Source organism: Arthrobacter sp. P1_B4 (assembly GCF_056406555.1).
This window is the reverse complement of the sequence record NZ_JBFTZW010000004.1, coordinates 115,344-158,229: the sequence shown is the minus strand read 5'-3', so window position 1 is coordinate 158,229 and position 42,886 is coordinate 115,344. Positions and strand designations below refer to the sequence as shown.

Here is a 42,886-nt window from a genome sequence, read left to right as displayed (position 1 = left end):
GATCAACCCGGCTGGCTGCGGCAGCGGCGTATCCCCAGGGTGCCTGGGGATACGCCGCTGCCGCAGCCAGCCGGGTTGATCAGTACTTGTTGATCAGTACTTGATGACCACGCGGCCGTCGATCTTGGCATGCTTCATTTCGTCGAGGACAGCATTCACTTCGGAGAGCTCCCTCGTGGAGACCGTGGGGTGGATCTTGCCCTGGGCGTAGAAGTCGAGTGCTTCTTCCAGGTCCTGCCGGGTTCCGACAATTGAGCCGCGGACCGTCAGGCCCTTGAGCACAATCTCGAAGATCGGCGCCGGGAAGTCCCCCGGCGGCAGCCCGTTGAAAACGATCGTTCCGCCGCGCCGGGCCATCCCGATGGCCTGCCCGAACGCTGACGGGTGCACTGCCGTGACCAGGACTCCATGACATCCTCCGGTTTCGCGCTGGATAACTTCGACGGGGTCTTCGTGCAGGGCGTTGACGGTCAGTTCGGCGCCGTGCTTCTTGGCCAGGGCCAACTTGTCATCGGCAATGTCCACCGCAGCGACCCGCAGCCCCATGGCGACGGCGTACTGGACAGCGATGTGCCCGAGTCCGCCGATCCCGGAGATGGTGACCCACTGGCCCGGCTTGGCCTCGGTCATCTTCAGGCCCTTGTAGACGGTCACGCCGGCGCAGAGCACGGGTGCGATTTCCACCGGGTCCGAACCGGCCGGAATGCGGGCGGCAAACCGGCTGTCGACCAGCATGTACTCGCCGAAGGAGCCGTCGACGCTGTAACCGGCGTTCTGCTGCGCCTCGCACAGGGTTTCCCAGCCAGTGCGGCAGTACTGGCAGTCGCCGCAAGCGGACCAGAGCCACGCGTTGCCGACCAAATCGCCGATGGCCAGATCGGTGACGCCTTCGCCGAGGGCGACGACCTCGCCCACGCCTTCGTGGCCGGGAATGAAGGGCGGTGACGGCTTGACCGGCCAGTCTCCCTCCGCGGCGTGCAGGTCGGTGTGGCATACGCCGGTGGTGAGGACCTTGACCAGGGCCTCTCCGCGTCCCGGCACGGGAACGGGCAGGTCCTGGATCTGAAGATCCTTGCCGAATTCGGTAACTACAGCTGCTCTCATCGTCGTCATTGTCGATATTCCTTCGTCGTTTGTAGCCGCAGCAAATAATGCGCAGGCATGAGTTTGAACGTCACTCCAGAAGCCGGGCGTGATGCCCGTTGTCCGCCGAAAGCCTCACCGGGGGTGCGGGTGAGGCCCGCGGATTGTCAGGGTGTGGATAACCCAACCATCGCTGGCACTTGTGCTGAGCAGGATGATGGCCGCTGCCTAAAGCCTAGGGAAGGGAGGGTTGCGACGAGGTTGCAGTCTTGTGAGTCAGGTCACCTTGGCTGGTGAGTTCCGAGTTCGGCTTCCAGGCGCTCGATGTCGGCCACCACCCCAGCTCTCTTAGGGGAGCGGGGCGGCAGCAGCTTCAGCGCCGCCATCCGGACGGCAATGTCATCGCTCGCTTCGGGAAGTTCCGCATACTGGAGCAGGGCTTCCGCGCTGCCGTCCGTTAGGACCGCCTCCCGAAGGAGTGTGGAGACGCGCCTGCGCAGCGTCACCACACCCGGAGCCTCGGAGCGAGGCAACACCGGTCCGCGATAAATCTCCAGGGCGACTCGGTGTGCCCCGCGCTGGAGGCAACTGAGAACCTGTCCGGCGTCCGGCAGCACGTCCACGATGAGTCTGTAGGGCCGGGATTCCGGTACGGCGGCAGGATTGAACTGCTGCAGGACTTTTCTCAACCGGACCATCTCCGCCCGAAGTGTCATGGCTGGGACTTCCCCGAACAGCATGCCGCCCAGCTCTTCGCCGCTGAGACCATCCGGATGGATGCTCAGCAGGGCCAGAATCTCACTGTGCCGTGGAGACAGCGATACTGTTCTTCCTTCGATGCTGAGCAGCGCGTGGTCGCGGCCGAGCAGTTGCAGGCTGTTGCGATAGAGGCTCCGGGCCGGGCTGCCGGGAACGGTTCTGGGCCTTGCGGCGGACGCGGGCTGTCGCCGCCGTGCGAGCCGGTCGCGTTGCGCAGCGGCCAGCAGGAGACGCTCCACGTGCAGCTGCGCCTGCGCGGCCGCGACCGCAGCCTCTACGAGGGAAAGCGTGTGCGGGGCGACTGCCATCTCGGTGCCGGTGATATCCAGGACTCCGATCACGGCACCGGTGTCTGGATCACGGAACGGCACGGCCGTGCAGCTCCACGCGTGAACGGCCCGGTTGAAATGCTCGGGACCGGAGACCTGGAGGCTGCGGCCCAGTGCCAGGGCGGTTCCAGGAGCGCTCGTGCCCACGCTGGCCTCGGACCAGTCCGCGCCCTCAACGAACATCATGCCCTCGGCACGCCGGCGCAGGGCAGCGTCCCCGTCGACCCACAGGAGCCGGCCCAGCTCATCCCCGACAGCCACGAGCAACCCTTGGTCGGAACTGGGCTGAATCAGCAGCTTGTTAATCACCGGCATGATCGACGCCAGCGGATGGCCGCGACGGTACTCCTCAAGGGCTTCTCCATCGAGGAGTACCGAGGACGGCGGCATGTCAGGGTTGGCCTGCAGCCGGAGCGAACGCTTCCAGGATTCTTCAATGATTCTGCGAAGCGGACCCGTCCCGGACCTGATGCTGAGCTGCATCGATGCTGTGACACGCCTGGCAGCAGATTGCGCCGGCTCGGTCGCCGGGTTTGGGGATAGCAACCGGGGACTACGCACGGTGGCTCCAGTGTCGACAAACAGAAGTGGGGTCCAAGTGGCCCCAATCACAAGGATACCGCCGCTGTGTGCCTTGATCGCGGCCTGGCCCCATCACAAACTGCTGGCGGAGTCCATCTAGACGCGTCCCAGGGCGTCGATGTCCTCGAGGAACTGCTGGTGCACTTCATCGCTGACCGTTGTCCGGGTGTCCGCGATCGCGTCGAGGTAGTCCTGGGTCGAGGGGCCCTTCCGGACCGCCTCGCGGATTGAGGCGCTGCCGCTGGACGCCGCGCCGCCGTCGTCGTACACCGCCTTTTCCAGTGCCCGCTGGGAGGCGCTGCGGGCCGCGTACTCGATGTCCGCGGGGGAGAAGCCCTCGGTACGGTCCACCAGGAGCTCGACGTCGACGTCGTCCACCACGGCAACGGGGATGAAGCGCTGCCACATGGCCTCCCGGGCCTGCCGGTCCGGCAGGCCGATCGGGATGACGTAATCGAACCGGCCGTGCCGCAGGAACGCCGAATCCAGGGCGCGGATGAAGTTGGTGGCGCAGACCAGGAGCCGGCCGGGCTGCTCGCGGAAGGCGGGGATGATCTTCAGGAGCTCGTTCGTGACGCCCTGCAGGGGAGAGGGCGGTTCGCCCGAGCGCTGCGCGGCGATCTCCTCGACCTCGTCGATGAAGACCACCGCGTGCTCCAGTTCGGCGATTTCCAGGAACGTCTCGCGCAGCGCCCCGGCCAGCCCCTTCGGATCGGCGGCCAGCCGGGAGGGGAAGACCTCCACGAACGGCCACTCCAGCCGGGACGCGATCGCCTTCGCAAACGTCGTCTTGCCGGTACCGGGAGGGCCGAAAAGGACCACGGCGCGCGGCGGCACCACACCGTATTCGTCGGCGAGGTCGGCCTCCGCGAGCGGAAGGACCAGCCGGCGCTCCAGGAGTTCCTTTTCGAGGCGCATGCCTGCGACGTTCTCCCACAGGTCACGGGCCAGGATGCGGCCGCCAAGCAGGCTGAGGGGTTCCAGTTCCTGGCGCTGGACCGGGATCTTCCGTTCGAAGTAGCGCAGGTTCTTCTTCAGCGCGAAGCCGCGGCCCAGGAACGCCTCCACCCGGGTTTCGGATTCCGGCATCAGGGCCGAGAGCTTGTTGAGCCCGTGCGGTGCCATCCGGTTCTCGACCGCGGCCAGCAGCGAGGTACCGATCCCGCGGCCCCGGAATTCGGGCAACGTGGCCAGGAAGACGATCCAGCCCTGGTCGTGGGCGGCCCGTCCGACGGCGGCGCCCACCACCTGCTCGCCCTGCACCGCGACGACGGCGTGGTCCTTCTCGCAGGAGGCCAGGACCTCCGAGAGCGCGTAGACGGGCTCGACATTTGATTCCTTGAGGGACTCCCAGAGGTGCAGGATGCCGTCGAGGTCGGCCGAATGGAAATCCCTGATCCGCCAATTGGTCATGAGCTGTCTCCCGGGTGGTTCGTCGCTGAGCCATGTTGAGTCTGTCCGCTGAGCATATGCGAACCACGTGCAGGAGAGGTTGCGGGGACGTTGCGTTACGCGGACCCGGACTGCCGGGATTTTACTCCGAATCCCCGCCGGTCCCACGCACGGGTCGGTTGGCCACGAGCGGATACGGGCCGGTGAACCCGTCGCGGACGGCGGCGATCTCCAGGATGCGGTGCCGGCAGAGGCGCCAGCCGAGCATCAGCAGCGGGATGATGACCGCGAGGGAGGCGATGGTCCACGTTCCGACTGGCGAGTCGAAGGCCATGAGGACCAGCACCGCCAAGAGGAAGGCCAGGGTGATCCAGCCCGTGACGGGTGCGCCCGGCATACGAAACGCGGGCCGGAGCAGTTCTCCGCGGGCTGCGAGCCGGGCGAGCTGCATCTGGCACAGGACGATCATGGCCCAGGTGCTGATGATGCCCAGCGATGCGACGTTCAGGACGATCTCGAAGGCCTCGGCAGGGACCACGGCGTTCAGGATCACGCCCAGGACAGCCACTGCGGCAGTGAGGGCGATGCCGCCGTAGGGGACGCCGGACTTGTTCATCCGGCCGGCGAATTTCGGCGCGGAACCGGAAATGGACATCGAGCGCATGATCCGGCCGGTGGAGTAAAGGCCTGCGTTGAGCGAGGACAGCGCCGCGGTGAGGACCACGAGGTTCATGATGGCGTCCACGCCGTCGACCCCGATGGAGCCGAAGAATGTCACGAAGGGGCTTTCGCCGGCCTTGTAGGAGCTGTAGGGCAGCAGCAGGGAGAGCAGCACGAGCGAGCCGACGTAAAACACCGCGATGCGCACGATCACCGTGTTGATTGCCCGCGGCATGATCTTTTCGGGGTTTTCGGTCTCGCCGGCGGCGGTGCCGATCAGTTCGATCGAGGCGTAGGCGAACACGACGCCCTGCATCACCACGATGGCCGGCAGCAGGCCGTTGGGGAACATGCCGCCGTTGTCCGCGATGAGGCTGAAGCCGACTTCCTGCCCGGCCACGGGCGTGCCGAAGATGACGAAGTAGATGCCGACGAGCAGGAAGGACACGAGCGCCACGACCTTGATGAGCGCGAACCAGAATTCCAGCTCGCCGAACACCTTGACGCTGATCAGGTTCAGGCCCAGGACCAGGATCAGGGCGGCCAGCGCCCAGGCCCACTGCGGCACGTCCGCGATGGGCGCCCAGTACTTCTTGAAGAAGTTCATGTACAGCGCGACGGCGGTGATGTCCACGATCGCGGTCATGGCCCAGTTCAGCCAGTACAGCCAGCCGGTGACGAACGCGGCCTTCTCGCCGAAGAATTCGCGGGCGTAGGACACGAACGAGCCGGACGAGGGCCGGTGCATCACGAGTTCGCCGAGCGCGCGCAGGATCATGAAGGCGAAGAACCCGCAGACGGCGTAGCTGATGATCAGGGCCGGCCCGGCGCTGGCGAGCCGGCCGCCGGCGCCCATGAACAGGCCGGTGCCGATGGCGCCGCCGATCGCGATCATCTGGACCTGCCGGGGTTTCAGGCCCTTGTGGTAGCCCTGGTCCTCGGCGTGGAGCGCGGCCCCCGAGGCGTGGGCATGAGCCGGAATGGTGTGGTCGGTGACGGCGGATTGTTGCTGGGTCTGCTGTTGAGCGGGCAGTTTTTGGGCGCGGGCAGTGTCAGGAGAAGTCATGGGGGTCCTTCGGGGTTCGGAGGTGCGCTACTTGCTCAGGTTGGCCAGGCGCTGCGGGCTGAGGAGCTCGGTGAGCTGCTCGTCGGTGAGCAGGCCGTGTTCGAGYACTAGTTCCGCGACGCCTTTGCCGGTGGCGAGGGCTTCCTGGGCGATGGCCGTGGCTGTGGCGTAGCCGAGTTGCGGGTTCAGGGCGGTGACGAGGCCGATGGATTGTTCCACGGTGAGGCGRAGGTGTTCGGTGTTGGCGGTGATGCCCCGGACGCAGCGGGCCGTGAGGGTGCGGCASGCGGCTTCGAGGTGGGAGATGCTCTTGTGGAGGCTGTGGACGATGATGGGTTCGAAGGCGTTGAGCTGGAGCTGGCCGGCCTCGGCGGCCATGGTGATGGTGACGTCGTTGCCGATCACCTCGTAGGCGACCTGGCTGACCACTTCCGGGATGACCGGGTTGATCTTGCCGGGCATGATCGAGGAGCCGGACTGCACCGCGGGGAGGTTGATCTCGCCGAAGCCGGCGCGCGGGCCSGAGGAGAGCARCCGGAGGTCGTTGCAGATYTTGGAGAGTTTCACGGCGACCCGCTTGAGCACCCCGGAGAGGTGCACGAAGGCGCCGACGTCCTGGGTGGCCTCGATCAGGTCCACGGCCGTGATCAGCGGCAGGCCGGTGATTTCGGCCAGGTGCCGGCAGGCGGCTTCGGCGTACCCGGCGGGGGCGTTCAGGCCGGTGCCGATCGCGGTGGCGCCGAGGTTGATTTCGTGGATCAGCAGGTCGGCTTCGGCCAGGCGGAGCCGGTCCTCGCCGATCGTGACGGCGTAGGTGCCGAAYTCCTGGCCGAGGGTCATGGGGACGGCGTCCTGGAGCTGGGTGCGGCCCATCTTGACCACGGTGCGGAACTCGAGGGCCTTTGCGGCGAAGGCGTCTTCGAGCTCGGTGAGGGCCTGGAGCAGTTCCCGGGCCGCGAAGATCGTGCCGAGCTTGACCGCGGTGGGGTAGACGTCGTTGGTGGACTGGCTGAGGTTGACGTGGTCGTTGGGGTGCAGCCGGGMGTAGTCGCCCTTCGGGTGCCCGAGGATTTCCAGGGCCCGGTTGGCGATGACCTCGTTGGCGTTCATGTTCGAGGAGGTCCCGGCGCCGCCCTGGATGACGTCGACGATGAATTGCTCGCTGAGYTTGCCGTTCATGACCTCGGTGCAGGCGTCCCCGATGGCGGCGGCACGCCCGGCGTCGAGCAGYCCGAGCTCGTGGTTGGTGCGGGCSGCGGCGAGCTTCACGGCGGCCAGCCCGCGGACCAGGTGCATGTTGGAGGACAGCGGCTGGCCSGTGATGGGGAAGTTCTCCACGGCCCGGAGGGTGTGGACGCCCCAGTAGGCGCCGGCGGGAACGTCCCGGTCACCCAGGAGATCGTGTTCGGAGCGGAATTCTGCGCGTTCGTCGTGCGAGGTCATGGCGGTCCCTTACAGGTCTTTGGGGGCGTGGGAGATCTTGGGGTCAGCGAGGAAATCGGTGGCCTGCAGCAGCCCGACGGGCCGGCTGCCGCCCAGCACAGGGGTAGCGGCGAGGCGCGCCAGGGGGGAGGTGTCGACGTCGAGCGCGGCCAGGACCCGGACGGTGACGGGCATCCGGGCGCGGTCTCCGCCGTCGGAAACCTTCACGGCGAGGGCGCGGCCGTCCGGGAGGCCCACCAGCTGGACGCCCTCGAAGCCGTCCTTGGCGAGCAGGCCGGGGACCAGGCGCATCAGCGCGGTGACGTCCCGGTCCTCGCCCGCAACCATCTCGGGGTGGCGGCGCATGGCGCGGCCGACGGCGGCTTCCGCTGCGCCGGCTTCTGTTTCGCCGGATCTGGATCCGGACGCGGCGGCCGCGGCCAAACGGCCGAAGGCGCGGGCCATGCCGCGGAGCGTGAGCGCGAAGAGCGGGGTGCCGCAGCCGTCAGTGGTGGTGCGCTGGGGGTCTTCACCGGTCAGGTCCGCCACGGTCCGGGCCACCAGCTGCTGCAGCGGGTGCGCCGGGTCCAGGTAGCCCTGGACCGGCCAGCCGTTGATAACGCAGGTGGCCGCCATGGCGGCATGCTTTCCGGAACAGTTCTGCGTCAGTTGGGTGGCCTGGCCGCCGCCGCCGAGCCAGTCTTCGCGCTCGCGGGCGCCGTAGGGGAGATCGGTGCTGTTCTCGAGGTCCGCGGGCGTCAGGCCGTGCAGCTCCAGGATGCGCCCGGCGCCGTCACGGTGGCTGGCTGCGCCGGAATGGCTGGCGGCGGCGAGGGCGAGGAGGTCGTCCGGGAGGTCCAGCCCGGCGCGGACCATGGCGACGGCCTGCAGGGGCTTCAGGGCGGACCGCGGGTAGAACGGGGCGAGGGGCTCCCCGGCAGTGAGGAGGATCTGGCCGTCCGCTGCGGTGGCGATGACCGAGCCGTAGTGGACACTCTCGACCAGCCCGTCCCGGGTCTGGACCGCAAGCGGGACGTGCTGCGGCAGCCACTCCGGGGCGAGCGGGGTCGGGGTGTTGGCGAGAGCAGGGGAAGTCATTGCGTCCTTTGGCGGTGGCGGTGGCGGTCGATGCGGTTGTGGTGGCTGGTCACTGTGTTGGTGCTGGTTTTGCCGGGGCTCCCCGGATTGCTTCCGGCATTGTTGACGGCACCAGGCGCCTGACGTCAGGCGTTGAGGATCGAGTCGAGGGCAATGCCAACGGCGTGCAGATGCTGGCTCATGGCGATGCGCGCCGTCGCCGCGTCGCCGGCTTCGATCGCGGCGAGGATGCGCCGGTGCTCCTCGTCGGACGCGTGCTGGCGGTCCGCCACCATGTTCAGGGTCTCGGACTGGTGCGCGAGGGCGTCCCGGATGTCCGCGACGACGTTCTCGAAGACCTTGTTTCGGCTGGCCCGCGCGATCAACGCGTGGAAGCTGGAGTCCAGGCCCACCCACACTTCGGGGTCGTCCTCGCCGCTCATCGCGGCAACGATGTCGCGCAGCATTGACAGCTCCTCGGCCGAACGGCGTTCTGCAGCCAGTCCGGCGGCAGGAACCTCGATATGGGGACGCGCCTCCGTGAGGTCGCGGGCCGAGTATTGGCCCAGGACCAGGTCCTTTGCCACGCGGTTGGCGACGACGAACGTGCCCCGCCCGGTCTTGGTGACCGTCAAACCCAGGGCGGTGCAGGAGCGCAAGGCCTCGCGGACCACGGAGCGGCTCACGCCGTACTGCTGGGCAAGAGTGGCCTCGGAGCTCAGCTTGGCGCCGACGCCGAGCTTGCCGGATTCGATCTCGGTGCGGAGGACGTTGAAAACGGCTTCGGCGGCACTGAGGCGAGCCAAGGGCTGTCCTGCTGTCCGGCTGTCTGACAGGTTCACGCTTTAAAACATGGCAGAGATCACATCGGCGTGTCAAGTATGACGGCGGCCCCGGGGTCCGGGGCCGCCGTCGCCGCTCGGGCCGGAGTTCCGGCGGCGGCCTACCTGCCTGGGTTTGTGTCCGGGCTGCTAGCCGGGACTACTGGACCTTGGACGGGCGGGTGCGGACCAGCGCGGTGACGCCCGCGGCCAGGCCGATCAGCCCTGCAGCCAGCCCGATCCAGCCGGCGGCGGATCCGCCGTCACTGGACGTGCCCGCTGCCGCTGCCGGGGCCGCCGAGGGTGCGGTCGTCGTGGCTGCGGCGGGGACGGCTGCGCCGTGGGCGTCGGCGTCCTTGGCCGTGGTCACGAAGGAGGGTGCCGGGTGCCCGGGTTCAGCCTGGCCCTCGACCGTCTTCTCGTCCCACTTCACGACGGTTCCATCGGTGTAGGTCTGGGCCGTCGGCAGTGTCACAGTGGTTCCCGCGTCCGGCAGGACGCCGACGGACAGTGAGAAGGCCTGGTACTCGTCCGGTCCGATCTGGTGGGCCTCGTCAGCGGTCCAGACCACGGAACTCGGGGCCTTGGTGACCGTGGCGCCGGCGACCGTGATCGGCTTCGGCAGCTCGCTCGTGGTGATGACGGCCTTCCAGCCCTCGACAGGCTTCACCGACACCGAAGTGAACGGGGTGTCCGTGGGCAGCGTGACTTCGAGTTTGCTGGTCTTGGCCGATTCCGACTCGCTGGGGACGTTGAACGTCAGGTGGCTGTAGCCGCCCGCGGCGGGATCATCGGTGTCGACGTGGACGTGGGCGGAGGCGGCTGCTGCGCCGGCGGCGAGCAGGCCCGCGGTCAACGTGGCGGCAGCGGCGGTTTTGAGGGTACGGCGAAGGGGGGACTTCATGGCAAAGGTGCCTTTCACTAACGGATATCAGGTGGGGAGCCGTCCGGTGCGTTGTCCGTCCGGCGGTAGCAGTGGGGTGGCCGCCTGTTGTCCCCGTCCGTAGGTGAAAGGGATTGATGTCAGGCGGCGGGCGACAACTCCGGAGGTCCGCGCCTGGTCGGCAGGCGGAGGCCAGCCCGGGCTTTGGGGAGGACCAGGTTGAGCGCGCAGGGGCCGGGGACGCGCAGGGGCGTGGCGGCGGAGGGCTGGGGCAGCTGCACGAGCGGGCGCAGCCAGGAAGCAAGTGCGGACAGGGCCCGCTCGCTGCGGGCGAGCAAAAGTGCCGTGCCGAGCGTCGCCATCGCGTGGGCGGCGAACATGGCTCCGCCCATGTCGGCCGCCGAAACCGCCATGGAAGGGTCGGGCATCGCCGGGGCAATGGCAGCCGCCGAATGGCCCGGATGGCCCGGATGACCCGCAGCCATCCGGCCCTGGAGGGCTGCGGGCGCCCCTGAGGACAAGGCGCCGAAGGACCAGTGCAGCCACAGTTGCCCTACGCCGAGCAGGCCGGCCAGGGCCGGAAAGGACAGGCGGACGCGGGTCAGTACGGCGACGGGAACCATCGCCACGGCACACAGCGCCGTCACGATCGCCGGCTCGGGCAGCCGTCCGCCGCCGGCCAGGTGGCCGCCGGCTGCCAGCGCCACGATGATGGATCCGATCAGGCCTGTGCGGAACAGCCGGAAGGAAGCGCGCGTCATCGTGTGCAGTCCTTTCCGGATTCCGTGGGGTCTGGTTGTCGCTTAAGTCCCTTAAATCCTACGGGCCATTGTGAACCGCCGCGCCCGCGCGCGGCTGAACCGCCCAATCTGTGGCGGCAGGGCTGCGCCAGCCGGCTATGACGGCGGGTGCCTTCGATCGCCGGCGGTTGCCCCTGCCTGCCCAGTGCGCCGGTACGTACGTGCCGTTATAGCTCTGTGCAGGCATCCTGGCCCGTCCTATACTGGAAATGCCTGCAAAGCGGCACGTTCGTACCGCCAGGGTTCGAACCCACAGAGTTCGATCCCACGGGTTGGTACGCACACAGGGTTCGAACCCACAGGGTTCGTACGCACGAACGCCGGACCCTCGGACGTGTGTTGATTAACGGGAGGCTGCCATGGGGAACGCATTTCCGGGCGAACTCGCTGCCGAGGCCCGGGCCCGGCGCGGGTCGCTCCGCCTGAGCCAGCGTGAGCTGGCCGAACTGGCCGGAGTCTCAGAGCGCTTCGTCCGGTTCGTCGAACAGGGAAAACGCACGGTGCAGCTGGACTCCCTGCTGGCGCTCCTGGACACGCTGGGGCTGGAACTCCGGGTCCAGACCCGGACCAGCGCCGCAGCCCGTGCCCTCACCGGCCCGGTGGCCAGTCCGGTGGCCGGCCTGCGGGCCGACGGTGAACTGCGGGACGGGCCGGAAGCCCGGCCATGAGGCACCGCATCGCGGATATCTATAAGGCCGGCGTGCTGGCGGCCCGGCTGGAACGGCACGACGGCGGCACCAGGTTCAGCTACCTGCCGGCCTATCTGGCGTCCGGGGGCCCCGCCGTCGCGAGCTCCCTGCCGCTAACTCCGGAACCCGTGCTGTCCGCGGCGGGAGCGGCCCCGCCGTATTTCACTGGGCTTCTGCCGGAGGGCCGGCGGCTGAATGCGTTGCGCCGTTCCATCAAGACCAGCGTGGATGATGAGCTGTCCTTGCTCATCGCGGCCGGTGCCAACCCGGTGGGTGATGTGCAAATCGTTGGCCATGGCGAGAAGCTGGACCCGGACGAGCACGCCGTCGAGCTTGACCCCGCAACGCCCGTGGATTTCGAGGCCCTGCTGGGCGACTCCGGGCTGATCGACCCGGTGGCCCTGGCGGGGGTGCAGGACAAGCTGTCCGCTGGAATGATCTCCATGCCGGTGGCCAGCGCCGGCCGGCGCTACATCCTTAAACTCAACGCGCCCGAGTTCCCGCACGTCGTCGAAAACGAGTACGCGATGTTCCGGTACGCGGCGCGGCTGCGGATCCCTTTGAGCCGGGTCCAGCTGATCCGCGACGTCGCCGGGCGGCCCGGGTTGCTCGTGGAACGCTTCGACCGGGTGCCTGTAGCCAGTGGCACTGTATCCGGTGGGCCTGTATCCGGTGGGCCTGTCGCCGGCGTGTCGGGGCCCAAGGCGGCGGCCAGGTCGCCGCGGGCGGTGCAGCGGCTCGCCGTCGAGGACGGCGCGCAGGTGCTGGGCCTCTACCCTGCGGACAAGTACAACGTGGGATACGGGCAGGTGTGCCGTGCGCTTGCGGCTTATTGCGCGGCTCCGCTGCCCGCGGTGCGGAATTTGGCCCTCCAGGCGGCATTTGCGTGGCTGACGGGCAACGGCGACCTGCACGCGAAGAACGTTTCCATGGTGCAGCAGCCGGCCGGGGAATGGTCCATCGCGCCGGTATACGACATCCCGTCCACGGTCGTCTACGGGGACAAGACACTCGCCCTGACCCTGGACGGCAAACGCACAGGGATATCCCGGAAGCACTTCCTGGGCTGGGCCGCAGGGATGGGGCTGACTGAACGTGCCGCCGTCCAGGTGCTGGAACTGGCGCTGAAGGCCTCGGAACCGCTGCTGGCGGACCTTCAGGCGGGCACGGCGTTCCGCTCCATGACCGACGACGGCGCCTCGCCGTTTTCAGCGATGGTCACCCGCGACTGGGTCAACGAACTCAAGCACCGGCGCAGGCTGCTGGCCGGGTGATGCCGCCGGCGCCGGCTCGGCTTGCGCCGGGTGCCGCTGACGGATGCCGTTGCGTGGAGCCTCAGAGGTGCTGGATGCCCGCCCGCTGCATGGCGTCTTTGTAGACCTCAACGTTCTTGGCGAGGAGCTCTTCCTGCTTGGCCGGAGATACCGCGAAGGCGCGGCCGCCAAGTGCGGTGGCCTTGTAGATCTTGACACCATGATTCTTCAGCGAGGAATGGTAGGTCTTCTCGAAAAGCGTCAGGAAGGAGTGGGCGTCCGCGCCGTGCGCAATAACGGCCGAGACGCGCTTGTTGATCTTGAGGAACTGGCGGAAGGGCCGGAGGCCGTCCGTCTTCTCCTGGACGTTCAGGGCCGAGGATGCCTCCGGATCGCGGATCCACGGGTAGGCGTTCCACGGCATCACATAGCGGGGGTCCAGCTCTGCGGCCTCGTAGATGGAAGTGGCGCGGCGGGCGGCTTCATCGTCGTTGAAGTGCGAGACAAAGCCCGATTCGGTGCCCTTGCCCGGGCTGATATGCAGGCTGACGATCCGGCATTCGTCCTCGTCATGGATGGGGTCGATGTACGGGACCACGGATCCAGGCTTCTTTTCCATGAGTTCGTCGCACAGCTGCGTCACCGCGGCGATGTTCGGCTCCTGCAGCAGGGTCTTCTTTTCGTCCCAGTCAATCGTCACGATTTCTCCCTCAGCACTTGGCGTCCAGAATCAGGCGGCTTCCTCCACTCTACGCTTTCGCGGCAGGGGGTGTTTCGGCCGGGACCTATTCGGCCGGGGCTGCGCGGGGTTTGCCCCGAGTCAACGGCCCTCTGGTGACGGCAGTGAGGCGGGCGTAGGCTTAAAGCGCCTGCAGGTAACCATCTGATGACTCCGGGTTGTTCGGGACATTGAAGTGTCCGAGCCGTCTCTTAGCGAGATCGCGAAGGTACCTGCAGGCCTGACGTCCGCCGCCGCTCAGGTGGTCGGGCGCTTTTCTTTGCCGCCGGCCTGCCGGATGCGATGAAGCGGGGCGGAGCCGAGGGCAAGAGCCGCGAATGGGACCGGTCGTTTGCAACGGGCAGCGGAAACCGAAGCCAAGAAGGCCCGTTTATCGCATTCCGTGGTTAGTGAGCCGTGCGCCGAGGAGTTTCTGCGAAAGTAGCGTCATGGACTTCGATATGCAGACGCTCACCGCCGCTGGCTTTACCGGTTTCCGGTCGTTCGCCGAACTCGAGCTGAATGAGATCCCGCAGGCCCCGGGTATCTACGTCGTGCTGATGCCGGAGGGCTTTACGCCCCGGTTTCTGGCGGGAAGCGCTGGAGGTCACTTCAAGGGCAAGGATCCTTCTCTTCCTCAGGCCGCCTTGTCTGCCGAATGGGTTGCCGGGGCTGAGGTCCTCTATATCGGCAAGGCAGGCGCGGGGAAGACGGGTAAGCGCGGCCTTCGTAAGAGGATCCGGGAAATGTCGGACTTCGGACGCGGTGTCCCGGTGGGCCACTGGGGTGGCAGGCTTCTGTGGCAACTCGCAGATTCGCAGGCCTTGATGGTTGCTTGGAAGGAACTGCCCCCAGAACTAGTGAACGCAGCGGAAGCACGTTATCAGCAGGATTTTCGTGCGTTCCACGGCCGGCTGCCGTTCGCCAACCTTGCTCAGGCCCGCATGACAGCGCACTAAGCCAGGCCAGCTTCAGGTGGTTGTTTCAGGCCGCTGCCGCTGCCGCTGCCGCTGCCGCTGCCGCTGCGCCAAGCCTTGCGCCAAGCCTTGCGCGCTTGGGCGCCATGGCGACGTACCGGAGTTTGCGCCTGTGGAGCGATGTGGCCGCTGGGCGAAACAGTGTTCCCGGCAGGGGCGGCGCGGTGGAGTAGTAGCTGTGGCCAGTGGGGGTGGTGATTTCCAGGGTGTGGCGGGTGCCGGGTGCGGGGCGTGCTTTCCAGCCGGGGGTTTCTTTGGTGTGGTTGCAGGCTTCGCAGAGGCCGGCGGCGTTGTCCGTGGTGGTCGGGCCGCCGGTGTGCCAGGGAATGATGTGGTCCAGGTGGCGGATGGGGGCGTCGCAGTAGGGGGTGCGGCAGGTGTCGTCGCGGGCCTGGATGAAGCGGCGGTGCCCGGGCGGGAAGAGCCGGGCGCGGGAGTCCATCCCCACGAGCTCGCCGGTGCCGGGGTGGGTGTAGAGCCGGCGGAGCCAGGTCTTGAAGTCCCGGTCCTTGGCGTTAGTCCCGGCGCCGATGCGTTCCCGGGCCCAGCCGGCGGGGACGGTGCCGTAGCCGGGGAGCCGGGCGGGTTCGGCGCCGGCATGGAAGAGGGTGCGGTCGGTGATGACGAGCTGGATCTCGACCCCGCTGATCCCGCCCGGGGTCCCGGTGGTGCGTTCGACCAGGGCATCAGCCATGAGCTGCCCGCGGCCCCTCGGGTCCCCGGCGGCGCGGAGGGTGTCGGCGTGCCCGGTGAGGGCCTTGTAGACGGCGACGCCGGCGGTCACGGGCAGCAGAGCGGTGAGGTGGCACATGGTGTCGGGGACCGGGCGCAGGCTGACGTGCCGCTCGGATGCGGCGTGCGCGGCGCGTTCGGTCACCGAGCGGGGGTCACACCGGTACGCGGCGGCCCGGGCCGCGGCCACCAGGGACCGGTCACCGGMCCCGGCGAACGTCCCGGCGTCGGGTGCGAGTTCGGCGTCGACGGCGGCCCGGTCCGCGGCGCTCAGGCACGCGGTTTCGCGCACGAGCAGGGTGGCGCGCCATTCGTTCAGCTGTCCGGTCTGCAGGGCGGCGAGCGTGTGCGGCATTTCAGTCACGAGGGCTTTGGCCAGGCCGAGGAGCCGGCCGCCCCTGACGGGTGATTCGCGCCGGGCCAGGGCGAYCTGCGCGCCGACACCGGCGCCGAGCTTCTCGGCCGGGACTCCGGCGGCGGCCTGTTCGCGGCGYTGGAGCAGGCCGAAGGCCACGGCGAGCCGGGCCTGTTCCGCGGACGCGGCGGACTTCCAGTCCTCCAGTTCCCGGATCCGGTCAATGATCCCGGCACTGTCCGTGGGCGGACAGCCTAAGCCCAGAGGTCCGGCGGCCAGCCGGCCCGCCAAGGCCGCCTCTGCGGTGCCCGGAATGGCGGCGGCATCGCCCGCGGCATGGCCGAAGCCGGCGTCGCCGTGTCCCGCCGGAGCCACTTCGGGCCCGTGATTGCCGTCCATGAACCCAGTGTCTCAGGGGCCTCTGACAATAACGCGCCTGTACTCCTCAGCCGAAGCTAGGCGTCACGGATTGCCGGCGGACTCAGCGGTTGCGGTAGTAGTCCTTCCAGATCAGGCGATGGAGGGGGATCACCCGCGGCAGCGACCGTAGTCCGGGGATGAACGGCAGCAGGGCCAGCAACGCCGTCAGCACGAACATCGTGACGACGACGAGGGCATCGGCATTAGGCGCGGACTTGAACGGTTCCACTTGGTAAAGGAGCGAGAAGAGCCACAACCAGGACTGCCCAGGCGTATCGCCGGTTTCGTTCATGACGCCCCACTGATCCCCGGAGAGGTGTTGGCTGGCCGCAAGATCCGGGAAGTAGCCGCCGTCGCCCAAAAAGAGGAGGCCGCGCGTGTAGTCCATGTTGTAGAAGTTTCCACCGTTCTGCAGCACGCCGTCCAAACTGCCTTGGCGCGCCATCTCCATCAACGCTCCGGTCAGTGCAGGGACCGGGCCATAGTCGCCGTCGCCCACCTGGGCCGGGTCGTTATCCGGCGCAGCGGCAAGGGCGTCCGAATAGGCAGCTGCCCAGGCTGAGCGCTGCTGATCCGTGGCGGCCGTCCAGCTCGCCAGCTCTGCCGGCGGCGACGGCAGCGTCGCCAGCGGGGCGATCACGAAGTCATTGGCGGTATCAACCGGAAGGCGGACGCCGGAGAGGCTTTGAAAGTCCACGGGGCCGATGTTCTGCGTCGCGTCCGGGGTCGAGTTGTAGGGCGGCCCGTATCCGGCAGTATCGCTGGTGCCGGCAAGCTCTTTCGCGGCGGTGCCAACGAAATCCGCGGGGGCGGCCGTGGCCCACGTCTTGAGGCTGACGCTGGGCTCATCAGGGGACCCGAAGATGGCGGACACACCGAACACGAGCACGCCGACCACCACAACGCCGATGATCAGTTCTTTGATGAGGTCATATTCGCGGACGCTGCCCGTCCAGGGCCGGCCGGCAACGTCGTCCGCCTTCCGCCAGGAGGTACTGCTGCCCTTCCTCGTCACTGCACTGCACCCCCGAATTCAGCGCCCCCGGATTCTGTGCCCCCGGGTTCGGTGGCCTCAGGAGGTTCGGTGGCCACCGGACGGTTGTGAAGCAGCTGGGCGTCGGACTCCGCGGCATCCAGTGGAGGTGCAACGCCATGGACCCGGACCAGCAGGACGTGCAGGACCACCACAGCGCCCACGGCCAAGGGCAGCAGCGTGACGTGCCAGGTGAAGAGCTGACCGACGTTGGCCACATTGAACCAAGCGCCTACGCCGACCGCGTTCAGCGCATCCTTCGCTTCAAAGGCAATCCACTGCGAGTCGAAGTTCGTCTGGAGCAGATACCCGGTGAAGGCCGCCACGATGGAAACGACGAAGGAGATCACGCCGGTGATCCAGGTCAGGACCCGGCCCCCGCGCCAGGCCGCCATCCAGAATTTCAGCCACAGGTGCACCACCATAAAGATGAAGAAGAACTCCACGCTCCACAAATGCGTGCTGTTGACGAAACTCCCCAGCGAGGACACGTGATACCACTGGGGTCCGTTCAGTCCCAGCACAATCCCGGAAACGATGATCCACAGCAGGGACGCGATGGCCCCCATGCCGAATACGTATGCCCAGGATGCCACGAAGCTTGGCTGGTCCTCGGGCAAAAGTTTGTCCGGCGGAAGCTTCCTCAGGAGCCACCGGCGGGCCCTGCCGGTCAAGGTACGGGCGTCTGTTTCATCGACCTGCGCGCCGCGTCCCGGTGTTGCAGGGGCAGTCATTTCCGCCGCTTCCCTCCGGGAAAAGGCAGGACCAGGGCCAGGATGAACAAGATGATCATCACGACGATCACGATCAGATTTCCGGATTGGATGATGAAACCGTCCCAGCMAAAATATGTTCCATCACCAACCATGCCAACGCTTGCCACGAGCCATCCAGACATGAGCTGCTCGATTCTTTTTAGGATGCCGGTTCAACTCCACCACTGTCAGGTATCCGCAAACAGGGTCTTCTGCCCCGTCCAGGCGCCCTTCCGGGACCCGGTGTTGCTGTGCTGCGGTGGATTAGGCTGGATCAGTGACCCGCCTCATTCTTGCCTCCCAGTCCCCCGCCCGCACCAAGCTGCTCAGCCACGCCGGCATCGCCCACGAGGTCCTCGTCTCGGACGTCGACGAGGACGCCGTGCAGGCCCGCTACGGCGTGACGGATCCGCATGACACGGCTCTGTTGCTTGCCCGGGCCAAGGCAGAGGCCGTCGCCTCGCTGCCCGAGGCGGACGGCGCAATCGTGATCGGCTGCGACTCGGTCTTCGAGTTCGACGGCGAGGCCCACGGAAAGCCCTACACGGCCGACGTCGCCCGGGAGCGTATGCTCCGCATGAGCGGCAGCATGGGCGTCCTGCACACCGGCCACTGGCTCGTGGACTGCCGCGACACAGACACAGACTCAGAAGACGACGACGGCGACGTCACCGCGCGCGGCACCGGCGCCACCCTGGGCTCTGTGTCCTCGGCCGAGGTGCACTTCATGGAGATGAGCGCCGAGGAAATCGAAACCTACATCGCCACCGGCGAGCCGCTCCAGTGCGCCGGCTCCTTCACGATCGACGGCTACGGCGGGGCGTTCATCCGCAAGGTCGACGGCGATCCCCACACCGTCGTCGGGCTCTCCATCTCCACCCTGCGCGCCCTGCTCGGCCAGGCAAATGTGGGCATCACCGAGCTCTGGACCGGCGGGGCTGCGGACCCGGCGGACATCCGCGCCGAGTAACGACGGAATGCGTGGCGGAGTGAGCCAATTCGCCGCCCTTTGTGGCAAACCTACAAAGGAAGGGCCGTATACGCGCGGAATCCGCAAGTAATATCGGCGGAACCCTCAAAACCGCGCTAGGCTCCCTGAAGGAAAGAAGGAGACGCCTTGTCAGCAAATTCGGAGCAGTCCGCACCCACCGTGCCGGGATCAACGCAGTCATCTACAGCCGCGGGCATCCGCCGGCTGACCAAGGTGCTGATCGCCAACCGCGGAGAAATTGCGGTGCGCATCATCCGCGCCGCCCGCGATGAAGGCATCGCGTCGGTGGCTGTCTACGCGGACCCCGATCGCGACGCGCTGCACGCCCGGCTCGCTGACGAGGCCTACGCGCTCGGTGGCAACACCGCCGCGGAGTCCTACTTGGTGATGGACAAGATCATCGACGTCGCCCGCCAGTCCGGCGCGGACGCCATCCACCCCGGGTACGGGTTCCTGGCCGAGAACGCCGAGTTCGCCGCCAAGGTGATCGATGCCGGCATTACGTGGATCGGCCCCTCCCCCGAGGCGATCTCTGCCCTGGGCGACAAGGTCCAGGCCCGCCACATTGCCGAGAAGGTCGGCGCCCCGCAGGTCCCCGGCACCGCCGACCCGGTCGAATCCGCCGAGGAAATCCTCGACTTCGTGGACAAGTTCGGCCTGCCTGTCGCCATCAAGGCGGCCTTCGGCGGCGGCGGACGCGGCATCAAGGTGGCCCGCACCCGCGAAGAAATCCCCGAACTCTTCGAATCCGCCGTGCGCGAGGCCACCGCCGCCTTCGGCCGCGGCGAGTGCTTCATTGAGCGCTTCCTGGACGCCCCGCGCCACGTCGAGACCCAGTGCCTGGCCGACGCCCACGGCAACGTCGTGGTGGTCTCCACCCGCGACTGCTCGCTCCAGCGCAGGAACCAGAAACTCGTCGAGGAAGCCCCGGCCCCGTTCCTCACCGAGGAACAGAACCGCCGGCTCTACGAATCCTCCAAGGCCATCCTCAAGGAGGCGGGCTACCTCGGCGCAGGCACCTGCGAATTCCTCGTCGGCCAGGACGGCACCATCTCCTTCCTCGAGGTCAACACCCGCCTTCAGGTGGAGCACTGCGTCTCCGAGGAAGTCACCGGGATCGACCTCGTCCGCGAACAGTTCCGGCTGGCCCGCGGCGAGGAGCTCGGCTACGGCGACCCGGAAGTCCGCGGCCACTCGATCGAATTCCGCATCACCGGCGAGGACCCGGGCCGGAACTTCATGCCCGCACCCGGCACCATCACGGTACTGAAAAACCCCACCGGTCCCGGTATCCGCGTAGATTCCGGCGTGGAGCAGGGCGATGTCATCAGCGGCAACTTCGACTCCATGCTCTCCAAGCTGATCGTCACCGGCGCCACCCGCACCCAGGCCCTGCAGCGCTCCCGGCGGGCACTGGAGGAAATGGTGGTGGAGGGCATTCCCACCGTCATCCCGTTCGACCTCGCGGTGGTTTCCAATCCCGATTTCGCACCGGCCGAAGGCCCCTTCAAGGTCCACACCCGCTGGATCGAGACGGCCTTCGTCAATGACATTCCGGCCTGGACCCCGACCGGCACCGAGGCTGAAGCGGCCGACGCCGGCGACCGCCAGCGCGTCGTCGTCGAGGTCGGCGGCAAGCGCCTGGAAGTCGTGCTGCCGGCGTCGCTGGGCTCCGTCAGCAACGCCGCAGGCGCCAAGCCGGCCAAGGCCAAGAAGCGCTCCCGCGGTGGCGGCGCACCCGCGGCCGCGAGCGGCAACGCCCTGACCTCCCCCATGCAGGGGACCATCGTGAAGGTGGCCGTCGCCGAGGGTGACACGGTCGCCGAGGGCGATCTCGTCGTCGTGCTCGAGGCGATGAAGATGGAACAGCCGCTCACCGCCCACCGCGCCGGGATCGTCATCGGCCTCGCCGCAGCGGCCGGCGAGACCGTGTCCGCCGGCGCCATCATCGCCATGATCGAGGACGGCGCCGCAGAGTAAGCGGCACACGGTACGGCGACGGCGGACGGCCGGCGCCGCTGTCGGCCGCGGGCGCGCCTCTGGCGCGTCCGCGACCGGCCAGTAGAGACTTGGAGTGTGAAGCCATTCCTGCTCCTCGCCTCGCGCGGGGAAGACACCGCCGCCGAGGACGAATACCGCGCCTACCTTCGCTACTGCGGACTCCAGCCCGAGCAGCTCCACCGCATCCGGATGGAAGCCGCCCCGCTGCCCGCGCTTGAGTTGTCCGACTATTCGGGCGTCATTGTGGGCGGCAGTCCCTTTACTTCCAGCGATCCGGCCGAGCACAAGAGCGCCACCCAGCACCGGGTGGAGCGCGAACTCGCCGGGCTGCTGGACAGGATCGTGGCCGAGGACTTCCCGTTCCTCGGCGCCTGCTACGGCGTCGGCACCCTCGGCCTGCACCAGGGCGCCGTGATCGACCGGACGTACGGTGAAGGGCTCGGCGGCGTCACCATCAAATTGACGGCGGAGGGTCTGCAGGATCCCCTCCTGCGCGGGCTGCCGGAGAGCTTTACGGCGTTCACCGGCCATAAGGAAGCCTGCACGGTCCTGCCCTCCCATGCGGTGCTGCTGGCCAGCTCGGCCGCCTGCCCGGTGCACATGTTCCGGATCAAGTCCAACCTGTACGCCACGCAGTTCCACCCCGAGCTTGATGCTGAAGGGCTCGTCACCAGGATCGATATCTACCGCCATGCCGGCTACTTCCCGCCGGAATCGGCCGAAATGCTCATGGACGACGCCAGGCAGTTCACTGCGACAGAACCGATGAAGATCCTGCGGAACTTTGTGGAGCGCTACGCGAGCTGAGCCCCTCCAACGCAGAAGCCCGGCGTGTTCAATGAACACGCCGGGCTTCTTCTGTCAGGAAAGAGGGCCGGACGTCAGGCTACGTTGTTGGTGTAGTCGAGGTCCCGGGTTTCCTTGCTCACGAACAGGGCGATCAGCGTCAGCACCGCCATGGCGGCGAGGTAGACACCCACCAGCACGGTGCTGCCACCGGCCAGTTCCCAGAGCCAGACGGCGATGAACGGAGCCACGGCAGCGCCCAGGATGCTGGAGACGTTGTAGCTGATGGCGGAGCCGGTGTAGCGGACATTGCCCGGGAACAACTCCGGCAGGAGCGCACCCATGGGACCGAATGTCAGGCCCATGAGCGAGAAGCCGATGATCAGCAGCGCCATGGCACCGGCGAATCCGGCGCTGAACAGCGGAACGAACAGCAGGCCGAAGGCGAGGATGCCGAAGGTGACAACGATCAGCATCTTGCGGCGGCCGAACTTCTCGGCCAGCGGGCCGGAGACCAGCGTGAAGATACCGAAGAATACGACACCGGCGATCAGCATCCAGAGGAAATCGTTCCGGCTGTAGCCCAGGCCCGGGACGAACGCAGCGGCGGCGGCCTCGGTCATCGGCTTGCCGGCCTTTTCGGCGGCGGCCTTCGCCGTGTCCAGACTGGACGCCCGGGTGCCGTAGGTCAGCGTGAACGTGGTCATCAGGTAGAAGAGCACGTAGGTGGCGAGCATGATGAACGTGCCCAGGATCAGCGGGCGCCAGCTGGTCTTGAAGACCCGTGCCAGCGGCAGCTTGGCAACCTCGTTGGATTCGAGGACCTTGGTGAAGGCCGGGGTTTCGATCAGCTTGAGGCGCACGTAGAGACCGATGATGACCATGACGGCACTGAGCAGGAACGGGACCCGCCAGCCCCATTCCATGAAGGCTTCCGGTGTCAGGGTGTAGCTGAAGACCAGGAAGATCACGTTGGCGATGATGAAGCCGATCGGGGCTCCCAGCTGCGGGAACGTGCCGTAGATGGCGCGCTTGTTCGACGGGGCGTTTTCGGTGGCCAGCAGCGCCGCGCCACTCCATTCGCCGCCGAGGGCCAGGCCCTGGCAGAAGCGCAGGACCACGAGGAGCGCCGGGGCCAGGAAGGTCCAGCCCGTGACGCTCGCCGTCGGCAGGCATCCGATCAGGAAGGTGGCAATACCCATGGTCAGCAGGGAGGCCACCAGCGTGCCCTTGCGGCCGAACTTGTCACCGAAGTGGCCGAAGATGACCGAGCCGAGCGGGCGGGCGATGAACGCGACGCCGAACACAGCGAAGGATGCCAGCAGCTGGGTGGTCTCGTTCTGCCCGGGGAAGAAGAGCTTCGGGAAAACGAGCACGGCCGCGGTGGCGTAAACGTAGAAGTCATAGAACTCGACGGTGGTACCGATCAGGCTGGCGACAATCACGCGGCCGCGCGAATTCACCTGCTTGGTGGACCCATGCTCCGCGGAGGTGGCAGTGGATGACATGTAGTAACGCTTTCATGAAGACCGGTCGGATATTTCCCCAAGAGCCCGATGCCCGGGGCCGCCGGCTAGGGATTCGTATACGTCTGATAATAGTTCCCACCGTCCAGTCAATGGACAAATAGTCCGCTATTTGGACTCCGTGTCGTTGTCTCACGTGGTGGTCGTCACACCTATTCTCACACCGTCATAAAAGCCCCGATAGGCAAAAGTCACAGCGCGTTAATAAACCGCGTCCGTCCCGGAAACGCGGCGTCCCTACCTTTGAAGGACATCACCCCCCAAGGAGGTCTCCCAAGTGACTGCTGAACGCACCGCCGAAATCGGCACCGCAGAGGTCGGCGCCGCCAGTACCGGCGGCACCCTTACCCTCGACCATCGGCCCGGCCGCTGGATCGCCAACTGGGATGCGGAAAACAAGGAGCAGTGGGAGTCGGCCGGCCGCTCGATCGCCCGGCGCAACCTGAACTGGTCCATCTTCGCCGAGTTCCTGGGCTTCGTGGTCTGGCAACTGTGGTCGATCGTGGTGGTCCAGCTTCCCTCCGCCGGCTTCAAGTTCTCCACCAACGAGATCTTCTGGCTGATCTCCATGCCAAGCCTCGTCGGCGCCACGCTCCGGATCCCCTACACGTTCATGGTTCCCCGCTTCGGCGGCCGCAACTGGACCATCGTCTCCGCCCTGTTGCTGCTGATCCCCACGATCGGCCTGGGCCTGTGCGTCGCCAACCCGGCCACCCCGTTCGGCGTCATGCTGTTCGTGGCTGCGCTGGCCGGCTTCGGCGGCGGCAACTTCGCCAGCTCGATGGCGAACATCACTTTCTTCTACCCCGCACGGGAAAAGGGCTGGGCCCTGGGCCTGAATGCCGCCGGCGGAAACCTCGGTGCCGCCGTCGCACAGCTGGCCGTGCCGATCGCCATCACCCTGCTGGCAGCCGGCACCGTGAACCTGCCCGTCGCAGGGTTCATGTGGGTTCCGCTGATCCTGCTGGCGGCTTTCGGTGCCTGGAAGTACATGAACAATCTCACCAGCGCCAAGGGCGACGTGGCAGGTTCGCTGGCCGCGATCAAAGAGCCGCACCTGTGGATCATGGCGCTGCTGTACATCGGCACCTTCGGTTCCTTCATCGGCTTCGCCGGCGTCTTCCCCAAGCTCATTAAGGACTACTTCCCGGCATTTTCCTCGATCTCCGTCGGCACCGTGGCCCTGTCCCTGGCCTTCCTCGGCCCGCTGGTCGGGTCCCTGGCCCGCCCGTACGGCGGACGCATGGCGGACCGGATGGGCGGGGCCCGCATGACCGTCGCAGCCTTCGCCGCCATGGCCGTCATGACCCTCACCATGCTCTGGACCCTGCCGCTGAAGAACTTCTGGCTCTTCCTCTTCCTGTTCCTGCTCCTGTTCACCGCCAGCGGCTTCGGAAACGGCGCCACCTACCGCATGATCCCGATCATCTTCGCCACCTCCAGCCGGGCCGCCCGCTCCGGGGCCAGCACGCACACCACCCAGCGGCTCGCGTCCTCAGCCCTCGGCCTGATCTCGGCCATCGGCGCCTACGGCGGATTTATCATCCCCCAGGTCCTCAACGCCTCCAACACCGCCAGCGGTTCCTACACCTCGGCGTTCTACGGATTCGTGGGGGCCTACGTCCTGATGCTGGTGGTCTGCTGGTTCTGCTACATCCGCAACGCCAACCGAAATGCGATGGGACACGTCTAACATGACCAAAAGCGCCGACACGCACTGCCCTTACTGCGCTCTGCAGTGCGCCATGACGCTCACATCTCCAGCGGCTCTGACCCCGGCTGCCCGGCCGGGGTCAGAGCCCGTAGACGCTGCACCGGGCCCCGCCACTACCCCAACGTCCGCGCCGCTCCTGACAGTCGCCGGACGGGACTTCCCCACCAACCGCGGCGGCCTGTGCCGCAAGGGCTGGACCTCCGCCTCGTTACTGGACCACCCGGGCCGCGTCACGGAGCCCCTGCTGAAGGGCGCCGACGGCGTCCACCACCCGGTCAGCTGGGATGAGGCCCTCATGCGGATCGTCTCCGCCGTAAAACAGGCCCGCCTCGAGCACGGGGCTGACGCCGTCGGCGTGTTTGGCGGCGGCGGCCTCACCAATGAGAAGGCCTACCAGCTGGGCAAGTTCGCCAGGCTGGCTTTGGGCACCTCACGGATCGACTACAACGGGCGGTTCTGCATGTCCTCGGCAGCCGCGGCAGGCATGCGCGCCTTCGGCCTGGACCGCGGGCTCCCGTTCCCGCTCGCGGACCTCGACACCGCCAGCACCATCCTGATGCTCGGCTCCAACGTTGCCGAGACCATGCCGCCCTTCGTCCAGCACCTCCAGGGGGCCCGCGACGCCGGCGGCCTGATCGTCGTCGACCCGCGGCGCTCCGCCACCGCCGCCTTCACCTCCGACGGCGGCGGGCTGCACCTGCAGCCGCTGCCCGGCACCGACCTCGCCCTGCTCCTGGGTATCTCCCACGCGGTGATCCACGAGGGCCTCGCGGACGCGGGATACATCGCGGACCGGACCACGGGTTATGACGCCGCGGTCCGCAGCGTCGCCAGCTTCTGGCCCGAACGGGTCCAGTCGATCACCGGCGTCCCCGCCGGGCTGATCCGTGAAACCGCCCGGCGGCTGGCCGACGGCGCCGGCAAGGGCGGCAGCTACATCCTCACCGGCCGCGGCGTCGAACAGCACGTGGACGGCACTGACACCGCCACGGCCGCCATTAACCTCTCCCTCCTGCTGGGCCTGCCGGGCTCCGCGCGCAGCGGCTACGGCACGCTCACCGGCCAGGGCAACGGCCAGGGCGGCCGCGAACACGGCCAGAAGGCGGACCAGCTCCCCGGCTACCGGAAGATCACCGATCCCGCCGCCCGCGCCCACATGGCCAGGGTCTGGGGCGTGCCCGAACCCCTGATTCCCGGCCCCGGCCTTCCCGCCGTCGAACTCCTCAAGTCGCTGGGACAGCCCGACGGCGTCCGGTGCCTCTTCGTGCACGGCGCCAACGTGGCGGTGTCCGCCCCGGACGCGAATGCCGTGATCGCGGGCCTGCGCAGCCTGGACTTCCTGGTGGTGTGCGACTTCTTCCTCTCCGAGACCGCCGCCGAGGCGGACCTGGTCCTGCCGGTGACCCAGTGGGCCGAGGAGGAAGGAACCCTCACCAACCTCGAGGGCCGCGTGCTCCGCCGCCGCCGGGCCCTCACTCCCCCGCCCGGTGTCCGCAGCGAGCTGTGGATCATGACCCGGCTGGCCGAAATGCTGCACGCGCCCTCCACCTTCAGCGAGGATCCGGAAACGGTGTTCGAGGAGCTCCGGCTCGCGTCCTCCGGCGGCCTGGCCGACTACTCCGGGATCGACTACGCCATGCTGGACCGTGGCGAGGCCGCCTACTGGCCCTACCCCGCCGGGAGCGCGGGCACGCCGCGGCTCTTCCTGGACGCCTTTGCCCATGCGGGCGGCCGGGCCGTGTTCACGCCGGTGACGCCCCGACGTCGTTCTTCTTCTGCGGGCTTCGCGTCCGCGGCGGACCGCCGGGTGGACCAGCGGGCCGACCGAGCCGGCGACGATCGTCCCGGCACGCCGATGACCCTCATTACCGGCCGCCTGATGGAGCACTACCAGTCCGGCGCGCAGACCCGCCGGGTGGCCGCCCTGGCCGAAGCCCAACCGGAGGCGCGGCTCCAGCTCCACCCCGCCGCGGCTGCCGCCCAGGGCATCGCCGACGGCGACTACGTCTCGATTTCCAACGAACGCGGCGTGGTCAGCTGCCGTGCCGAGCTGAGCACGGATATCCGCCCGGAGACGGTGTTCCTGCCGTTCCACTTCCCGGAGCTCGAGAGCGCCAACCGGCTCACGGAGGCGGCCACGGACCCCATTTCCGGGATGCCCGAGTTCAAGACCAGCAAGGTGTGGATCAGCCCGGCAGCTTCCCCGGATGCCCTGGCCGGCAAGCACAGCGGCGTTTCGGCCCGCGTTCTTCAAGCAGAGGAGACCTCATGACTGAGCGGATTGTGGTGGTGGGCTTCGGGCCCGTCGCCGCGAGGCTGATCGACGAGCTGCTGCCGGCCGTGCGCAGCGGCATCGCACACCTGACCGTCGTCGGCGAAGAGTCGGAGGCGGCGTACAACCGCGTGCTGGTGGCGGATCTTGGCGTCAGCCGGACGACGCCGGCTGCTCTGGCCCTCGCGGACGCGGCGGCACTGGTGGCCGACGGCGTCGATGTCCGGCTGGGCGTCCGCGTCCGCCGCGTGGACCGCGCCCGGCAGCGGGTCTTGTTGAGCGACGGCACCTCCCCCGGTTACGAGCGGCTCGTCTTCGCCACCGGTTCACGGCCGGTCATCCCGAACCTGACCGGGCTCAACCCGGACCCGGCCGCGCCGGTGCTGCCGCCGGGCGTGACCGCCCTGCGCGATCTTCGCGACGCGTCCGTGCTGCATTCTGCCGTGGCGGGCGGAAAGCGCGTCGTGGTCCTGGGCGGCGGTGTGCTGGGCCTGGAGACGGCCCTCGCCGCGGCCGAGGAAGGCGCCACGGTGACCGTGGTGCACAATGGCCCGCATCCTTTGGGCCGGAACATCGACCGCGGCGGCGGCGCCGTGCTCGCGGCGTCCCTGCGGAACTGCGGCGTGCGGGTGGCCGGCAACGCCCGCTCGGTCGGCGTCGAACACAACGCGCCCGACGGCGGCTTCTCCGCCTTGTTGCTGGATGACGGCTCCGCGATCGACGGCGACCTCCTGGTCCTCTCCTGTGGTGTCCGGCCGCGGACCGAACTTGCGGAGGGCTGCGGGCTCTCCACCGGTGCCGGGATCCTGGTGGACCACAAGCTCCGCGCCCACCACGAGCCCCACATCTTCGCGATCGGCGACTGCGCCGAGGTCCGCTGCCCGGACCCCGAATGCGTTCAGTGCCGGACTGCGAGGGGTCCCTCCGGGCTGGTCGGCCCGGGCTGGCGGCAGGCCGAATGGCTCGCCGACTATCTGACCCTCCTGGCGTCCGGGGCTCCTGCCGAGGCGGAAGCCTTGCCGGCACTTCCGGCGGAACTCCCGGGCGTGATCGTGCTCAAGGCCCGCGGCATGAACCTGGCCGTCGCCGGGGATGTGTCCGCGGACCCGTGGGACGAGGACGCCTTGAGCGCCGGGGCCGTGAACGGCCGGGCCCGGCTGCAGATCGCCCAGTGGGCCGATCCCGAGCACGGCCGCTACGTCAAGATGACCACCCGCGCCGGCGTGCTGGAAGGCCTCGTGGCCGTGGGCATGCCGCGCACCTCGGCCGAGCTGGTGCAGCTCTTCGAACGCGGCGCGGAACTGCCGGCCGACCGGTCGCTGCTGCTGCGCCTGGACGGGCCGGACCAGGTCGCTTCCCCAGGTGCCGCCGACCCCGCCCGGACGGTCTGCCGGTGCGCCGGTGTCAGCGGCACGGCCATTGCCACTGCCGTGTCCGAGGGCTGCGGAACGGTGCCCGAGGTATCGGCGTCCACCCGCGCCGGCACGGGCTGCGGCGGCTGCCACGAGGACATCAAGGGCATCATCGAGGCCCACTTTCAGGGGGCGGCTGCCTGAGTACTAACCCGCTGGGTTATCGAAGTTCCTCTGCCACTGGGCATGCTCGAGGCCCGCTTCCAACCGGCGGTCCGCAGTCCACCTAGGCAGATATTCGAGCGCTGGTATCTCGCGGGCAGGCTTGGAGCTGTGCGTGGGCTCAGGCCGGGTCTGCACAGGCTTGGGTCTGGGGCGGGTCTGGACCTGCTTGGCCACAGGCCGGGTCTGGACGGGCTTCCGGGGGTAGCTCGACCGTGTGTCGGCTGTGTGGTGCCTCTTCCAGGCCACAAGCGCCCAGATGAAGAGTCCTGTCAGGGTGAGTTGCCAATAAGTGACCAGTATCCCGATGACGACCAAGATTAGAAATAGGGCGGGGATCCACATGGCGACATTATGCCTTTGCTTGACGCCAGGAGGTAGAGGCCTTACTCCCGTGGTTTAAGCACGGCGGCGCGCAAGGAAGACCCGCGCACCCGAAGAGAACTCCAAGCTGGACCGGCCATCATCCAAAAGAGCCCCGACCAACCGTGAGGGCTCTGGCCAACTCCGCTCCGCTAAGGCTAAGCGGCCTTTCCAAACCACACAGGAATGAACACATACCGGGAAGCCCCGACATCCTTCGGACGCAGCTCACTGCGTGACCCAGACGCGCCACGGGTTCGGCCTTGCCGCTGGTTCTTCTAAGGCCAGTTCGCTTGATGCAGTTCGTTCTCGCCCGATCCTGCGGGAGCCCTGGTGCTGCCAGCCGGGCTGGCCTATCTCCGCAGATAAGTAGCGAACACCTCATAGGCGCGTAGTCGATACCTGCGTTGGAGCCGGAGGGCTGCGGTAGCATGCAAGGGCTTTGCAGTCAGGGACTCGTCCCGTATGTCTGGGGGGACTTTTGCAAGCTACAAAGGAGGACCTTAATGAAACGCTGGCTCGCACCCATCACCATCGCAGTCGCCGCCGCACTCTCCGCAAGTGCCGGCCCGGCTGTTGCCGCCGCCACTCCCGTTCCGGTGGACCAAACACCTTTCACGATCGCCTGTCCGACGTTCGATCTCCAGGCTCAGCTCTCGGGCAAGGCAGGGACTGTCGTCCTGCCGGGAGACCGGGTCGCCTTAACCGGCCCCAATTTGAGGATTACCCTCACGGGGCCCGCTCCTGCTCTGAAAACGGTGACCTACGTCATTACCGGGGTGACCCACGTCACGACCCTGCAGGACGGCAGCTTTGACGTCACCGCCACAGGGAGGAACACCATTATCGTTCCAGACGCGAACGGGCACCCCGCGGGGCTGTTCCTCACTACGGGCACCATGCACTGGACGCTCAATCCTGACTTCAGCGAAAGGACGTTGTTCTCCGGAAAGGGCACCGTAACCGACGTCTGCAGCTTGCTGGCGCCGTAACCCCCGACAACACAGGGCGCCCCCGGCAGTTGCCGGGGGCGCTTTTGCCTTCAAATCGGCCAGTCCGGAGTTCAGGGCACTTAGCAACTCCAACCGCCCCGAAGCGGGCCTTTCTCCCCTTGGCACGTCCGAGGGGTGGGGATGCAATGAACGTAGGTTCCGTTCATCCGCAGGAGGCATCCCATGAACGTCCCGGTCATTTTGGCGCTCGGCGCGATCATTGTGTTCGCGGTCGTGATGGGTGTTGTCATGTCCCGTGAAAAGGATCCGCAACGGCGGGCCGCCGCGCTGACGCGCACCGGCGCGGCCGTCATGGCGGCGTTCACCGTCATCGGGGGAATCTACATCGGCGGCTTCGCGATGCAGGACCCGGGCGGAACAACCGGAACGCTGATCACGCTCGCCTGGGTGGTGCCGATGCTCATCCTCGCGGTCTCGGCCTGGTTCTGGCCGGCGGCAACCGCTCCCCTGCTGCTCGCGCTCGCCTCGGCCTTCATTGCTGCGTGCGTGTGGCTCGCCTTCGACCCCGCCGCCCTGAGCGCCTTCCTCAACGACAACGGCCCCCTCATCGCCGTCAGCGTTCTCGCGCTGGCGTTCCCGGCCGCAATCCTTGGCCTGAAAGTTACCGCACTGGCCGGCTGGCTGTTGGTGGGCTTGGGGGTGTTGCCGCTGTTGATCACGATCATCGGAAGGTCGGGTGCGGTCGGATCGCTGATCGCCGCCAGCTTGGTTCCCCTGGCCTGCGGGATCGCCTATCTGCTGTCCGTCCGGATGGCGAGGGCGGGTTCGACGTCGGGAACCATCCACCCGGCGGCCGCCTAAGAAGGCTGCCGCACCGCCGCCAAACCCGGCCGCGTAACGCAAATCGGGCCGCGGGCAAACGGCGGGTAGCATCGGGGCCATGAGCGCCGACGACGACGACATCACCGAAGAACTGCTGGCCGACGCCGGGAAGCTGACAGGGTTGAGCCTGGAACTGCTTGGGCTCGACCCCCACCCGGACGACATGACGGCCGAGCAGCGGCTCCAGTTTGATCCCGAGGACCTGGCCGAGATGGCCTCCGTCTCCTCCGAAGACCGGCGCAAAGCCGTGGGCCAGACCCGTCTGCTGGCCGGACTACTGTGGAACTCGTCCAGCATTCTGGTCGACCAGTTGTTCCGCGATCTCGGAACGCTCAGCACGCTGGATGTTCTCACGCCGGCCGACATTGCCGGCACCTCCGTCCTGTCCTCGCTGCCGCCACAGTTCGCCGCCAGCTACGACGCGAAGTTCACCCAGAAGTTCATCGTGGTCGCGGCCGACGTCACCGCGTCGCTGGTCCGGGGCTGGACCGCCCCCGGCTGCCTTGCAGCGGAACTAGCCGTCCGCTGCCTGCTCGATCAGGCGGAAATCACGGAGGACATCTACGAACTGGACCTTCCGGAGGACTGGCGGGCCGACGTCGAGGAAGTCCTGTTGGAGGATGCCGACAGTGACGCGCTGTACTCCGACAACCTTGACGTTCTCGAGGACGACGCCGCAAGTCTGGATTTCGAGCAGTGGTTCAAACCCTTCACCCCTGGCGACACGGTTCCGCCGTACGCCTACTCCTGAGCTCTACGGCTGGGCCGGCGGCTCGGCGAACCGGGCCAGGAAGTCCTCCGTGAAGCGCCGGACTCCGTCCCACTCGGTGTACACGTAGTCACGGGATGTGTCCGTGTCGAGGGATCCTTTGTCCTTGGCGATCTTCTTCATGACGTGCTTCTTGATGAACCCGTAGTGGGTATAGAGCAGGGCGCCGGCGAACAGTCCGACGTGCGCGGGCCGCCACCCCGTGTCCTGCTCGAACTTCTCCACGTAGCCCTCCGCGGTCTGCTCGTCCCCCTGCGCGGCCATGCTCACTGAGACGAGGGCGGAAGGCAAACGCTCGAGCTCACCGCGGTTCTTCTTCACGAAGTCCGTGACGTACCCCTCGTGCTTTCCCACGTGCACGGAGGCCGCCACGATCACGCCGTCGTAGCCGCCCGGAAGGGTATCTCCGGAAAGTTTGAGGTCCGCCGTCTCTGCTTCGTGCCCGAGCGCCCGGATCACGTCGCCGATGTAATCCGCGATTTTTGCTGTTTGTCCTTCAACGGTTCCGTAGGGGACATAGATTTTGGCCATGTGCCAAGTTGACCTCGCCCGGCTGTGACGCACTACGGCCGAAGGTCCCGCGGGCGGCAACGCACGGCCCTCTTGACGCCCGCACTCTTGACGGCGGCGGCCTACCGACATGAGATGGACGAAGGCCCGGTCCGGTTCTGATTCGACCGGCCGGTACACAAGTAGAACCCTCGATGAAAGGACGCAACATGTCCCTGCTCGACTCCGCCCTCTGGGACGGCAGGATCTACCTCAGCGGCTGGCGGCCCGGGCGCGGCGGGACCGGTGACGCCGTCGAACCAGCGACCGGAGAAACGCTGGGCCGCTATGGTGTGGCCTCCGTGGAGGATGTCCGCGAAGCCGCCGCGGTGGCCGCGAAAGCGCAGAAGGAGTGGGCCGCCCGCAACCCGGAAGACCGCGCCGCCGTGCTCCGCCGCGCGGGACAACTCTGGGAGGAACACTCGGCGGAAATCCAGGCCTGGATCGTCCGCGAATCCGGCGGCATCCCGCCCAAAGCGGGGCTGGAAACCCACATCGCGGCCAACGAATGCTACGACGCCTCCGCCCTGCCCTCACTCCCGGCTGGCGACGTGCTGACCTCAAACGAGAGCCGCTGGTCCTTCGCCCGGCGCCGGCCCGTCGGCGTCGTTTCGGTGATTGCACCCTTCAACTTCCCGCTGATCCTCTCCATCCGCGCAGTCGCCCCGGCGCTGGCCCTTGGCAACGCCGTCCTGCTCAAACCGGACCCGCGCACTGCGGTCTGTGGCGGCGTCACCTTGGTCCGGGTGTTCGAGGAGGCGGGTCTTCCGCCCGGCCTGCTCTCCCTGCTGCCCGGCGGCGCCGAGATCGGCTCGGCCGTCGTAGAGGCACCGGAGGTCAGCGTCATCGCCTTCACGGGGTCGACGGCGGCAGGGCGCAAAGTGGGCGAGGCGGCCGGCCGGCTGCTCAAGCGTGCCCACCTGGAACTCGGTGGGAACAACGCATTGATCGTGCTGCCCGGCGTCGACCTCCCCAAAGCTGTCTCCGCCGCCGCGTTTGGCTCGTTCATGCACCAGGGTCAGATCTGCATGGCGTCCGGCCGGCATATCGTGCACGAGGACATCTACGAGGACTACGTCAGCGCCCTGGCGGAAAAGGCCCGCCATCTACCGGTAGGCGACCCGAAAAGCGGAACAGTGGCGCTGGGCCCGGTGATCGACGAGAAGCAGCTCCACCGGGTGGAGACGATCGTTCAGGACGCGGTGCAGGGCGGCGCGCGCCTGGCCGCCGGCGGCAGCCATGACGGCCGGTTCTACCAGCCCACCGTGCTCGCGGACCACGACCTCGCCAGCCCGGCGTGGAAGGACGAGATCTTCGGCCCCGTCGCCCCGGTGATGAAGTTCTCCACCGTGGACGAGGCCGTTGCCCTGGCCAACGACAATGAATACGGGCTTTCGATAGGAATCCTCGGCGACGTCGGGATGGCCATGACGATCGCCGACCGGCTCGACTCCGGAAAGATCCATATCAACGAACAGACGGTGTCCGACGAGGCCAACTCGCCCTTTGGCGGGGTCAAGAACTCGGGCAACGGCTCGCGGATCGGCGGCCATCACGCCAACATCGAATCCTTCACGGAAATCCAGTGGCTGACCGTGCGGCCGGACATCGCGCCGTACCCGTTTTAGGCCGGGTAAATGCGGGAGTTCCCCGTACTTAGGGCTCGAACAAGACCGAGCCGGTCATGAAGATACCGCGCTGCGGGACCCAGAATTCCCCGAGCCGGTCCTGGACCGGCAATGCCGACGTCTGTCCCAGGCTGTGCCCCTGCAGCTGCGCTTTGCTTTCGCGGACAAACCACATCTGACGCGGACGCGCCAAGAACGTTTGGCCGTTGGGCGCCGCGCCCGTCAGCCCGAGGTGCCCCGCCCCCAGCACCGGGCCGGCAACGGCCCCCATGGCGCGCAGGAACGTCCGGCTGCGCCACAGCCGCTCCGGAACGGCGCCGGACACCGCGGACATAAGCCGGGTCATCGGCGTCGCCGCCAGCGTCAAATCCCAGCTCAGGTCCACGCCGGCTCCGACTTCCACGCTAAGGGAATAGCCGTCACGCCACCGGATGGAAACCCGGCTAGTGGACGCCGAGCCGATGGCGCTGCCGAAGTAGCGGGGGCAGGAGGTCCCGGGGTCGGTGGTGCTGTGAATCGCCCAGACGCCGGCAGGGTCGCGGATCCAGACCGAAATGTAGCCAGGGCCGACGGACGATGCCGGAAAATGCCGAAAGGCCAGGACGTAGCCGGAGCTGAACGGAACGCCCATGACGGCGTAGCCGGCAAAGCGTTCCTCTGGACCGGGGGGCAGCGCACAGTTCTGTTTCATCGGCTCAACAAGCGAGCGGGGACTCTGCATGGCTCCGGCCTCCGGTTTTGCTACATGTGAACTGTTACATGTGGACGTGGAGCCGCCGGGCCGCTTCGGAGATGGAGCCGCTCAGGGACGGGTACACGGTGAAGGTGCTGGCGATGTCGTCGACGTGCAGCTTCTGGGTCACGGCGATCGAGATCGCGAAGATGAGCTCGGAGGCGTTCGGGCCCACCACCACCCCGCCGATCACGGTGCCGGAGCCCTTGCGGGCGAAGATCTTGATGAAACCGTCGCGGTGGTTGCGCATCTTGGCGCGCGCGTTGCTGCGCAGGGACAGTTTGATGACGTCGGCCTGGTACTTGCCCGAATCAATCTCGGCCTCGGAGACGCCCACGTTCGCAATCTCGGGCGAGGTGAAGATGTTGGACGCCACCTGGTGCAGTTTAAGGGGCATGACACTGTCGCCCAGGAAGTGCGCGATCGCGATCCGGCCCTGCATCGCGGCGACGGAGGCGAGCGCCAGCACGCCGGTGCAGTCGCCCGCGGCGTAGATGTTCGGCGCAGTCGTGCGCGAGACGCCGTCGACCTTGATGTGGCCGCTCTCGGTCAGCGCGACGCCGGCTTCCTCCAGGCCGATGCCGGCCGTGTTGGGGATGGAGCCGACGCAGACCAGGCAGTGGCTGCCGGTCACCTTCGAACCGTCGCCGAGGGTGACCACGACGCCGTCGTCCGTGCGCTCGACCGTCTCGGCGCGGGCGCGGGAGAGGACCTTGAGCCCGCGGCGTTCGAAGACGCCCTCGAGGACCTCGGCGGCGTCGGTGTCCGAGCCCGGCAGCACGCGGTCGCGGCTGGAAATCAGGGTGACCTTGGAACCCAGRCCGTTGTAGGCCGAGGCGAACTCTGCGCCCGTGACGCCGGAACCCACCACGATCAGCTCTTCGGGGAGCACGTCCATGTTGTAGATCTGGGCCCAGTTGAGGATGCGCTCACCGTCCGGGCGGGCCGTGGGCAGCTCGCGCGGGTGGGCGCCGACCGCCAGCAGGATGGTGTCTGCCTCCACCGTCTCGGTGCCGTTGGCGGTGAGGACCTCGATGGTGTGGTTGTCCAGCAGCCTGCCGGAGCCGATCAGGATGCGGACGTTCTGGTGTTCCAGCCCGACTTGGATGTCCTCCGACTGCTTCCGCGCCAGCCGCAGCAGGCGGTCGTTGATGTGCTTGAGGTCCGCGCGCATCGTAGGGGTGCAGTCGCCGCCGTCGAGGTCGAATTTAACCCCGAGCTCGCCGGCCTCGCCGACGCGGGTCATCAGATCGGCCGTCGCGATCAGGGTTTTGGACGGTACGACGTCGGTCAGCACCGCCGAGCCGCCGAGGCCCGCACGCTCGATAATGGTGACCTGCGCCCCCAGCGAGGCGGCGACCATGGCGGCCTCGTAGCCGCCAGGCCCTCCGCCGAGAATTGCGATGCGGGGTGAGCTGAAGTCAGGATGCGTAGTCACAATCAACCATTGTCCACCATCTGAACCGGAGCCACCAAGAATCCGGGCCGCGCGCGGGTCCGGCCGTGCATGCTGGGCAGCGGGCCCCGGCCGCGATAACTTGTACCGGTGAGTACAACAGAATTCCTGAACACGGACCCTTTCGACGCCGCCCGCGCCGCCGCCGACTACATCGCCGCAGAGACGGGCGTCGACTCCCATGACGTCGCGCTGGTCCTCGGTTCGGGCTGGGGCGACGCCGCCGAGCTCATCGGCGAGACCACCGCCACCTTGTCCGCCGCCGAAATCCCCGGCTTCTCCGCACCGTCCGTGGTGGGGCACGTGGGGACCATCCGCTCGGTCCTGACCAAAGAGGGCAAGCGGGCCCTGGTCCTGGGCGCACGCACGCACTACTACGAGGGCAAGGGCGTCCGCGCCGTGGTGCACGGCGTGCGCACCGCCGCCGCGGCCGGCTGTAAGACCCTCGTGCTGACCAACGGCTGCGGCGGGCTCAACGAGAACTGGACGCCCGGCACGCCGGTGCTCATCAGCGACCACATCAACCTCACCGCCACTTCTCCGCTGGAAGGGGCAACGTTCGTGGACCTGACGGACCTGTACTCCTCCCGGATCCGCGGGCTGGCCCGCGAGGTGGACCCGTCGCTGGACGAGGGCGTCTACGCCCAGTTCACCGGCCCGCACTATGAGACGCCCGCCGAGGTGCAGTACGCCAAGCGGATCGGCGCCGACCTGGTGGGCATGTCCACGGCGCTTGAGGCGATCGCCGGCCGTCACGCCGGCATGGAGGTCTTCGGCATCTCGCTGGTGACCAACCTCGCCGCCGGGATCAGCCCCGTGCCGCTCAGCCACGGGGAAGTCCTTGAGGCCGGCGAGGCCGCCGGCCCGCGGATTTCCAAGCTGCTGGCAGACACCATCGCCAAGCTCTGATCCTGGTTCTGGGCTAGGCCCCGCAACAGGTCCTGGGCCACCCGGCTGCGGTTATTCCGCAGCCAGGTAGTCCAGGACCTTTGCCTTGTCCGCCGGGAACCGCCGCTCCATCGAGTCCGCGATCCCGGCGATGCTCTGGCGCGCCAGGGCCTGCCGCCAGGCGAGTTCGGCCTGGCGCATGGTCTGGGAAATCAGGCACGTCCGCGCGAAGTTCTCCTGCCGGTCCGGTTCCGGAACATTTCCGAGGATCGCCTCGCATCGGAACGCCGGGTCCTGGCCCTCGAGCGCCAGCACGATGTCCAGCACGGTGATGTTCTCGGGCCGGCGCGCCAAGAGAAAGCCGCCGCGGGGACCCGACACCGAGTCCAGGACGCCGGCCCGGACCAGCGACTGAAACTGCTTGTTGAGATAGGCCGCCGGGAGTTTGTAGAACTCCGCCAGCCGGGCGCTGTTCACCGGCTCACCGGGCGGTGTCCATGCCATGTTGACGCAACTGTGCACGGCCCACTCGACACCACGGCCCATCTTCATATTCCAGACGTTACGTGTCCGGAAATTTGGGTGTCAAGGTCCCGCGAAAAGCCTCGAGATGGAACTGAAACCCGAACTCTCGATTGTCTGGCCAGGAATCGCCCACGATTGGCGATAGTTTGGTTCCATGACGTCTTCTGATGCCGAACTCGCCCGCCTCCTGAGCGATGCCCGCGATTGGGCAAGCCAGGACCCGGACCCCGCCACCGCCGCCGCCCTCTCCGAACTGGTCCGCCTCACCGACGGGGGCGTCGCCGCGGCCCGCCAGGAACTGGCCGACAGCTTCAGCGGCACCCTGCAGTTCGGCACCGCTGGACTGCGGGCAGCCCTCGGCCCGGGTCCGAACCGGATGAACCGCGTGGTGGTCCGCCGCGCCGCCGCCGGCTTCACCGCCTTCCTCACCAACGCGGTCGGGCAAGCCTCCCCCGGCACCCGGCCGCGCGCCGTCGTCGGTTATGACGCCCGTTACAACTCCGACATTTTCGCCGAGGAAACCGCGGCGATCCTCACCGCGGCGGGGATTGACACCTTCCTGATGCCGTCCGCGCTGCCCACCCCGCTGCTCGCCTACGCGGTGCGGGCGCTGGACTGCGACGGCGGCGTCATGGTTACCGCCAGCCACAACCCGCCGCAGGACAACGGCTACAAGGTGTACCTCGGCCGTCACGCGGTGGAGGAAAGCGGCCGCGGCGCCCAGATCGTGGCACCCTACGACGCCCTGATAGCGGCGAAGATCGACGCCGTCGGCGCCCTGGACTCCATCGTCCTGGCCGCGGACGGGTGGACCGTGCTGGAGCCCTCGATCGCCGCCGACTACCAGCGCGCCGTCGCGGCCCTGGCAGTCCCTGAGCACTTCCCGGCCCGCGGGCTCAAGATCGTCCTGACGCCCATGCACGGGGTGGGCGGGGAAACGGCCGTGGCGGTGCTGAACGCCGCCGGATTCGACGACGTCACGCTCGTCACCGAACAGGCGCAGCCGGATCCGGACTTCCCCACGGTGAACTTCCCGAACCCGGAGGAGCCCGGGGCGCTGGATCTTGCCCTCGAGGCGGCGACGCGCGAGGACGCCGACATAGTGATCGCCAACGATCCCGACGCCGACCGGGCAGCGGTGGCGGCGAAGGATCCTGATACCGGCGCGTGGCGCATGCTGCGCGGCGACGAGGTAGGCGCATTGCTCGGTGCCCACGTCGTGGCGCGGCAGGCCGCCAGTGGCGAAGCACCGGCCGGCGTGTTCGCCAACTCGATCGTGTCCTCCCGGCTGCTGGCGCGGATCGCGGCCGCGGCAGGTTACGCGCACGAGGAAACCCTGACCGGTTTCAAGTGGATTGCCCGGGTGCCGGGGCTGGTCTTCGGCTACGAGGAGGCGCTGGGCTACTGTGTTGCTCCGTCGCTGGTGCGCGACAAGGACGGCATTTCGGCCGCGGTCCTCATTGCCGAACTCGCGGCGGCCGCAAAGGCCGAGGGCAAGACGATCTTTGACACCCTGGACGAGCTGTACCTGGTGCACGGGCTGCACGCGAGCGACCAGCTCAGCATCCGGGTGGCGGACCTCGGCCTGCTGGACGCGATGATGAACCGGCTGCGCGTGAACCCGCCGGAATCGTTCGGCGGCTCCGGCGTCGAGGCCGTCAAGGACCTTGCCGAGGGCAGCGAACTCCTCCCGCCCACCGAGGGCCTGCTGTACCTGACCCGGGACCTCAGCCGTGTGATCATCCGTCCCAGCGGCACGGAACCGAAGCTCAAGTGCTACCTGGAAGTCATCCGCAGTGTCGGCTCGGCCGCCGAGCTTCCGGCAGCCCGGGACGAGGCCCGCACGGCCCTGGACGGCGTCCTTGCGGACGTCCGCGAGGCACTGGGCCTCTAGAGCTGCACCTCAATGTACCCGCCCACAATCCGGGTACCGAAGGTGGCGAGGCGGAGTTCCGGGCCGCCGAGGCATTCTCCCGTGCCGAGGTCGTAGACCTCCTTGTGCAACGGCGATGCCACCGTGGGCCGGTCCCCGCGGGATCCGGTGATGCCGCGTGCCATGACGTTCGCCCCGGTGGCCGGGTCCTCCTGCGCGACGGCGAAAACCTCACCGGACAGGGTGCGGAACACGGCCACCTGGCGGCCCGCAATCAGTGCCGCCTCGCCCCAGGCGGGTTCCAGGTCCGCCACGGCGCACACCCGGTGCCAGCCGGCTGCGGCTCCAGTAATTTGGTCCTCAACGTCGTGTACGGCGGTTTCAAGTACGGCGGTCATCCCGGCCCCTCTCTGATACATCCCTTACGGGCTCAACCGCTGCTGCGGCCACATCTTCAAGCTAGGCGCGCGGTGTTTCATCCGGACGCTCCGGATGTGTCCGGCGCGTAAAAGAGAGCTCACACGGCGGGAAATGCATTCGTGATGCAGAAGTTAAGATCACGAAACATAAGGGAAACTGAAGCGAAATTCCGGTTGCCTAGTCTGGGACGACAAGCTGCAGAGCACCGTCTGCGGCCCATGCGAAAGGCCCACCGTGACCGGACACCCCTCAAGCCACCCGAACCAGGGCGCAACCAGCGCCGCCCCGCGCCGTATTGTGGTGGCTGGCGGCGGCCCCGCAGCGCACCGTTTCGCCGATGCCATGCACGCCCGCGGACTCGATGGCTGGCACGTTACCGTCCTCACCGAGGAAGCCCACCTCCCCTATGACCGCGTCGCGCTGAGCAAGGCACTCACCGACAGCGACGTCGACCTCACCCTGGGCAGCGCTTCCATGTGGGACCACACGGCCCTGAACCTCAAGACCGGCGAGCGCGTCACCAGCATCGACGCGGCCGGCAAGACCGTCCAGACCGCGGCGGGAACCGTCTATCCGTATGACGAGCTGGTGGTCGCGACGGGCTCGGACGCTGCCCGCCTGCCCATCCCGGGCGCCGAACTCACCCATGTGTACCGCACCCTTGAGGACGTCTGGTCCATCAACAAGGCCATCGCGGACCTCACCGCGAAGCTGGGCCGGAAGGTCAACGCGGTCACCATCGGCGGCGGTCTGCTGGGCCTGGAATCAGCCGCCGGCACCGAACAGCTCGGCGCCACCCCGATCGTCATCAACGGCTCGCCGTGGCTCATGAACACCCAGCTGGACGAGGGTGCCGGGCAGGCCCTCGGCCGGCTGATCGAGGCCAAGGGCTTCACTGTCCACGGCGGGGTGTTCCCCTCCGAGGTCCTCTCCGACGACGACGGCCAGGTCACCGGCGTCCTCATGGCCGACGGCCGGATCATCGACGCCGACATCGTGATCGTCGCGATCGGCGTGCGGCCCCGCGACGAGCTGTTCCGGGCCGCAGAGGGCGCACCGCAGCAGTTCCAGCTCGGCCAGCGCGGCGGCGTCGTCATCTCCGACGACTGCTCCACGGAGGTTCCCGGCATCTGGGCGATCGGCGAGGTCGCCAACTTCGGCGGCATGTGCCTGGGCCTCGTGGCCCCGGCCAACACGATGGCCGAAATCGTCGCGGACCGGCTGCACGGCGGCGACGCGACCTTCCCCGGCTTCGACACCGCCACCAAGCTCAAGCTCTCCGGCGTCGACGTCGCCAGCTTCGGTGACGCCTTCGCCCGCACCGAACACGCGCTCGAGATCGTCTACGCCGACCCCGCCCGCGGCGTCTACCAGAAGATCGTCACCACCGACGATGCCAAGACCCTGCTCGGCGGCATCTTCGTCGGCGACGCCTCGCCCTACACCTCCCTGCGCCCCATGCTGGGCCGCGAACTGGCCGCCGAACCCGGCGCCTACCTCACCGCGGCCGGCGGCGGCGACGCCGGGGACGAAGTCTTGGAGATCCAACTGCCGGATGACGCCATCCTGTGTTCCTGCAACAACGTCTCGGCCGGAACCATCCGTGACACCGTCAACGGCTGCGGTGCCTGCGACGGCAACGCGCCGGTCCGGGAACTCGGCGAGCTCAAGGGCTGCACCCGCGCCGGCACCAGCTGCGGTTCCTGCGTGCCGATGCTCAAGAAGCTGCTCGAAACCGAACTGACCAAGTCCGGCGTCGAGGTCTCCAAGGCCCTGTGCGAACACATCGAGCTCTCCCGCCAGGAACTCTTCGACGCCATCCGGGTCCTGGAGCTGACCTCCTTTGAGGAGATCATGGCCAAATACGGCACCGGCGCCGGCTGCGACATCTGCAAGCCGACCATCGCCAACATCCTCGCCAGCCAGAACAGCGCCTACGTCCTGGACGCCGGCCGCGGCACCCTGCAGGACACCAACGACCGTGCCCTGGCCAACATGCAGAAGGACGGCACCTACTCGGTGGTCCCGCGGATCGCCGGCGGCGAGATCACCCCGAAGAAACTCGGTGTGATCGCCGCTGTCGCCGAGCAGTACGGCCTCTACACCAAGATCACCGGCGGGCAGCGGATCGACATGTTCGGCGCCCGGCTGGAGCAGCTGCCCGAAATCTGGAAGGTCCTGGTCGATGCCGGCTTCGAATCCGGCCAGGCCTACGGCAAGAGCCTGCGCACGGTGAAGTCCTGCGTCGGCTCCACCTGGTGCCGCTTCGGGGTCCAGGATTCGGTGGCCATGGCCATCGCGCTCGAGTTGCGCTACCGCGGCCTCCGCAGCCCGCACAAGCTGAAGATGGGCGTCTCCGGCTGCGCCCGCGAATGTGCGGAGGCCCGGGGCAAGGACGTCGGCGTCATCGCCACCGCCGACGGCTGGAACCTGTACGTCGGCGGCAACGGCGGCGCCACCCCGGCGCACGCCCAACTGCTGGCCAAGGACCTCGACGACGAAACCCTGATCAGGTACATCGACCGCTACTTCATGTACTACATCCGCACGGCCGACCGGCTGCAGCGCACCGCGCGCTGGCAGGAAGAGCTCGACGGCGGCATCAAGCACGTCGAGGACGTGGTGGTGCACGACACCCTGGGCATTGCCGCGGACCTCGACGCCGCCATGGCCAAGCACGTTGACACCTACGTCGACGAATGGGCCGACACCCTGAAGGATCCCGAGCGCCTCCGCCGCTTCCGCTCCTTCGTCAACGCCCCGGACCAGAAAGACGATTCGATCACCTTCGTCTCCGACGAGCGCGGCCAGATGCGCCCCGCGACAGCGGAGGAGAAGGCGCGGGCCGGGCAGCAGCCGGTCCTGATCGGGGCTTCCATTCCGGTCCGATCCACCACCCCGGGACTGCCTGACGAGAACGAGGTATAGCCATGCAGCTCACCATTGACCTCACTGGACGCGAAGTCCTGGTCACGGGCGCGGACCACGCCGCCCGTCAGGCCGTACGGCGCTATGAGGCGGCCGGCGCCGTCGTGTTCCGCCTCAACACCCCGCAGGGCGCCGGCATTGACGGCCCGCTGCCCGAGCGCCCGTTCCTGGTCGCCGCGGTCGACGACGGCCAGCCGGGCTGGGAGGCCCTCCTGGACCGGTGCCGCGCCACTGGCATCCCGGTCGCGG

36 protein-coding genes (1 of these 36 running past the window's edge) are annotated in these 42,886 nt (G+C 67.7%); 17 read left to right on the top strand and 19 right to left on the bottom strand.

The genetic code is table 11. The features are described from left to right. Positions 1 to 93: 93 nt before the first annotated feature. The 9 genes from adhP to AC1D1W_RS03770 all read right to left on the bottom strand — a co-directional run bounded on the left by adhP (position 94) and on the right by AC1D1W_RS03770 (position 10,835). A complete protein-coding gene (gene adhP / locus AC1D1W_RS03810) occupies positions 94 to 1,104 on the bottom strand; it encodes an alcohol dehydrogenase AdhP (RefSeq protein WP_459386049.1) in 1,011 nt (336 codons plus the stop codon). Positions 1,105 to 1,364: 260 nt separating this feature from the next. After that, positions 1,365 to 2,654, bottom strand: a complete 1,290-nt coding sequence (locus AC1D1W_RS03805) for a GAF domain-containing protein (protein ID WP_476942982.1) — start codon at positions 2,652 to 2,654, stop codon at positions 1,365 to 1,367. Between the two features lie 195 nt (positions 2,655 to 2,849). After that, positions 2,850 to 4,166, bottom strand: a complete 1,317-nt coding sequence (locus AC1D1W_RS03800; protein ID WP_476942981.1) for an ATP-binding protein — start codon at positions 4,164 to 4,166, stop codon at positions 2,850 to 2,852. Positions 4,167 to 4,287: 121 nt separating this feature from the next. Beyond that, positions 4,288 to 5,871, bottom strand: coding sequence for an amino acid permease (locus tag AC1D1W_RS03795; protein WP_243178045.1), 1,584 nt, complete (start codon positions 5,869 to 5,871; stop codon positions 4,288 to 4,290). A 27-nt stretch (positions 5,872 to 5,898) separates the two neighbouring features. Further along, a complete protein-coding gene (locus AC1D1W_RS03790; RefSeq protein WP_476942980.1) occupies positions 5,899 to 7,314 on the bottom strand; it encodes an aspartate ammonia-lyase in 1,416 nt (471 codons plus the stop codon). 9 nt (positions 7,315 to 7,323) lie between these two features. After that, complete coding sequence (locus AC1D1W_RS03785; protein WP_476942979.1) at positions 7,324 to 8,391, bottom strand: asparaginase; 1,068 nt, start codon at positions 8,389 to 8,391, stop codon at positions 7,324 to 7,326. Between the two features lie 125 nt (positions 8,392 to 8,516). Next, on the bottom strand, positions 8,517 to 9,212 hold the full coding sequence (locus tag AC1D1W_RS03780) for a FadR/GntR family transcriptional regulator (RefSeq protein ID WP_476942978.1): 696 nt from the start codon (positions 9,210 to 9,212) through the stop codon (positions 8,517 to 8,519). A 139-nt stretch (positions 9,213 to 9,351) separates the two neighbouring features. Then, positions 9,352 to 10,095: a YcnI family copper-binding membrane protein gene (locus AC1D1W_RS03775; RefSeq protein WP_476942977.1), complete on the bottom strand. Its 744-nt coding sequence runs from the start codon at positions 10,093 to 10,095 to the stop codon at positions 9,352 to 9,354. Positions 10,096 to 10,214: 119 nt separating this feature from the next. Then, on the bottom strand, positions 10,215 to 10,835 hold the full coding sequence (locus tag AC1D1W_RS03770) for a hypothetical protein (protein WP_243178040.1): 621 nt from the start codon (positions 10,833 to 10,835) through the stop codon (positions 10,215 to 10,217). Between the two features lie 398 nt (positions 10,836 to 11,233). Between AC1D1W_RS03770 and AC1D1W_RS03765 the strand changes: the two genes are divergently transcribed. After that, on the top strand, positions 11,234 to 11,542 hold the full coding sequence (locus tag AC1D1W_RS03765; protein WP_243178039.1) for a type II toxin-antitoxin system Y4mF family antitoxin: 309 nt from the start codon (positions 11,234 to 11,236) through the stop codon (positions 11,540 to 11,542). Beyond that, positions 11,539 to 12,837, top strand: a complete 1,299-nt coding sequence (locus AC1D1W_RS03760; protein ID WP_476942976.1) for a type II toxin-antitoxin system HipA family toxin — start codon at positions 11,539 to 11,541, stop codon at positions 12,835 to 12,837. The genes AC1D1W_RS03765 and AC1D1W_RS03760 overlap by 4 nt, the downstream gene beginning before the upstream one ends. Before the next feature lie 61 nt (positions 12,838 to 12,898). On the opposite strand, the gene AC1D1W_RS03755 is transcribed toward AC1D1W_RS03760, so the two are convergent. After that, positions 12,899 to 13,516, bottom strand: coding sequence for a uracil-DNA glycosylase family protein (locus AC1D1W_RS03755; protein ID WP_028276890.1), 618 nt, complete (start codon positions 13,514 to 13,516; stop codon positions 12,899 to 12,901). A 467-nt stretch (positions 13,517 to 13,983) separates the two neighbouring features. Between AC1D1W_RS03755 and AC1D1W_RS03750 the strand changes: the two genes are divergently transcribed. Continuing rightward, entirely contained in the window at positions 13,984 to 14,493 is a 510-nt protein-coding gene (locus AC1D1W_RS03750) for a hypothetical protein (protein WP_476942975.1), read from the top strand. A gap of 25 nt (positions 14,494 to 14,518) precedes the next feature. On the opposite strand, the gene AC1D1W_RS03745 is transcribed toward AC1D1W_RS03750, so the two are convergent. The 3 genes from AC1D1W_RS03745 to AC1D1W_RS03735 all read right to left on the bottom strand — a co-directional run bounded on the left by AC1D1W_RS03745 (position 14,519) and on the right by AC1D1W_RS03735 (position 17,785). Beyond that, positions 14,519 to 15,997, bottom strand: coding sequence for an HNH endonuclease (locus AC1D1W_RS03745; protein ID WP_476942974.1), 1,479 nt, complete (start codon positions 15,995 to 15,997; stop codon positions 14,519 to 14,521). 82 nt (positions 15,998 to 16,079) lie between these two features. Then, positions 16,080 to 17,033, bottom strand: coding sequence for a hypothetical protein (locus AC1D1W_RS03740; RefSeq protein WP_476942973.1), 954 nt, complete (start codon positions 17,031 to 17,033; stop codon positions 16,080 to 16,082). Next, positions 17,030 to 17,785, bottom strand: coding sequence for a cytochrome b N-terminal domain-containing protein (locus tag AC1D1W_RS03735; protein WP_243179672.1), 756 nt, complete (start codon positions 17,783 to 17,785; stop codon positions 17,030 to 17,032). Before AC1D1W_RS03735 ends, AC1D1W_RS03740 begins: the two co-directional genes overlap by 4 nt. A gap of 298 nt (positions 17,786 to 18,083) precedes the next feature. On the opposite strand from AC1D1W_RS03735, the gene AC1D1W_RS03730 reads away from it, so the two are divergent. The 3 genes from AC1D1W_RS03730 to AC1D1W_RS03720 all read left to right on the top strand — a co-directional run bounded on the left by AC1D1W_RS03730 (position 18,084) and on the right by AC1D1W_RS03720 (position 21,605). Next, complete coding sequence (locus tag AC1D1W_RS03730) at positions 18,084 to 18,776, top strand: Maf family protein (RefSeq protein WP_243179679.1); 693 nt, start codon at positions 18,084 to 18,086, stop codon at positions 18,774 to 18,776. A 147-nt stretch (positions 18,777 to 18,923) separates the two neighbouring features. Further along, positions 18,924 to 20,777 carry an acetyl/propionyl/methylcrotonyl-CoA carboxylase subunit alpha gene (locus AC1D1W_RS03725; RefSeq protein ID WP_459384231.1) on the top strand — a complete coding sequence of 618 codons (1,854 nt, stop codon included), beginning with the start codon at positions 18,924 to 18,926 and terminating at the stop codon, positions 20,775 to 20,777. Positions 20,778 to 20,873: 96 nt separating this feature from the next. Further along, complete coding sequence (locus tag AC1D1W_RS03720) at positions 20,874 to 21,605, top strand: glutamine amidotransferase (RefSeq protein WP_476942972.1); 732 nt, start codon at positions 20,874 to 20,876, stop codon at positions 21,603 to 21,605. A gap of 74 nt (positions 21,606 to 21,679) precedes the next feature. Here the strand turns inward: AC1D1W_RS03720 and AC1D1W_RS03715 are convergent, their stop codons facing one another. Continuing rightward, positions 21,680 to 23,092: an MFS transporter gene (locus AC1D1W_RS03715; RefSeq protein ID WP_476942971.1), complete on the bottom strand. Its 1,413-nt coding sequence runs from the start codon at positions 23,090 to 23,092 to the stop codon at positions 21,680 to 21,682. 319 nt (positions 23,093 to 23,411) lie between these two features. Between AC1D1W_RS03715 and AC1D1W_RS03710 the strand changes: the two genes are divergently transcribed. From AC1D1W_RS03710 to AC1D1W_RS03685, 6 genes are all read left to right on the top strand, one after another. Further along, positions 23,412 to 24,803, top strand: coding sequence for an MFS transporter (locus tag AC1D1W_RS03710; protein WP_439954118.1), 1,392 nt, complete (start codon positions 23,412 to 23,414; stop codon positions 24,801 to 24,803). Position 24,804: 1 nt separating this feature from the next. Beyond that, on the top strand, positions 24,805 to 27,096 hold the full coding sequence (locus AC1D1W_RS03705) for a molybdopterin oxidoreductase family protein (RefSeq protein WP_476942970.1): 2,292 nt from the start codon (positions 24,805 to 24,807) through the stop codon (positions 27,094 to 27,096). Next, positions 27,093 to 28,652 (top strand): FAD-dependent oxidoreductase, encoded by a 1,560-nt coding sequence (locus AC1D1W_RS03700; RefSeq protein ID WP_476942969.1) that lies wholly within the window; start codon positions 27,093 to 27,095, stop codon positions 28,650 to 28,652. The genes AC1D1W_RS03705 and AC1D1W_RS03700 overlap by 4 nt, the downstream gene beginning before the upstream one ends. Positions 28,653 to 29,539: 887 nt before the next feature. Beyond that, positions 29,540 to 30,025, top strand: a complete 486-nt coding sequence (locus AC1D1W_RS03695; RefSeq protein WP_243179694.1) for a hypothetical protein — start codon at positions 29,540 to 29,542, stop codon at positions 30,023 to 30,025. Between the two features lie 183 nt (positions 30,026 to 30,208). Further along, positions 30,209 to 30,847, top strand: coding sequence for a hypothetical protein (locus tag AC1D1W_RS03690; RefSeq protein WP_476942968.1), 639 nt, complete (start codon positions 30,209 to 30,211; stop codon positions 30,845 to 30,847). Between the two features lie 79 nt (positions 30,848 to 30,926). Beyond that, complete coding sequence (locus tag AC1D1W_RS03685; protein WP_476942967.1) at positions 30,927 to 31,619, top strand: hypothetical protein; 693 nt, start codon at positions 30,927 to 30,929, stop codon at positions 31,617 to 31,619. A gap of 3 nt (positions 31,620 to 31,622) precedes the next feature. Here the strand turns inward: AC1D1W_RS03685 and AC1D1W_RS03680 are convergent, their stop codons facing one another. Then, positions 31,623 to 32,168: a flavodoxin domain-containing protein gene (locus tag AC1D1W_RS03680; RefSeq protein ID WP_243179708.1), complete on the bottom strand. Its 546-nt coding sequence runs from the start codon at positions 32,166 to 32,168 to the stop codon at positions 31,623 to 31,625. Between the two features lie 188 nt (positions 32,169 to 32,356). On the opposite strand from AC1D1W_RS03680, the gene AC1D1W_RS03675 reads away from it, so the two are divergent. Next, on the top strand, positions 32,357 to 33,814 hold the full coding sequence (locus AC1D1W_RS03675) for a benzaldehyde dehydrogenase (RefSeq protein ID WP_476942966.1): 1,458 nt from the start codon (positions 32,357 to 32,359) through the stop codon (positions 33,812 to 33,814). Between the two features lie 28 nt (positions 33,815 to 33,842). Here the strand turns inward: AC1D1W_RS03675 and AC1D1W_RS03670 are convergent, their stop codons facing one another. Both AC1D1W_RS03670 and AC1D1W_RS03665 read right to left on the bottom strand, forming a co-directional pair. Continuing rightward, on the bottom strand, positions 33,843 to 34,535 hold the full coding sequence (locus AC1D1W_RS03670; RefSeq protein WP_476942965.1) for a hypothetical protein: 693 nt from the start codon (positions 34,533 to 34,535) through the stop codon (positions 33,843 to 33,845). A 34-nt stretch (positions 34,536 to 34,569) separates the two neighbouring features. Continuing rightward, positions 34,570 to 35,985: an NAD(P)H-quinone dehydrogenase gene (locus AC1D1W_RS03665; protein ID WP_028278354.1), complete on the bottom strand. Its 1,416-nt coding sequence runs from the start codon at positions 35,983 to 35,985 to the stop codon at positions 34,570 to 34,572. Between the two features lie 108 nt (positions 35,986 to 36,093). Here AC1D1W_RS03665 and AC1D1W_RS03660 point away from each other — a divergent pair, with 108 nt between their 5' ends. After that, positions 36,094 to 36,912, top strand: a complete 819-nt coding sequence (locus AC1D1W_RS03660; RefSeq protein WP_476942964.1) for a purine-nucleoside phosphorylase — start codon at positions 36,094 to 36,096, stop codon at positions 36,910 to 36,912. Between the two features lie 51 nt (positions 36,913 to 36,963). Here the strand turns inward: AC1D1W_RS03660 and AC1D1W_RS03655 are convergent, their stop codons facing one another. Further along, entirely contained in the window at positions 36,964 to 37,443 is a 480-nt protein-coding gene (locus AC1D1W_RS03655) for an RrF2 family transcriptional regulator (protein WP_028278356.1), read from the bottom strand. 127 nt (positions 37,444 to 37,570) lie between these two features. On the opposite strand from AC1D1W_RS03655, the gene AC1D1W_RS03650 reads away from it, so the two are divergent. After that, a complete protein-coding gene (locus AC1D1W_RS03650) occupies positions 37,571 to 39,310 on the top strand; it encodes a phospho-sugar mutase (protein WP_476942963.1) in 1,740 nt (579 codons plus the stop codon). Here AC1D1W_RS03650 and nirD read toward each other — a convergent pair. Further along, positions 39,307 to 39,687, bottom strand: a complete 381-nt coding sequence (gene nirD, locus AC1D1W_RS03645; protein ID WP_476942962.1) for a nitrite reductase small subunit NirD — start codon at positions 39,685 to 39,687, stop codon at positions 39,307 to 39,309. The two genes, AC1D1W_RS03650 and nirD, sit on opposite strands and share 4 nt — an antisense overlap. A 256-nt stretch (positions 39,688 to 39,943) precedes the next feature. On the opposite strand from nirD, the gene nirB reads away from it, so the two are divergent. Both nirB and cobA read left to right on the top strand, forming a co-directional pair. Continuing rightward, entirely contained in the window at positions 39,944 to 42,637 is a 2,694-nt protein-coding gene (gene nirB / locus AC1D1W_RS03640; protein WP_476942961.1) for a nitrite reductase large subunit NirB, read from the top strand. A gap of 2 nt (positions 42,638 to 42,639) precedes the next feature. Then, positions 42,640 to 42,886: the beginning of a uroporphyrinogen-III C-methyltransferase gene (cobA, locus tag AC1D1W_RS03635; RefSeq protein WP_476942960.1), read on the top strand. It continues 788 nt past the right edge of the window; the window shows 247 of its 1,035 coding nt (coding positions 1-247); its start codon is at positions 42,640 to 42,642; its stop codon lies off the right edge, out of view.

Excerpts from the sequence above, each read along its gene's own strand:
- AC1D1W_RS03770 (WP_243178040.1), bottom strand. The coding sequence starts at position 10,835 with ATGACGCGCGCTTCCTTCCGGCTGTTCCGCACAGGCCTGATCGGATCC.
- AC1D1W_RS03785 (WP_476942979.1), bottom strand. The coding sequence starts at position 8,391 with ATGACTTCCCCTGCTCTCGCCAACACCCCGACCCCGCTCGCCCCGGAG.
- AC1D1W_RS03775 (WP_476942977.1), bottom strand. The coding sequence starts at position 10,095 with ATGAAGTCCCCCCTTCGCCGTACCCTCAAAACCGCCGCTGCCGCCACG.
- AC1D1W_RS03735 (WP_243179672.1), bottom strand. The coding sequence starts at position 17,785 with ATGACTGCCCCTGCAACACCGGGACGCGGCGCGCAGGTCGATGAAACA.
- AC1D1W_RS03700 (WP_476942969.1), top strand. The coding sequence starts at position 27,093 with ATGACTGAGCGGATTGTGGTGGTGGGCTTCGGGCCCGTCGCCGCGAGG.
- AC1D1W_RS03805 (WP_476942982.1), bottom strand. The coding sequence starts at position 2,654 with ATGCAGCTCAGCATCAGGTCCGGGACGGGTCCGCTTCGCAGAATCATT.
- adhP (WP_459386049.1), bottom strand. The coding sequence starts at position 1,104 with ATGAGAGCAGCTGTAGTTACCGAATTCGGCAAGGATCTTCAGATCCAG.
- AC1D1W_RS03795 (WP_243178045.1), bottom strand. The coding sequence starts at position 5,871 with ATGACTTCTCCTGACACTGCCCGCGCCCAAAAACTGCCCGCTCAACAG.
- AC1D1W_RS03715 (WP_476942971.1), bottom strand. The coding sequence starts at position 23,092 with ATGTCATCCACTGCCACCTCCGCGGAGCATGGGTCCACCAAGCAGGTG.
- AC1D1W_RS03800 (WP_476942981.1), bottom strand. The coding sequence starts at position 4,166 with ATGACCAATTGGCGGATCAGGGATTTCCATTCGGCCGACCTCGACGGC.
- AC1D1W_RS03650 (WP_476942963.1), top strand. The coding sequence starts at position 37,571 with ATGACGTCTTCTGATGCCGAACTCGCCCGCCTCCTGAGCGATGCCCGC.
- AC1D1W_RS03655 (WP_028278356.1), bottom strand. The coding sequence starts at position 37,443 with ATGAAGATGGGCCGTGGTGTCGAGTGGGCCGTGCACAGTTGCGTCAAC.
- AC1D1W_RS03670 (WP_476942965.1), bottom strand. The coding sequence starts at position 34,535 with ATGCAGAGTCCCCGCTCGCTTGTTGAGCCGATGAAACAGAACTGTGCG.
- AC1D1W_RS03765 (WP_243178039.1), top strand. The coding sequence starts at position 11,234 with ATGGGGAACGCATTTCCGGGCGAACTCGCTGCCGAGGCCCGGGCCCGG.
- AC1D1W_RS03695 (WP_243179694.1), top strand. The coding sequence starts at position 29,540 with ATGAAACGCTGGCTCGCACCCATCACCATCGCAGTCGCCGCCGCACTC.
- AC1D1W_RS03705 (WP_476942970.1), top strand. The coding sequence starts at position 24,805 with ATGACCAAAAGCGCCGACACGCACTGCCCTTACTGCGCTCTGCAGTGC.
- AC1D1W_RS03760 (WP_476942976.1), top strand. The coding sequence starts at position 11,539 with ATGAGGCACCGCATCGCGGATATCTATAAGGCCGGCGTGCTGGCGGCC.
- AC1D1W_RS03680 (WP_243179708.1), bottom strand. The coding sequence starts at position 32,168 with ATGGCCAAAATCTATGTCCCCTACGGAACCGTTGAAGGACAAACAGCA.
- AC1D1W_RS03675 (WP_476942966.1), top strand. The coding sequence starts at position 32,357 with ATGTCCCTGCTCGACTCCGCCCTCTGGGACGGCAGGATCTACCTCAGC.
- nirD (WP_476942962.1), bottom strand. The coding sequence starts at position 39,687 with ATGACCGCCGTACTTGAAACCGCCGTACACGACGTTGAGGACCAAATT.
- AC1D1W_RS03685 (WP_476942967.1), top strand. The coding sequence starts at position 30,927 with ATGAGCGCCGACGACGACGACATCACCGAAGAACTGCTGGCCGACGCC.
- AC1D1W_RS03750 (WP_476942975.1), top strand. The coding sequence starts at position 13,984 with ATGGACTTCGATATGCAGACGCTCACCGCCGCTGGCTTTACCGGTTTC.
- AC1D1W_RS03690 (WP_476942968.1), top strand. The coding sequence starts at position 30,209 with ATGAACGTCCCGGTCATTTTGGCGCTCGGCGCGATCATTGTGTTCGCG.